Origin of the sequence: Microcystis sp. M049S2 (genome assembly GCF_020245625.1) — a bacterium.
In the GTDB taxonomy this organism is placed as follows: domain Bacteria; phylum Cyanobacteriota; class Cyanobacteriia; order Cyanobacteriales; family Microcystaceae; genus Microcystis; species Microcystis ichthyoblabe_A.
Map to the genome: position 1 here is coordinate 1 of NZ_JADBUN010000046.1, position 57671 is coordinate 57671.

29 protein-coding genes and 1 tRNA gene (1 of these 30 running past the window's edge) are annotated in these 57671 nt (G+C 42.5%); 7 read left to right on the forward strand and 23 right to left on the reverse strand.

The window, feature by feature from the left end:
• The 4 genes from IM496_RS03895 to IM496_RS03910 form a co-directional block, all read right to left on the reverse strand.
• The coding region (locus IM496_RS03895; RefSeq protein WP_287661277.1) for a CARDB domain-containing protein at positions 1 to 13893 on the reverse strand (13893 nt) is incomplete at its 3' end.
• Between the two features lie 329 nt (positions 13894 to 14222).
• Positions 14223 to 15713, reverse strand: coding sequence for an MFS transporter (locus IM496_RS03900; RefSeq protein WP_104397168.1), 1491 nt, complete (start codon positions 15711 to 15713; stop codon positions 14223 to 14225).
• 22 nt (positions 15714 to 15735) lie between these two features.
• A complete protein-coding gene (recO, locus tag IM496_RS03905) occupies positions 15736 to 16515 on the reverse strand; it encodes a DNA repair protein RecO (RefSeq protein ID WP_194013281.1) in 780 nt (259 codons plus the stop codon).
• 173 nt (positions 16516 to 16688) lie between these two features.
• Positions 16689 to 16761 (reverse strand) — tRNA-Ala (locus tag IM496_RS03910).
• Between the two features lie 77 nt (positions 16762 to 16838).
• On the opposite strand from IM496_RS03910, the gene trhO reads away from it, so the two are divergent.
• A complete protein-coding gene (gene trhO, locus IM496_RS03915) occupies positions 16839 to 17651 on the forward strand; it encodes an oxygen-dependent tRNA uridine(34) hydroxylase TrhO (RefSeq protein ID WP_194013282.1) in 813 nt (270 codons plus the stop codon).
• Positions 17652 to 17700: 49 nt separating this feature from the next.
• Here trhO and IM496_RS03920 read toward each other — a convergent pair whose 3' ends face one another.
• The 4 genes from IM496_RS03920 to IM496_RS03935 are packed head-to-tail and all read right to left on the reverse strand — an operon-like array spanning position 17701 to position 20848.
• On the reverse strand, positions 17701 to 19248 hold the full coding sequence (locus IM496_RS03920) for a protein kinase domain-containing protein (RefSeq protein WP_287661278.1): 1548 nt from the start codon (positions 19246 to 19248) through the stop codon (positions 17701 to 17703).
• A 57-nt stretch (positions 19249 to 19305) separates the two neighbouring features.
• Entirely contained in the window at positions 19306 to 19728 is a 423-nt protein-coding gene (locus IM496_RS03925; RefSeq protein ID WP_104397164.1) for a shikimate 5-dehydrogenase, read from the reverse strand.
• A gap of 44 nt (positions 19729 to 19772) precedes the next feature.
• Entirely contained in the window at positions 19773 to 20294 is a 522-nt protein-coding gene (locus tag IM496_RS03930; protein WP_194013284.1) for a hypothetical protein, read from the reverse strand.
• Between the two features lie 44 nt (positions 20295 to 20338).
• Positions 20339 to 20848, reverse strand: a complete 510-nt coding sequence (locus IM496_RS03935; protein WP_104397162.1) for a coiled-coil domain-containing protein — start codon at positions 20846 to 20848, stop codon at positions 20339 to 20341.
• 367 nt (positions 20849 to 21215) lie between these two features.
• Between IM496_RS03935 and IM496_RS03940 the strand changes: the two genes are divergently transcribed.
• Entirely contained in the window at positions 21216 to 21734 is a 519-nt protein-coding gene (locus IM496_RS03940; protein WP_287661279.1) for a hypothetical protein, read from the forward strand.
• A gap of 41 nt (positions 21735 to 21775) precedes the next feature.
• Here the strand turns inward: IM496_RS03940 and IM496_RS03945 are convergent, their stop codons facing one another.
• The 13 genes from IM496_RS03945 to IM496_RS04005 form a co-directional block, all read right to left on the reverse strand.
• Positions 21776 to 22555 carry a pentapeptide repeat-containing protein gene (locus IM496_RS03945; protein WP_287661280.1) on the reverse strand — a complete coding sequence of 260 codons (780 nt, stop codon included), beginning with the start codon at positions 22553 to 22555 and terminating at the stop codon, positions 21776 to 21778.
• A gap of 436 nt (positions 22556 to 22991) precedes the next feature.
• A complete protein-coding gene (locus IM496_RS03950; protein WP_287661281.1) occupies positions 22992 to 26090 on the reverse strand; it encodes an efflux RND transporter permease subunit in 3099 nt (1032 codons plus the stop codon).
• Positions 26091 to 26132: 42 nt separating this feature from the next.
• Positions 26133 to 27488, reverse strand: coding sequence for an efflux RND transporter periplasmic adaptor subunit (locus IM496_RS03955; RefSeq protein ID WP_194013288.1), 1356 nt, complete (start codon positions 27486 to 27488; stop codon positions 26133 to 26135).
• Between the two features lie 60 nt (positions 27489 to 27548).
• A complete protein-coding gene (locus IM496_RS03960; RefSeq protein WP_002776862.1) occupies positions 27549 to 28850 on the reverse strand; it encodes an MFS transporter in 1302 nt (433 codons plus the stop codon).
• 48 nt (positions 28851 to 28898) lie between these two features.
• On the reverse strand, positions 28899 to 30530 hold the full coding sequence (locus IM496_RS03965; protein ID WP_287661282.1) for an FAD-binding oxidoreductase: 1632 nt from the start codon (positions 30528 to 30530) through the stop codon (positions 28899 to 28901).
• Positions 30531 to 30610: 80 nt separating this feature from the next.
• A complete protein-coding gene (locus tag IM496_RS03970; RefSeq protein WP_002731647.1) occupies positions 30611 to 31216 on the reverse strand; it encodes an isoprenylcysteine carboxyl methyltransferase family protein in 606 nt (201 codons plus the stop codon).
• A 12-nt stretch (positions 31217 to 31228) separates the two neighbouring features.
• Positions 31229 to 32404, reverse strand: a complete 1176-nt coding sequence (locus IM496_RS03975) for a type III polyketide synthase (RefSeq protein ID WP_002731880.1) — start codon at positions 32402 to 32404, stop codon at positions 31229 to 31231.
• A gap of 49 nt (positions 32405 to 32453) precedes the next feature.
• The gene (locus IM496_RS03980; protein ID WP_194013292.1) at positions 32454 to 33773 is read right to left on the reverse strand and encodes a flavin-containing monooxygenase; all 1320 of its coding nucleotides are present in this window, start codon (positions 33771 to 33773) and stop codon (positions 32454 to 32456) included.
• 28 nt (positions 33774 to 33801) lie between these two features.
• Positions 33802 to 37734, reverse strand: a complete 3933-nt coding sequence (locus tag IM496_RS03985) for a beta-ketoacyl synthase N-terminal-like domain-containing protein (protein ID WP_287661283.1) — start codon at positions 37732 to 37734, stop codon at positions 33802 to 33804.
• Positions 37735 to 37804: 70 nt separating this feature from the next.
• Positions 37805 to 43246 carry a type I polyketide synthase gene (locus tag IM496_RS03990; protein WP_287661284.1) on the reverse strand — a complete coding sequence of 1814 codons (5442 nt, stop codon included), beginning with the start codon at positions 43244 to 43246 and terminating at the stop codon, positions 37805 to 37807.
• 195 nt (positions 43247 to 43441) lie between these two features.
• A complete protein-coding gene (locus IM496_RS03995; protein WP_287661285.1) occupies positions 43442 to 47236 on the reverse strand; it encodes an AMP-binding protein in 3795 nt (1264 codons plus the stop codon).
• A gap of 93 nt (positions 47237 to 47329) precedes the next feature.
• Positions 47330 to 47992: a nitroreductase family protein gene (locus IM496_RS04000; RefSeq protein WP_002776854.1), complete on the reverse strand. Its 663-nt coding sequence runs from the start codon at positions 47990 to 47992 to the stop codon at positions 47330 to 47332.
• 31 nt (positions 47993 to 48023) lie between these two features.
• Positions 48024 to 48953 (reverse strand): VOC family protein, encoded by a 930-nt coding sequence (locus IM496_RS04005; RefSeq protein ID WP_002741315.1) that lies wholly within the window; start codon positions 48951 to 48953, stop codon positions 48024 to 48026.
• Between the two features lie 729 nt (positions 48954 to 49682).
• On the opposite strand from IM496_RS04005, the gene IM496_RS04010 reads away from it, so the two are divergent.
• On the forward strand, positions 49683 to 51125 hold the full coding sequence (locus IM496_RS04010) for an AAA-like domain-containing protein (RefSeq protein WP_287661286.1): 1443 nt from the start codon (positions 49683 to 49685) through the stop codon (positions 51123 to 51125).
• On the opposite strand, the gene IM496_RS04015 is transcribed toward IM496_RS04010, so the two are convergent.
• Both IM496_RS04015 and IM496_RS04020 read right to left on the reverse strand, forming a co-directional pair.
• The gene (locus IM496_RS04015; RefSeq protein ID WP_287661287.1) at positions 51122 to 53839 is read right to left on the reverse strand and encodes an AAA-like domain-containing protein; all 2718 of its coding nucleotides are present in this window, start codon (positions 53837 to 53839) and stop codon (positions 51122 to 51124) included. The two genes, IM496_RS04010 and IM496_RS04015, sit on opposite strands and share 4 nt — an antisense overlap.
• 256 nt (positions 53840 to 54095) lie before the next feature.
• A complete protein-coding gene (locus IM496_RS04020; protein ID WP_287661288.1) occupies positions 54096 to 54983 on the reverse strand; it encodes a helix-turn-helix domain-containing protein in 888 nt (295 codons plus the stop codon).
• Between the two features lie 197 nt (positions 54984 to 55180).
• Here IM496_RS04020 and carA point away from each other — a divergent pair, with 197 nt between their 5' ends.
• The 4 genes from carA to rlmB form a co-directional block, all read left to right on the forward strand.
• Positions 55181 to 56329 carry a glutamine-hydrolyzing carbamoyl-phosphate synthase small subunit gene (gene carA / locus IM496_RS04025; RefSeq protein WP_287661289.1) on the forward strand — a complete coding sequence of 383 codons (1149 nt, stop codon included), beginning with the start codon at positions 55181 to 55183 and terminating at the stop codon, positions 56327 to 56329.
• A gap of 74 nt (positions 56330 to 56403) precedes the next feature.
• Positions 56404 to 56754, forward strand: coding sequence for an STAS domain-containing protein (locus tag IM496_RS04030; protein ID WP_045360375.1), 351 nt, complete (start codon positions 56404 to 56406; stop codon positions 56752 to 56754).
• Positions 56755 to 56757: 3 nt separating this feature from the next.
• Complete coding sequence (locus IM496_RS04035) at positions 56758 to 57174, forward strand: Mini-ribonuclease 3 (RefSeq protein ID WP_002734315.1); 417 nt, start codon at positions 56758 to 56760, stop codon at positions 57172 to 57174.
• 43 nt (positions 57175 to 57217) lie between these two features.
• Positions 57218 to 57671: the 5' portion of a 23S rRNA (guanosine(2251)-2'-O)-methyltransferase RlmB gene (gene rlmB / locus IM496_RS04040; protein ID WP_287661291.1), read on the forward strand. Its footprint extends 413 nt past the window's final position; 454 of the gene's 867 nt are visible here — the first part of the coding sequence; the start codon lies at positions 57218 to 57220; its stop codon lies off the right edge, out of view.

Consider the following 57671-nt stretch of genomic DNA (forward strand, 5'->3'; position numbering starts at 1 on the left):
AGTTAACTGGTTATCGACGATGGTAACTGTGACTAATCCTGTATTGTCATTGCTCAATACTGATTTGACAATTGAAGTCGGGTCATTATCGATGTCGGTGAAGATATTAGTTAAATCAAGGACGGTATTTTCTGCATCTTCGTCAACATTGACATCCGTAATCGGATTGACGACAGTTGGTGCATCATCTACTGGGTTAACCGTAATGACAAAACTTGTGACATTAATATTACCACCTGCTCCATCAGCTACCGTAAAGCTAAAGCCATCACTGGTCGTTTCTCCGCCATTATGAATGTAGGATAGTAAGCCACTATTAATATCAGCTTGGGTAAAGGTGTTATTAACCGCTAACGTGACTCCATTGCGTTGTAAATTTCCATTTGTCGGAATCGTACTGATGGTAAAAGTCAACTGATCCGAGGTATTATCTGGATCTGTAACAGCCAGCAGACTATTAGAAATAGCAGAATTAGCTCCTTCATTAAGAGTTAAGCCTGTATTGACCGAGATTTGTGGAGGTTGATTAACTGCGCCACCGATTTGTATGGTTGCATCTGCCGTCGTCGGTGCTGCTTCTGTATTACCTGTGTTATCAACCGCAAGCGAATAGAAGGAGTAGGTATGTCCAGCTGTCCCCGTGTAAGTGGCTTCGGTTAACTCAGTATTATTGAGCCAGACTGTATAATTACCGCCATTATCAGAGACATAAATAGTATAAGTCGCCAAAGCTGATCCTGTATCTGTTCCTGTCCACTTAACGGTAAATTCAGGGTTATCCGTCGTGGTGGGTAAAGCATCAACTTGACTGCTAGGTTTATCAACATCAAGGGTGTTGAAAATAGGTGGAGTGCTGATGGGTTCATTAGTATCAAAAACGATAACTGCTTCGGCATCAATCACTGTCTCGGTACTGAGATTTCTCTTAGGACGAACACTGTAATTAACAAATCCTTCGCCTTCAGGAGAAGTTAAATTAGGGGGTAAAAACCCTGTTAGGGCATCTATCGGCAACTCTCCCGTCGTCGGATCTACCGTCGTGAACTCCCAGAAAGTCTCGCCCGTAGTTACATCAACTCCAGCAGAAACATCAACGAAAATTCCTAAGGTTTCAGTCAAGTCCACTCTTCCTTGGTAAAAAGAGCGGTTATCAGGAACATCTATCACCAGAGAACCAAACCCAAAATCTCCCAATCTGAAAGTACGAAAATCTAGATCGCTATCAAGTTGTTGCGTAATCCGTACCACTTGAGCCGGAGCCTGAGCAAATACTGGATCGTTTTCAAAACGAATCGTATAAGCTAAAGGGGTTCCTGTTGAGATCCAGCGATCTTCCCCAAAGCCATCGGGACCTAAAATATCATTAGGATCAACGGAAGTGGGGCGAAAAATTGAATCTTCATCATCGGACTCTTCCTCACAATCGTCATCATCTAAATTGACTGAGAAAGAAAAGGTTTGGGTATCAGGCTTGAAAGAAACCGTAAAAGGAACATCAAAAGCTCTGCTATTTTGTTCCAAAATGGCTGCTTGCCAAAATACCGAGCCAGTGAAAACCGTATTACCCGGATCGAAATCGACCGTATCAACTACCGTAACATTAAGATCAAAGGTGACAGTTGCACTACTGGAACCAGCAGGAATATGCAGCTTCGCTACTCCGTTAACAGCCCGACTATCAAGGATAGTTAAAGCTCCCGGTGGCGGCGGACCGCCTGAACCGACACCTCCGGCTAGAACCCCAGCTGCACCTTGCCAGAAGGGAAAGTTCCAAGCATCTTTCTGCGCATTGGGCTGACTACCATCAGCATATAGCAAGTTTTGGGAAGGAAAGGTTAGAGAATTTAAGGGAATGTCTAAGTTAATCTCCTCATGTTCACAAGATAGGGTGATACTTTCCCACTGCTGTTTGATGGCATTAAAGACTTCCGACTGAATCGTGGTGATATTTTTATTGGTGACAGAATGATTCTTAAAAGAATCAGTGATGGAGCTACCTGCACCAATACTGACGATTCCATTTGGGCTAGTAGAGTTAAAATACTGACTGTATAAGTTTGCCGCTTCACTCCCCCCTAATATTGTCGCTTCCGCAATAATTACAGGAGCACAGTTAAATTCTAGCAAATCTAACCAATCAGGAATTGTCAGACTTTGGATGACACCAGAATCAACCTGAGAAATGGCATTAGGACTCACTGGAGGAGAAAGCGTTACCGTTCCTAAGTTTATCTCACCCGAAGCGGGAACGATGACATTTTCTACAACCGTTGGGGCGAGACTGCCATCAGGAGTAACAATAGTAATATCGTAGGTTCCGGCACTTAAAACCCCGACAGTAAATGCGCCATTATCGGAGCTACTGAAAAATTGAGAATTAGGTAAAGTCGCTTCTAATTGAGCAATAATTAAAACATCATCTAAGGATTGTCCACTGGCATCAACCACTGTACCACTTACTTTTGCTTCTGGTGTAAGGGCAACATTCTGAGTAACTATTTGATTGGTTAAATTCAGATTACTTATCCATGTCCGAGAACGATTTGGGGCTTCAACTTCCAGGGTATAATTGCCGGGGCTTAAGCCCATAATTGTATAATAACCGGCTCCATCTGGTTGAACCGTTGCTACCACTTCATCTCCTTGATAAAGCTTGACAAAAGTATCCAAGAGAGGATTATTAATGGTTGCATCAGTAATTTGTCCTTTGACACTAGCACCGTTATTAATAGTGATTTCTAACCCTGATAGTGCTTCATTGGCATTAACCGTCACAGTAAGCGGCATTTGCTCAGCAATTTGAGCAGATTGCACCTCAAAACTATAGGTTCCCTCTGCCAAATCATCAAAGATAAACGAGCCATCATTGAGAGTAATCGTACTAACAGCCACACCAGTGTTCGTATTGGTAGCAATGACCTTACGTCCAGAAATATCAATATCCAGACTGTTAGCCAAAATTGTCCCAGTCAGAGATGTACCAATAGCTGCCCTTGCCTGAGAAAACTCAATCTCTAATAAATCACCTACATTATTGGGACTGCCCAACTCTTCTGGTATTAAAGCTGCATTTTCTGCCAGCATTCTCAGATAGTCACCGTTAGTGTTCCCAACTTGACTGATTAATTGAGCAAAAATTGACTCAAATTCTACATCAGTAAATTCAGACGTTTTTAGCTGGGGGCGGAGAACATCCCAATCGAATGGAGCGGTTTCATCTTTGTAAAGACGATTCACGGAAACAATATAATCACCAACTTGATTGTCACTGTAACCGAAGAAAGTAACGGTTTCGATTTGACCTGGAAGTAAAATACCAGGCAGCTTTTCTTCCTGATCAAAACCAAAGAAATTATAGGAAGAACCTGCGGATGTATCGCCGGGATGGAAACCAAAAGGAACAGTATTTTCTACTCTTAATAAAGGTGTGGGAGCATCATTAATGCCGTTGTTGTACCAGCTAACCGTAAAAGAGTAGCCTCGATTGCGCCCAACGCTAATGGGAGCATCTACCTGAGTTACTACATTTGCTCCCCCTCCATCTACGACTTCCAGAGCATCGGCTAGGATGATTTCCTGCCCTTGTCCATTTTCAACAATAATGTCGTATTCTCCCGGTGCTAATCCTGTTAGGTCAAAGGTAGCATAAGCCTTAGTTGAATCTTCATAAAGAGTCTTGATAGCCGAACCCGTTACTCCCGCTTCGTCCCTCAAACTGACTGTAACAGAGCGATCAAATTTTGCTCCATTAATTTCTATGGTACGTTTGCCAACATTACCGCCCTGTCCGTAATCACTATCGAAGACAGAAAACTGTATTAGTTCAGCTTTGGTGTCAAAAGCTACGGGAGTATTGCTGCTATCTTTTCTGAAGGCTTGAATATAATAAGTGCCTGCTTCTGTTGTAGGAATGACTGCTCTTTGATCGGTACTAAATGGAACAATCGCTCCAAAATCAAAGTTGGCAGGACTCGGAATCTGACCATAACTGACGTAGAGTTCGCTAAAGACTTCTGCTCCACTACCATCTAGGGTAACAGCTAAAGTTTCTCCAGCTGGTACATCAACGCGATAGTACAAAGATTGTCCTCGGATGAGATTGCTGGTGTCAGCTACTCCTAAGATTAGTTGTTCGACATCAACGGCAAAGTCATCTAAAGAAGCCCCAATATTATTCGCTTCATTAGATTCTGGTATGTAGTTACGGATGTCGCTGCGGACAATAACATAGTAATCCCCCGTTGCTACCCCTGGTAAAGTAGCGGTTACTGTCTTGCTATAGCTTCCCCCTCCTGCAACCGGCCCTGTTTGGGAAACACGACCGAAGAAAGCATCATTGACATCCCATTGATTATCGCGAGAAAGATAGATTGTATCTTCCCAAGTGCCGATCGCCTCATTCGTGCTTTGATTGTTTACGGTATAACTAATTGTGGCATTTTGACCTGGCGTTCCATTGACAGGAATAGTAATTGTCCCTACTACTAAATCAGCAGGAGGCGGCAAAATTATTTCCGTCGAGAATCCGTCATAATTAACATTATTGATCTCTCCTAACCGTTCATAAACAGCATTACCGCCGTCCGTTACCACGAAAGCGTAAAAACGTCCCCCTAAGCCTCGCGGTATATTAAAAGATTGCGTTGCAGTATAACTATCTCCTGCATTTAATCCCCCCGTATGGTTGCGATAGCCTAAATAAATATCGCTGTTGCGATCAAATACTTGGTCACGGGATAGATAAACAGCATCATACCAATTTTGACCCGTATTGGCATCATTATTAACAACCGTCCAAGTTAAACTCAGAGATTGTCCGGCAATTCCCTGTTCCGGCGCATCGACGGAAGTGACAGCAAGATCAGCAGAAGGAGCGGGAGTAATCGGTAGGCTTCCGGTTCCCGAACCGCCTCCACTGCTACTATCGCTGGCTAAAACGTTATTATTCTCAAATGCCCCTTCAATAACGTTATTATCTCGGTCAGTTTGCACCAGAACATAGTAACTACCGTTCAAATTAACAGGAAGGGAGAAAGTACCCGTGGCACTATAACTTGCTGATGGCTCTAAGGCTCCTGAACGATAAACCGACCCTAAATTAATGTCATCACCGCTGACATTTTTATCTAAAGACAAATAAACTCGATCGTACCAATAATTGCTATTAGTACGTCCTACCCCCAAATTCGCCACCGTCCAATTGAGAGTCAGCGGCTGTCCGGGAGTTACAGTATTTGGCAGAGTAATGCTAGTAACTTGGAGATCGGGAGTATCACGAGAGATGGTGAGGGGAAAAGCACTAGAGGCATTATTTCCCTCATTGCTACCTTCATAAACGCTATTAGCCGAATCAGTGACGACAAATAGTTGATAATTGCCTTCTAAGGTAAAGGGTAAAGTAACACTTTCAGTCCGACTGTAGGTACCATTGGGAGCTAAAAGTCCGGTGCGGGTGAAGCTGGCGAGGGTAAGATCATCTGCATCCCCTAAAACCCCATCGTTAGAAACTACAAGGCGATCGCTCCAACTGTTAACAATGGTATCCCCAGTCCCCTGGTTTTTCACTGTCCATTGCACTTGAATTGTCTTACCAGCTTCTCCCGTAGTTGGAGTAATTGCGTCAGTAACGACTAAATCCGCCGGTTGGGAGACAATTTGTACTTGATTGATGCTTTGAGTGACGTTATTAACATTATCTAATTCAAATACTTGATCGCCGCTATCTGTCACACCAAAGACGTAGTAGGTGCCAGTTAAGGTATTGGGTAAGGCAAAGTTAGCGGTACGATCATAACCATCACCTGGATAAAGAATGCCATACTGGCCGACACTACCCAAATTAATATCCGTTGCCGTATTTAGTTGATTATCGCTGGAAAGATAGAAGGTATCAGTCCAATAATAATTTGGGGTTTCTGTGGCTCCAAAGTTAGTGACTCGATAACTGATGCTTAAACTGCTACCAGAACGAGCATTGTTCGGAATTGTTAAGGATTCAAACTCTAAATCTGGTGGTGGCGTTAGGGTAATGTTCGTTGCTGTGGTGTCGTAGCCACTATTGTTATTCTCAAAAACGTGCTCATAAACGTTGTTGTAGATGTCACTTTGGACAAAGAAGAAGAAACTTCCCGCCACACCAGTGGGTAAATTAACTGTTGCTGAACCGGTATAATTTGCACCGGCATTTAACGCACCACTATGGTAAAAAGTACCTAAATTGCGATCACCTGCATCTAAAGTTGCATCCGCCGACATAAATACCCGATCATACCAAGCTGTTTCTAAAGTGCGTCCTGTACCAGCATTAGTGACAGTCCAACTCAGGTTCATCGGCTGTCCTGAGAAAGCTCCATTAGGCGCATTAACCGCCGTTACTTGTAAATCGGGGGGTGGAGTTAAATTAACATCCGTCGGACCACCAGAGCCCCAATTATCCCCTTCATTACCAACTTCGGTAACGTAGTTATAAACATCAGCTTGTACTAGGAAATAGTAATTGCCATCAATACCGCGAGGTAGGGTTACGGTTAAGCTGTTACTATAACTATCATTCGGGTTGAGATAACTAGGATTAACTGCTTGTCCTAAATAGGTATCAGTATCGTCATAAGTAGTATCGAGGGACAAATAAACTCGATCATACCAAACAGGCGCATTAGTGGCACCAGTACCGACATTTTTCACGGTCCATTGTACGACGGTTTCTTGACTGGAAAAAGCGGTCGATGGTGCAGTTACCCCAGTAACTTGTAGATTAGGAACCGGAGCAAGCTGTAGAGAAATCGGACGATCATCTGTAGTAGTATTGTTCGATTCGTTCTGCGTTCCTTCAGCAACTTGTCCGTAAAAATCGGTCGTTACAACCACTCGATAGTTACCGGTTAAACTGAGGGGAACGCCGTAGGATTGAGTCCGATTTAAGGAGGCTCCAGCAGCCAAGCTACCTGAATATTCAAAAATTCCGACATACTGGGTGGCACTGGTCGCCGTATTAACTAAATACACATAATCATACCAAGTTCCTTCTGCGGTTGCTGCTCCTTGGTTTTTGACAGTCCAATTGATCTCAATTGGTTGTCCAGACAACGATTCAACCGGTGCGGTAATCTCACTGACAATTAAGTCGGGAGCATTGAGATTAATGGCGACAGCACGAGTATTGTTAGTTTCGTTAGTTTCTCCTTGACCTCCCGAACCATCAGCTACAAAGATTAAATAACGGTTTCCTGTAGCAAAGTTGGGGAGGTTGATATTGCGAGTAATGCTGTAACTTGCACCAGCGGCTAATGGTGTTTGGGTGGAGATTAATTCTTGGGCGACGTAAGTGTCGGCATTAGCATCAAAAATAGCATCGTTGGAGAGGTAAATGCGATCATACCAATCAGTGGGAGCAGCGCTTGTCCCTTGGTTTTGTACTGTCCAAGAAACTTCAATACTCTTACCGACTGTTCCGGTTGCAGGTACGGAAGCATTAGAGACAATTAAATCGGGAGCGGTTAAAGTGATAGCAACCGCAGTCAGGTTATTATTTTCATTTATTTCCCCTTGATAATTGCTTGAATCAGCAATAAATAATAAGTATTGATTACCAGGGTTAAAACTAGGTAAGGCAACATTTTTGCTAATAGTATAACTTGCACCAGTAGCTAACGGTGTTTGTGTCGCTATCCATTCATAAGTAACTTGAACGTCATTACTGTCTAAAGTTTGATTGCTAGAGAGATAAACTACATCATACCAATCCTGACTTGCTGTTCCCGTACCGTTATTGGTGACAGTCCAAGTTAATTCAACTGTTTCTCCTAAAATGGCACTTGTCGGAGCATTGGTTGAGGTAACTCGAAGGTCGGAAGCGGAAATATTAATCGGTAGGGAATAGACATTATTATTTTCGTTAGTCTCCCCTTGAGAGTTATAGTTATCAGTCTTGAATAGTAGATAGCGATCGCCAGTAGCGGTACTGGGTAAGGTAACATTGAGGGTGCGGCTATAGGTTGCTCCGGCTGCTAGGGGAGTAAATGAACCTTGCCAAACTTCTGTCAGATAAGTATCATCGCTATTACCGAAGATTTGGTCAGTAGAAATCACAACCCTGTCGTACCAATCAGCATTAGCCGCAACAGTTCCTTGATTCTTCACATCCCAAGTAACGCTAATCGTTGCACCTACAGTTACCGATGCGGGTGCAGTAGCATTTGAGACAATTAAATCTGGTGCATCTATGCGGATAGGAATGGCACGATTATTATTATTTTCGTTGGTTTCTCCCTGAGCATTATTGCCATCTGCTCGGATAATTAAGTAACCATTGCCAACAAAGTTTATTTGATTGGGTAAGGTAATATTTTCGGTTTTGCTATAGCTTCCTCCGACGGCAACGGGAGTTTGTGCGGCGGCTGAAATACTGGTAATGAAGGTATCAGAACCGTCATAAGTATCATTACTTGACCAGTAAATATAATCAGTCCAATCGGCGGGAGCTTCTACTGTTCCCTGGTTCTGTACTGTCCAAGAAAGGCTGACTGTTCCTCCTAATGCTCCTGATTCTGGTGCCGTAGCATTACTAACAATTAAATCCGGCGCACCAATAGTAATGGGAATAGCTTGACTGTAGTTGTTGTTTTCGTTGGTTTCTCCTTGATAATTATAGCCATCAGCGCGGAAAAAGATGTAATAATTTCCCGGTGTAACATTGGGTAAATTAATACTACGATTGATAGTATATGTACCGTTCGCTACTAAGGGGGTTTGAGTGCTTATATATTGTTCAGCAATGTAACTATCATTGCCATTGCCGGGGATATTATCAGGAGAGAGGTAGATAACATCATACCAATCCGCCGGTGCATCTGTCGTACCCTGATTTTTCACCGTCCATGATACATTGAGCGATCCATTCACCACCCCACTACTGGGTGCAGTTGCTCCGGATATGATTAAGTCTGGCGCACCTAAAGTGATAGGAACAGCATAAGTATTATCGGTTTCGTCTGTTTCTCCTTGTTGGTTGTAGTAGGAGTAAGAGTATTGATCTGTAACAAAGATCAAATATTTAGCACCGGTTCCTGCATAACTAGGAATGGTAATATTTTGGGTATCTGTATAACTGGTATTAGCGGCGAGGGGACTTCTTGCGGCTTCCCAGAAAGCATTAATCCGGGTATCCCCACTATCCCAAGTCTGATCATTAGACAGATAAACTGAATCATACCAATCAGCATTGGCCGGAACAGTTCCATTATTTAGTACCGTCCACGAAACTGATATGGATTGGCCTAAAATACCAGTAGTAGGCGCAGTTGCACTGGTAATAGTTAAATTGGGTGCAGTAATATCAATCGCCTGAGCATAGACATTATCATTTTCGTTTGATTCTACTTGGTAGTTATAAGCATCTGTCTTAAATAGTAAGTACCCACTTCCTACCGCCTGGCCGGGTAAAGTAACGTTACGACTTACTGTGTAGGTTTCATTGGGTTCTAAGGGTAAGCCGTAGCTACTGGAGATATATTCATAACTGATGACTGTAACATCATCACTATCCCCATAGATATTATTCTTAGAGAAAACTACCTCGTCATACCAGTAAGAACTTCCCGTAGTTACAGAACCGTCATTTTTTCCTGTCCAAGATAGGGTAATATTCTGACTAGCAGTAGCGGTAGTCGGAGCGGTGACATTAGTAATAATTAAATTGGGTGCAGCAATATCAATCGCCTGAGTATAGACGTTATCGTTTTTGTTGGATTCTACTTGGTAGTTATAAACATCTGTCCTGAATAGTAAGTACCCACTTCCTACCGCCTGGACGGGTAAAGTAACGGTACTACTTGCTGTATAGGTTTCATTGGGTTCCAAGGGTAAGCCGTTGCTACTAGAGATATATCGCTCAGTAAGATAAATATCATCACTATCCCCATAGATATTATTCTTAGAAAAAACTACCCGGTCATACCAGTAAGAACTTCCTGTAGTCACAGAACTGTCATTTTTCCCTGTCCAAGATAGGGTAAGACTCTGACTAGCACTAGCGGTAGTCGGAGCGGTGACATTAGTGATAATTAAATTCGGGACAGCAATATCAATCGCCTGAGTATAGACGTTATCGTTTTCGTTGGATTCTACTTGGTAGTTATAAGCATCTGTCTTAAATAGCAAATAGCCACTTCCTACCGCTTGTCCAGGTAGAGTAACGGTACTGCTTGCTGTATAGGTTTCATTGGGTTCCAAGGGTAAGCCGTTGCTACTAGAGATATATCGCTCAGTAACATAAATATCATCGCTATCCCCATAGATATTATTCTTGGAAAAGACTACCCGGTCATACCAGTTAGAACTTACTGTAGTCACAGAACTGTCATTTTTCCCCGTCCAGGATAGGGTAATAGTCTGACTAGCACTAGCGGTAGTCGGAGCGGTGACATTAGTAATAATTAAATTGGGTGCAGCAATATCAATCGCTTGAGCATAAATGTTATCGGTCTCGTTTGATTCTACTTGGTAGTTATAAACATCTGTCCTGAATAGTAAGTACCCACTTCCTACCGCCTGGACGGGTAAGGTAACGGTACTACTTGCTGTATAAGTTTCATTGGGTTCTAAGGGTAAGCCGTTGCTACTGGAGATAAATTGTTCAGTAAGATAAATATCATCACTATCCCCATAGATATTATTCTTGGAAAAAACTACCCGGTCATACCAGTAAGAACTTACTGTAGTAACAGAACTGTCATTTTTCCCCGTCCAAGATAGGGTAAGACTCTGACTAGCACTAGCGCTAGTCGGAGCGGTGACATTAGTAATAATTAAATTGGGTTGACTAATGACTATAGGAATACTATAGTCATTATCCGTATCATCGGTTTCTGCTTGATAATTATATTGATCCGTCTTCAGCAATAAATAGCCACTCGTAGCAGCTATATAACTAGGCAAGGTAACATTGCCCGTCATTGTATAAGTTTCATCGGGATCTAAAGGTACGTTGCTATTAGATGAATCAATCCAAAAGTTATTTAGATAATAGTCATTACCATTACCCCAGATGTTATCAGAAGAATAGACAATGCCATCGCTCCAGTAACTCCATGAGGTGGTAACTGTACCTTGATTTTTAACCGTCCAATTCACGGTGAAAGACTGTTCTAAACCCACATTAGTAGGAGCAGTAGCCTCAGTAATAACTAAATTGGGTAACTCTCCCTTGAGGGTGATAGAGGGAGAAAATTCTGAGGTGTTGCCATCGGGATTAGTTGCTGTGCCAGTAATATAGCTATACAGTCTCTCGGCAGACAAGGAAAGGGTAAAATCAGCATGACCATTATCATCCGTAGTAACAGTGATATAGGTACGGTAATCCTCTCCTTCTCCGTTACCACTAGCATCTTGTGTACGATTAGCAAAAATTTCAATCCTGTATTCCTTGTTGGCTTCACTATCTAGATAACCAATCAGGGTGGCTGTTCCTGCGACAACTTCAGCAGAGGTGAAAACGGGATAGTTTTGTAAAGCATTCGCTCCTGTATCGCTATCACCTTCATCATTAGCGGTGACTCCATCCCGTCCTAAATCAATCCCTAAGCCATAATTCTCATAGATACTATTGCCTTGAATAGTATTTTTCTGAGAGTTATCTACGGAAATGCCGTTAGAGTTGTTAGAGTTAATGGTATTTCCTGTAATTGAATTACCTTGTGCCTCTTCTTGGATACTCATACCCTCGGCATTATTAAACAGAGAATTACCTGTAATTTGATTACCTGTTGCATCTGCTCCACGAATAACAACACCGGTCGATTGATTATAATGGATGTAATTGCCTTGGACGAGGGTATTTTTTGCTCCAGCTAAATCAATTCCATCATCCCCATTACCTAAAAAATAGTAGCCTTGGCTGCTAGTGCCAATCCAGTTACTAAGGATTTGATTATTGTTAGCAATCGCTCCATAGGACAATACACTTACGCCAGTGTTAGTATTGCCAGCAATAACGTTTTCTTGAATAATATTATCTGAACCGTTAACTATCCCCACCCCAACCCCATTAGGACGGGATGAAGTTCCCGATGAATCAAGACCAATGTAATTATTAATGACTTGGTTGTTAATTGCAGTTTCACTATTAATTAATACACCTGTTCCCGTATTACCAGAGATAATATTCCTTTCACTGGTAGTCGCTCCCCCAATCAGATTATTCGCAGATTCAATTAAAATACCGCCTTCTCCATTGCCCAAAAATCCCTCATAAATGTATTCAACATCACCAATATAATTACCTTGAATAATATTATTCCCTTGATCAGTTAATTGTATTCCATAACTACTAAACTGGGTAATAATTAAGCCACGGACGGTACTGTCACCGGCACTAATAACTAGACCTGAGACTGCTTGATCTGGTTGATAAAGACTAAGATAGTAACCACTAATTTGAATTATCGGTGTTCCCGCGTATCCCGGTTGACTGGTAGCATCAATCAAGACAGGGGACGTAATTTCTGGCAAAGCCGATAAGGGAGTTATGGTATAGTATCCGTCCTCAATATTAAATAAAATGGTATCTGTACCCGGATTATTATTAGACTCAGTTATTGCCCACCTTAGAGAACCTTCCCCATCGTCGTTGGTATTAGTAACTGTGTAAGTAGTTCCAGGATTATTAGTAATGGCAAAGCGAGCAAAACCTAATCCTGGACTGCGAATACCTTCATTATTAAGAGGTCCGACATTCCCGTAATCATCGGCAACAGTCAGAGTATCCCCCTGGGTAACATACAGATAGCCATTTAGATAAACAGTGCCACTACCTTTCCCAATATTGAACGGCACATCAGGAAGGGTTTCTAACCAGCCATTTGCCCCCACTTTAGCAAAGTTACGATTGTTAATTAAACCCCGTCCTTCATTAAAAGGCCAACCATCTGTACTGGTTTCTCCTCTTAATAGATACAAGTCTCCATTAACTGCGGTGACAGAGTTACCCCATAAACTTGTCCCAGTACCGCTATTTGTCCAGCCTAAATCATTTTTCAGTGAGTAAATTAAGGTGCTTTGGGAGGCTAAAGGCGATTCACCATTGGGAGTAGAAGTCAAGAAGCTTCCTCCCGGATAAGCGAAGTCATCATGAGTCCACATCACCAATTGATCGCCACTGAGGTGATATAACCGATCATTAGTTGTATTGTACTCCCAATCTCCATTACGGGGAAAATGCTCCCCGGCAAAACTCCAATTAGGGGTTAATTGGGTATGAGTTCCACCACCACTAACATTATCAGTACGAGCAAAATTGTAATCTCCTCCTCCTGTATGATGGAGAATTACTGGTTCTTCATTGACATCTAGCCCAAGGACTCCGGCATTAACATTAATTAATGGCGAATCTTCACTGGTACTGGTTTTTTCCCATTCCTGCGTCCAAGTACCGCTAGTACCGGTGCTTAAATCGTAGGAATAGAGAGCCGCTATTTGTAGACCTGAACGGAATTGGTAGTAGTATAATTTATTGCCTGCTACAAACAGAGGATTAACTAAATTACCGGCGGAGAAAGCATCCCCCGACACCCCTTCACCATTTAATATCGGCAAATCTTCCCAGGTATCGGTTGCGGGATTATAGCGAGCAAAACGGACAGAACCGTTAGCAATACCTAGATTTTCTAAACTTTCCCCGCTCTCATCGCTCAAATTCCTGTTTAAGTCAATATAATCATCATTGCCATCGCCGCTAAAGTCGGCGGCATAGATATAAGTTCCGTCAGTAGCTAGACCGCCGCCAGAACTAACTCCGTAGTCGAAAGGTACTGCCGCTAATTGTTCCCAACCCAATTCCTGAACCATCGAAGAAGAGGTGGCAGTTGCTGTTTCCTGTACTGACAGAGGATTACTCATATCCTTAGCTCTAACACAAACAAGGTTAATACTGGGGCGATTAGCGACTATTCGCGGTCAAACACACAGTATTCCCACCAACAATCAGATGAGCGGGATCGGAACTGCTACTGCTAGGGCGAACATCGCTGACCATTTCCCCGCAAGTTTAGCCTAAGCTAACTAGCTATGTCAAGAAATTTTCAGCAACCTCACAGGAACTTTAAAAAAACTTAACCAAATTTAAGGGAGCAAGGAGCAGGAGAGACCACTTCGTGCGAGTTGCAGGGGGAAGTGGGGAGCAAAAAGCCGACGGCTGACTACTGTTTACTGATAACTGAAAAGTTCCGCTAATCTTTAGATAAATTGCGAGAAACATACCAGGTAAAACCACCGCCGATAACTGCCATAACTGCTAAAGCTAATAGTACCGGTCGGAGTCCGAATTGAGTTTCGGCGATACCCGCGACAGCTAGGGGTAAAGAGAGGGCAATATTAACGGCATTATTTTCTAAACCAAAGACTTTACCGCGCATTTCGGGGGGTGTATCTGCCTGTAGGGTAGTTTGCATGGGAACCCCGACTAAAGCGGCAAAAATCCCTAATAAAGCGGTCATAGCGAAGGCTAAAATTAAACTCTTTGTGGCTAGAGATAAACCGATTAAAGCTGCCGCCATACCCAGGGAACCCCAGAGACTTAATTGGGTGTGGGAGAATTTTTGGCCCCAATAACCCAAAGTAATCGCACTAACTGCCATTCCTGCACCACAGGAGGCTAATAAAAAGCCGAATTGAGAAGCTTTTAACCCGGGTAGTTTTTCCGCCATACTGACAGCTAATACTGATAGAGCGGCAAAAATACAGAATAAGATGACTAATTGAATTAAAGCGTTACGAACTTTATGATTTTTGTTGAGGTAACGAATGCCGTCGCGGATATCTTCCCAAACATGGGGCTGTTCTGCGGTAGGAATAACATATTTTTCGTTAGTTCGCAGGATAATTAGAATTAAACCGGCAATTATATAAAAAGCACCGACAATCATCACTTTGCCAATATCAAATTGTCCGGCTCTCGTGCCGAAAATGCTATCAGCAAAAGCTAATACCGGTTCACCGATGGCAAAACCGATAATTAATACTGCCATGGTGGTTAAAGTGTTGAGGGAATTAGCGGGTAGAAGATGACGACGTTTTACCACTAATGGCAGGGTAGATTGTTCGGCGGGGGCAAAAAATTGGGTTAAGGTGGAGACAAGAAAAGTAATGACTAACAACAGGAAAAAACCGAAGGGTAAATTAAATTCTCCCTGTAACCGGTAATGCCAATTTCTTAAACCGTCAGGCAACCAACCGAGGGGAACGGCTAAAGTTTGCTCGCGCACTAACCATAATAATAGGGGAATGAGGAGGACAAAAGCCCCGCGTAAAAGGTTAGAAATAACTAAAACTTGTTTTTTTAACCATCTATCAACATATACACCCGCCACCGAACCCACTAACACCGCCGGAATTGTATTAGCAATCATTATCGCCGATACCCAGCCACTAATCGACTGATCGGCTTTTTGGTAATGGGTGGCAATTAGGGAGATCATCAGGACTAAATAGAATTTATCCGCTAATTGGGAAAAAATTCCCCCCGCCCAGAGAGTGAGAAAGCGCGGGTTTTTTAGCACTGGGGCAAAACCCTGACTAGGATTGGATTTGGGCGCACGTTTAGGCAAGCGGTTCATGGTTTCTGCGTCGGATTGCCTCGGTGAGGAATCGGAAGAATTAAAAACAGGAGTGGAGGAGTCGCTAGACGTAGCGTCGTCAGTTTCTGAGTCAAACAGTTGCATTATGATGATTTTTGCTATCTGTTTAAAATTCTAAGGGAGATAAACCCTCAACTAATGCCGAGGAGCGAAAAGTTTTTCCCAGATGATATTGAGTATAGCGGCGCAGCAGGCGATCGAGGTTAATCCAAGCTAGTTCTGAGGTAAGGTTTTCTTCTGGGGGAAAATCTGTTTTTCCTAGGCATTGCAGTAATTGCAGTTCTTGCCGCGTCAGTTTACTATCGATTTTGGGCGGGTTGATTGTTTCTGTGAGGGCAGCTAGATCTATTATTCCCCCTGCCTCGAAACTAAATCCTAGGCAATTGTCCCCAATTAAAGCTTTTCCCGTCAACAGGCAGTTATGGACTTGCGGCACTAAGCCGGCAATTATTAAGAAATGAAAAATTGCTTGACAAAGATAGGGAAGTATGTATTGATTTTCGTCGAGGACTTCAATTCTGGCCAGATGGCTGCAGATTAATTCGTATAATTCCCTCTGGGGTTGTTCACTCAGGGCGATCGCCAAAACCAGTTCGCAGAGGTATTGGCTAACGGTGAGTTTGGCGAGATTTTGACTTAATTTGGGATAAGATTCGATAGTTTCAGCTTGAACGACCTTATCTAGGGATTTTCCGGCGACTATTAAGAGATTATTGACCACAAATAGTTCACTTCTACCCCGCAGGGAAGATTTATACTTGCGCGCACCTGGAGCGATGGCTCTAATTAAACCATATTCGGCGGTCAAAATAGTTAAGAGGCGATCGGCTTCTCCGAAGGCCATTCCTTGCAGATTGATTCCAGTAGCTTGATAGGTACGAGACATTATTGATAGCAGTTATCTTAATGGTGAGGTAGGAAGTTTTCGGGAGACTCCGAGACGACTCCCTCTCAACCCTACACCCTACACCCTGCCCCCACAAAAAACTTTTTCGGCAAACCCTAGCTAATTGTCTCCTCAAAAAGACTTGAGCCAATCACTAGGCAAAAGGGATACTATGGAGGTTAGCGGACTCGAACCGCTGACATCCTGCTTGCAAAGCAGGCGCTCTACCAACTGAGCTAAACCCCCGATCTGGTTTTTGAGACACTCTCGTTATTATAACCTATAGTGAAAAATATTACAAGTTAATTTTTCCCTTACTTGCCATGTCTTATCTAGTCGCCACTTTTTACCAGTTTGTGGCTTTGTCAGATTATCGTCAAAAACAGCCAGAAATACAAAAATACTGCCAAGAAAGAGGAATTAAAGGAACTATTCTTCTGGCAGCCGAGGGGATTAATGCAACGATCGCCGGGAACCGTCAAGCGATCGCCGAGGTGATTAGTTGGTTAAAAACCGATACTCGTTTAGCTAATCTAGAGGTGAAAGAGTCTGTTTGTGATTATTTGCCCTTTCAACGCTTAAAAATTCGCTTAAAAAAGGAAATTGTGACTTTCGGTCAACCCAAGGCTAATCCTCTCGAAAAAACAGGAATTCATCTCAAAACTGAAGAGTGGAACCAATTGCTGAAAGAGCCGGACGTGGTAGTGATCGATACGCGTAATAATTATGAAGTGGAGATCGGTACTTTTGCAGGAGCGCTTAACCCAGAAATCCAGCATTTTCGCCAATTTCCTGAGTATATTCACGACAATTTTGATAGTATTAACGATAAAAAAATAGCTCTTTTTTGTACGGGGGGAATTCGTTGTGAAAAGGCGGCAGCTTTTTTATTAAATCAAGGCTTTTCTCAAGTTTATCAGCTAGAGGGAGGTATTTTGAAATACTTAGAAGAAGTTAGTCCCGATCAGAGTCTTTGGCAAGGAGAATGTTTTGTTTTTGATCAAAGAGTGGCCCTAACAGCTAATTTAGAGGTAGGACATTATGAAATGTGTCCCGCTTGCGGTCATCCCATCGATGAAAAAGATAAACAGTCCCCCAATTACCGAGCAGGAATATCTTGTCCCTATTGTAGTTAATTTTCTCCTATCTTAACCGCTCTCATCTCCCTACTTTTATAGTATCTGGTTACTTTTTCTTGCGGATTTGTGTACCAGAAATCATGTCATGAAGGGCGCGTTTTTTCTTTGTCCAGGCTGCCAGTAAAAAGCCTAAATATAAGGGAGCAGTGGAGAGAAATTTTAGTAAGTAGCGGCGATTAGCTCTTGCAAAAGATATGCGTCTTCCTTGGCTATCGGTGACGGATAAATCAAAAAACATTTTACCAATAGTGGCTTTAAAAAGATATTCTAAGAAAACATAATATAACCATTTAATCACTATTCCTAAACCAAGAGCAGTCAGAATGGCAATATGTTCGTGAGTAAAGTTAAGTTTGGCTTGAATATTATAGATAATTGCCGCTATAAATAAAGCAAACCCGATAATTGTTGTTCCAGCTGCACTTAATCCTGCTGCATAGTAAACCCAGATTTCTTTGGCTATATCAAAATCAAGATTTAAGTTTTGAAAAGTTGACCATTGTTGTAGGCGAAAACAGATATAACCACCTAATAAAGCGGCGATAATAAAAACGATAAAAGAATCAATTAAAGAGGCTTTTAATCGGAGCCAAAACCCAGCATAACTGGGAGAAATTGCAGCGATTAAAGAAATAATTGCAGGATTGGGAATAGCAATAATTTTAGGTTTTTCAGGAGAAGAATTTTTAGTTTTTTTAGGTTGATGGGGATTGGCTTTAATATCGGTAATAATTTTTAGCAAAGTTTTGGTGTCTTTAGGTCGATCAATAGGTTTTTCTGCCATTAAATTATCGATAAAATCTGCTAATCGAGAAGGGATTTTTGGGGCATATTTACGCCAGTTAAATTCATTTGTGTTAATATTATAAATTTTCGGGTCACTGGGTTCTTTACCGGTTAACAAAAAGACGAAAGTTTTGCCCAAAGCATAAAAGTCTGATTGGGGGACAGAGTGACCAAGAGATTGTTCAGGAGGAGCATATCCAGGGGTATAAATTCCTGTATTTTTACCTCCTGCTAGGACAGTTTTAGTCACCTGTCGCGCTGCTCCAAAATCAATTAAAACTAATTGACCATCGGGTTTTAAGATAATATTAGAGGGTTTGATATCACGATGATAGAATTTATGTTTATGAACTTCGTGGAGAATATTAGCTAACTGAGTTAACCAATCCAAAGCGAGATTATAATCAATCGGTTTAAATCCTCTTTGTTTTTGATGTTCTTCTAAGTCAATACCGGCAATTTTCTCCATAACTAAACAGTGTAAAGCAGTTTGACTCTCCCGGGGATGATAAATAAAATAGTTTTCTCCTTTGGGAATACCGGGGTGATTTAATTGTTTTAAAAGATTAGCTTCCTGTTGAAATAAATCAATAGCTTTGCTGGAATCGTAGGTAAGAACTTTTAAGACTTTGGGTATTTTACGTTCATCTATCACTTCATAGGTATTACCAAATCCACCTTTGGCACTCAATAAATTTGTGACTCGATATTTACCATTTAAAAGCAAGTCGGAACCACAGGATTGACAGTAACGACTCTCCGTGATACTTTTCGGTTTAGGACAATGAGGATTAATACAAAAACTCATAGATTTTATTGGTAGAGTACAAAATAAACTTGATGATGACAATATTCCCTGATATATTTAAGGTTTGTTGCCAAGAAAAAAGCCGCGCAATCCCAAAGTGACCACGGCACTTAAAAAAGCCACAACCATGGGGATAATCAGGGATTTAAAACCTTTCAAGTCCGCAATATCTTTAACTAGGATTGCATAACTATCCTCAACTTTTTCCAGTCGTTTATCCATTGTTTCGACTTTCTGATCAAGAGTTTTAATATCTCCCTTTATTTCTGTGGTTTCAATCTTCAGATCATTAACATCTTTTTGGAGAGTATCAAATTTTTGATTAACATCTTTTTGGAGACTGTCAAATTTTTGATCCATATCTCTTTGGAGATTGTCGATTTTCTGATTAACATCTCTTTGGAGGGTGTCGATTTTACTCTCGATCCTTGTCAGGACAGATTCGAGAGAATAGGTAACGGTTTCGCTAGTTTGTGTCATAATTAAAAACCTCTTGCAAATAACTACTTTCTTGAAATAAAAAATTAAGGTTTATTACCAAGAAAAAAGCCACGCAATCCTAAAGTGACCACAGCACTTAAAAAAGCCACAACCATGGGGATAATCAGGGATTTAAACCCTTTTAAGTCCGCGATATCTTTAACTAGGATTGCATAACTATCCTCAACTTTTTCCAGTCGTTTATCCATTGTTTCGACTTTCTGATCAAGAGTTTTAATATCTCCCTTGATTTCTGTGACTTCCACCTTTAAATCATTAACGTCTTTTTGGAGACTGTCAAATTTTTGATTAACATCTTTTTGGAGACTGTCAAATTTTTGATTAACATCTTTTTGGAGACTGTCAAATTTTTGATCCATATCTCTTTGGAGATTGTCGATTTTCTGATCTACATCTCTTTGAAGACTGTCAATTTTCTGATCCACATCTCTTTGGAGACTGTCAAATTTTTGATTAACATCTCTTTGGAGATTGTCGATTTTACTCTCGATCCTTGTCAGGACAGATTCAAGGGAATAGGTAACGGTTTCGCTAGTTTGTGTCATAATTAAAACCCTCTTACAGATAACTACTTTCTTGAAATAAAAAATTAAGGTTTATTACCAAGAAAAAAGCCGCGCAATCCCAAAGTGACCACGGCACTTAAAAAAGCCACAACCATGGGAATAATCAGAGATTTAAACCCTTTCAAGTCAGCAATATCTTTAACTAGGATTGCATAACTATCTTCAACTTTTTCTAGTCGTTTATCCATTGTTTCGACTTTCTGATCAAGAGTTTTAATATCTCCCTTGATTTCTGTGACTTCCACTTTTAAATCATTAACGTCTTTTTGGAGACTGTCAAATTTTTGATTAACATCTTTTTGGAGACTGTCAAATTTTTGATCCATATCTCTTTGGAGATTGTCGATTTTCTGATCCACATCTCTTTGCAGGGTATCAAATTTTTGATCCACATCTCTCTGAAAGGAATCTATTTTCTGACCCATATCTCTTTGGAGAGAGTCAATTTTCTGATTAACCTCTTTAATACTATCTTTAATTTCTTTTAGGACAGATTCAAGGGAATAGGTAACGGTTTCGCTAGTTTGTGTCATAATTAACAACCTCTGGTCGATATAGCCAAATATAATTAGGTTATACTAAAAAAGTTTTTCGTTGGTGTGGGGTGTAGGGTTTTATCCAATTTTCAGGAAAGAAGTACCTGAATTTTCCCCCCGATTACTCGAATAGCTGGCACTTTTTGATTTCAAAAAGCCTAAAGATATTATCCAACAAAGTTTTTAGATTTATTCAGCCAGCCCTCATTATTCCCCTATTGGTGGGAGCCAAGGACGATTTTGCTACCGAAAAAATTCCATTGTGGCCAGAGAGCGGTCATGGTAATTTAAGAAAGCGATCGGGGAACTCTAACAGGGAAGATACCGACCCTAACCAGGGAGTGCCTGTTTAACCGTCTGTCCTATGTACAAGTCTATTACTGTTTTAACGCTGCTGACGGGAATTATCGCCGTTGACGTGGTTTTTGCTCAATCCACTGTTAATCTTCCTATCGCAGTTCAACAGGGAGAATCCTACGAAGGATTATTGACTAGAGCATCGCAATTAGCGGAGAAAACTATCATCAGTCGTTTTAATCAACAACAGGGTATTAATAAAATTGATTTATTAATAACGGCCGAAAAATCAGGGGCGATCGCACCTCTCCTCTCGGTGAAGGTATCCCGTCAAGATTGGTTTGGCCATCCCAATATTCAACGCTGGGCTAATGTTTTTCCCTTTGGCAAAGCTCTCCTTGGTTTTAGCTCTCCCGCACCCGTCGTCACCCCGAAAAGTCCTCCCGCTGCCGTTAACCCCACGCCATCTCCGGCACCATCTCCCACCGCTACCACTCCCCCTGCTTTACCCTTCGAGGACGAGCCGAATAATGCTCCCCCAATCCCTATTCCTAAGCAAAGACTAACCACTCCAGCTAATCGTTAATTGATAGGAAAAGCAGGGGCTTTCGGCAGATATATTGACTTTTAAGTGGCAAAACGAGGCTGAAACCAGTCTAGGGGAAAAATATCATCTTCTTGGACGATTTCTGTCCAACCAGTGACACTCTCAAAACAAGTCCCCGTCAAGTTAGCACCCCTCAAGTCCGCTCCCTGTAGATTTACCTCTTGTAAACGCGCTCCCGCTAGATTAGCACCCGCTAAATTGGCCCCGCGTAAATCACTACCGGTCAGACGTGCCTCGCTAAAATTAGCCCTTTCTAAATTGGCCCCCTGAAAGTTCACCTCTTTTAGAAAAGAGCTGCTAAAATTGGCTTCCCTTGCGGAAATCTGACGACATTTAGCCCCACTTAACCGCGCCTCTTGCAAATTGGCCCAATTGAGATTGACTTTATCTAGGGTTGCCTCCAAGAGATTAACTAAGTATAAATTCGCCCCGCATAAATTCGCCCCGCATAAATTCGCCCCCCGGAGATTAGCATGGGAAAGATCCGCCCCACTTAATCGCGAGTTACGCAGGTTAGCCTGTACCATAAAGGCCCCGGTGAGATTGGCTTTGGTTAAGTCCGCTTCCACTAATTGCGCTTGACTTAATTTGGCATAGGTTAAATTCGCCCAATTCAAACTCGCTCCCCGCAGATTTGATTTAGTCAGAAAAGAGCGACTCAAATTAGTTCCGCGCAAATTTGCCGCCGCAAAATTGACAGCGATCAGAGTCACTTGTTGTAGATCTAGACTCATCAAGTCAATGGCTAAAAAATCCCGTTCTCCTTGTTCGTAGAGTCTTAGTAACTGATTAACTTTCATCTCCCTTCTTCTACTTTAAGATGGTGGTTAAGAATTAATCAACAAAGGCACCCAAAAACTTCGTCTGATAAATAACTCATCTAAAAGCTGAGTTATTTATCAGGCTCTCTTTTGAGTTTATGTAAAGTTTTTTATCGATTTTTTAAGGGAAGATAACCCGAACAGCAAGTTAATTTTAATCATAGTTAAGTGGCTTGGCTAAAACAGTTTGACTGGTTTTCCCAATTCTACCCCAGCCCATCGGGTAATTAGTATCTAAAACTACTCTTGTTAAAAAACTTATCTATTGTTCAAACTCGATTATATTTAACCCAGCCAATTATCCCTATTTTCTCGGATCAGGGCGGTGGAGCCGAGAGGACTTTCAGGCTATTTTTACCCAAATCAATAGAGACGTTGTCTAGCAACGTCTCTACAAAAGTGGCATTTAATCAAGCTACTCAGAAACAGACAGAGGGGAAACCTTTTGGGCTTGAGCGAGATAGTACCATCCCGACGGGACAAATACCAGTGCGCTTAGGGTGGTTCCGATTACCCCGATGGAAATACAGATAGCGAGGGGTTCCCAAAAAGCCCCGCCGTAGAGAAATAATGGCACAAATCCCGTCACGGTGGTTAAGGTAGTGGTGAGAATGTGACGGGTGGAAGCAATGACCACTTCCCGGATTGCCTTTCGTTGGCGTTGAAGATGGGGCGGTAAAGCTTGTAAAGCCGCTACCACGACAATAGAATCATTAACGGAAACCCCAACTAAGCCGATAGTGCCTAAAATGGACATGAATCCTAGGGGATATTCAAATAACCAGAGGGAAAATAAGGCTAGTCCAATTGAACTAATACCGATGACAGTAACTAGGGCAGCAAGACGGAAGGAGTTAAAAGAAAGAACAAGGGTTGATAGCATTAGAATCGCCAAGACTCCCACACTAGCAATTAGATTAGCCACAGCTGTATCTCTTTCTTCTTCCTCTCCGCCAAATTCGAGCCGATACCCTGCCGGAAGGGAAAATTTGCCCGATTCTAAGTTTTGGCGAAATTCGTCTAAAACCGTTGCAGCGATCGCATCAGCTTGAACATAGGCCTTCACCGTATTAATTCGCTTGCCATTTCGTCGAGGAATCGTGGCTAATTCGGGGAGAAAATCAAATTCTGCCACGGAGGAAAGGGAAATATTCGCCCGTTCAGCAGTGGCGGAATTACCGAGAATATTTAAAGAGGCAATTTGTGGCAGTTGCTCGCGATCGCGATTAGCGACTCGGACTCGTACGGGTAATTCTTCCGTTGCTTCTAAAATCGAGCCACCCACAGAACCTTCTAAAAGGTTATCCAATTGACTTGCGATCGCCGCGTTATCCAAACCAATTAGTCGAGCTTTTTCTTCATTAATTTTTAAGGCTAATTTAGCTTGAATTTCACTTAAATCAGCAACAGAATAGGTTATTTCGGGTATTTTTGCCAGTTCTTCCCGTAGGGACTCGCCAATTTTCCTTAACATCTCCAATTCTGAGCCATAAACCCTAATTTCGATCGGGGCGCCCACCGGTGGACCCTGTTCTAGGGGGCTGACTAATACCCTTGCCATCGGTAGAGCTTGACTTAATTGTTTTTGTAAGGTTTCGATCAATTGGGGATCATCAGAAACTTGCCGAAGTTGAATCAACGCTTGGGCAAAATTAGGAGAGTCTTTGACGCCATCGGAGAGATTATAGTAGAAGGGGGGAGCATTACGCCCTAAAAACCAGTGAACTTCCCCAATTTCTCGATGATCTAGCAGTATTTTTTCAGCTTGAGCCACTTTTACCTGAGTTACTTCTAGGGTTGTGGTGGGGGCCAGTTCGATTTCTAGGGTTAACTGATCTCGTTCTGCTGGGGGAAAGAATTCTTCTGGGAGAGTGCCGGCGACAACAAAGCCAGTAATTGGGATAATCAAGCCAATAACCAGACCTAATACGGGAAAATAGAGAATTAACTTCAAAATTTGGCGATACAAACCCGTTAGGAGCGGTAAATTAATTCCCGTATCCCACCAATGGGTTTTTGTCTGATGCGAGCGATGAGTCAGTTGATATAAACGTAAACTGAGGACAGGAATAATCGTTAGGGACAAAATTAGAGAACTAACCAAGGCTAAGATCACTGTTTGGGCGATAGTACGCACGAATTCGCCAGTGCCTCCTTGCAAAAGAGCGATCGGCATAAAAGACAAAATCGTGGTTAGGGTAGAAGCTAAGAGGGGAATCCCTAACTGTTTAACGGTTTCAGCAACAATATGTTCGTGAGCTATTCCGGTCCGTAGTCCTTTTTGCAGTTCATCGACAATCACAATAGCGTTATCGATCAAAAGTCCCAAAGCAATAACAATTCCTGTCACCGACATTTGATGTAGGGGAATTTGCCAGAGATTCATACCGGCAAAGACCATCAGGATCGATAAAGGCAGGGATACACTTACTACCAAGGCGGACTGCCATCCCATCATCACAAAAGCTGTCCCCATGACACAGAGTAACCCTAGGATCATGTTGCTGAATAATCCATCGAGTCGGTTAGCCACATAACGATTTTGGGCAAAAATTATCTTGAGGCTCACACCTTGGGGGAGAGAAGGGCGAAACAGGTCTAACTTGGCCTGGGCCGCCGCTGTCCATTCGTCTATGCGTTGACCAGATTCCATCATAGCGGCCACCACAATAGCCGGTTTACCGTTAATAATGGTTAGTTCTGGTGGTGGTTCTTGAATTCCCTTGGTAACTAGAGCGATATCTCCTAAACGGGTAAATTGTCCATCATTACTGTAACGAATCGGAATGGCTCGAATCCGAGAGAGTGATTCTAAACTGGTATCGACTTCCAATAATAAATTATTGCGATTACTGCGAAGTTGTCCGGCGGCGACCTTGGCATCACTGGTTTGAATTTGTTGGGCAACTTCGACGGCGGTTAGGCCCAGAGAGGATAATTTCACCGGATCGATTTCGACTAAAATTTCCTCGGCCGGAACCCCGACTAACTCGACCCTTTCGGTTCCCCAAAGGGCTTCTAATTCATCGAACAGTTCTTGGCCAAGTCGGCGTAAAATAGCGTAATTAGGAGCGGTATCTAGATCCCAAAGGATGGCAGTCAATAAACTAAAGGCTTTACTATATCCTTCTTCGTATAAGGGTCTTTGGGCTTCTGGGGGTAGTTGCGGGATGACATCGGTAATCCGATCGCGAATGCGTGACCAGACGGGATCCACATCAGTCACTTCATCTTTAAGTTCAATATTGACCGTGGAACGCCCTAATTCCGAGGAGGACTCAATCAGGCTAATTTCTTTGATGCTAGAGAGAGATTGTTCAATTTTTTCGGTCACTAGGGATTCGACCCGATAAGGACTGGCACCGGGTAAATTGGTGGTAATGGTGGCACCTCGATTAATTGTTTCGGGATCTTCCATGCGCGGCAAAATTTGAAAGGAAGACAATCCCCAGACAATAATCAGAATTAAGGTCAGAATTAGTAATCTAGGTTTACGTTCAAATAAGTTATTCATTGGAGATTATTAGGGATAATAAAGCTGATTAATGACCGCTGACTACCAAATTTCCACCATTTGCCCTGGTACGATGCGGTGAACCCCTTCGACGATCACCCGATCACCGGAGGTGAGCGTCCCGCGCACCAACAAGCGATCGCCTTGAATCGCTAGAACTTCTAAATCTTGGCGTTTGACGGTAAATTGTCGAGGATTATCGGGATTAGCTTCTCCTAGAACATAGGAAGACCATAATCCTCTCGTGCCTTGTACTAAAGCTTCTGTGGGCAACCAATAGCCCGATTGTGGAACCGATTGAGATAATTCTAGGCTGACCACTTGCCCCGGAATCAGGCCCTGAGTCTGATTTAAACTTAAAATAACCGTGGCGGTACGGGTAGTTGGATCAATTTGGGGCAAGGTTGAAGTGACTTGTCCTGTTAATATTTTGTTACCAATTTTTAAACGATGTTTACTCCCAATTGGTAAGTTTTCGGACTGGTCAATGGGAACCCCTATACGCGCTTCCAGTTTATTACTTTCCACTAAACGAACGATCGGATTACTTGCAGAAACAACAGTGCCAATATTGACGTGAAGGAGGGCAATAGTGCCATCGTAGGGGGCTTGAAGTTGGCTTTTCTCAATCTCTAATTTAATATTCTTCAGTTGGGCATCAAATTGGTCAATAACGGCTTTTTGCAGAGAAATCAATTCGGGACGAGTACCAGCTTTGAGTTCATCTAATTGACTTTGGGCTTCATCAATTCTCGCTTGTTGTGCATTAACATCTGTTTGCACTTCTTCGAGTTGTTCTCTAGTAATTGCCCCTTCTTGATACAATCCTAGCCGTCTTTGGTATTTAGATTGGGCTAAAGCTAATTGTTCCCTGAGATCTCGGACTTTTGCTTGGGCTGCAGCGATACTTTCTTTCCTGGAACCAGCTTGTAATTCTTGCAGTTTAGCCGTGGCTTGCGATCGCTGGGCGATGAGTTCTTGTTTTTGTGCTTCTAAATTGCGTGTATCTAGAGTAGCAATTAAAGTACCTCTGCGTACCTCTTGACCCTCTTGAACCAATAAACTAATTAATTGTCCCGAACGCTCAAATCCTAGTTCACTTGTCCGTTTAGCCACAATATTACCGGTATAACGGCGCGGTTCTTGGTGATGGGTGACAGGACTTAAAGTTAAGGTTCGCACCGGTAAGGCTGCCGTCTTGCTCTTATCAATTGCTAACGAAGCGGTTTCTTCTGAGGTGGTGGATTCAGAGGTGTCTTCTAAGAGGACATTACGCAGGGTAGGATAGGCAAAAACCGAGGTGGCCGCTAGGATACCAGTAATAATTAATCGCCAAGGCAATCGCAGTTTTTTGATGGCAGTTTCTTGCTGTTTAGTGACAGGATTGGGGGAAGTCATAATCTAGTTCCAAATGAGTAGGGTTTTGTCAAGAGTAATAACAGATTAGCGAGGAAAGAACTATTTTTTGATCGCATAAGGCCGTAGGACAAAAGCCGCTGCTAGGGATAATATACCGGCGGACAAAAAGGCAATTTGTACCCCCCAGGGGTTATCAGGAGTTTTCCCGAAAGACAGGATTAATCCTGTTAGAAAAGACCCCGCACCTTGGCTAAATTGAATTAGGAGACCCCTGGTACCAAAAAATATTGCTTCTCGTCCCATTCCCTGTTGCTCCGCATCTTGATCGATAATGTCCGATAACATGGCATTCGGCAGACTAAAAAAGCTGGCTAGGGCTAAATTAGCAATGATCGAAAGGATTAACCAGGGAATCAAAGAATCTTGCCACCAAAAACGACCACAGGCCATGGCAATCATACCCAGACCAACCCAGATTAAAGAACCTTGAAAAACCAGTTTTTTGCCATATTTTCGCGCTAAGGGTAGAACTAGGGTAAATCCAGCCAAGGCACTACCGACGATAATAGTATTAATCACGGCGGCAAAACTTACCTCTCGTTTGAGGAGAGCAATTACTAAAAAAGTCGGAATCACCGAGATAATACTAATCACCATCCACGCCAAGATCATGGTGATCATATAGATACAAAAAGTCCGATTGGTAAAAGCAGCCGTTAAGGTGGTTTTAAAGTTAGGATATTTCCCCTTAGAAGGACTATATTCTTCTTTTTCTAGCAAGGGCATAGCTAGAGTAATTAGCCCAATAAGACTAATAGCAATACCCATTCCCTGAAAGCCATAGCTATCAGTTAACCAAGGGGCAATAATCCCACCAATGGTGGCACCAACTAAACCAAAAATTCCGATTTGAGTTGATAATTTAACCCTTCCTTCTGGGCTTTTAGCGAGAGTGGGCAACCAGGCTAAATAGGGAACATGATAGGATGCCATACCCACATAAAACACCCAAAGCATGGTGACTAAATAAATGAAGTAAGTGGTTTGATTTAAGTTATTAGGGGGATTAAACAACAGGATAAAACCACCAATTAAAGGGACTAAACTGGCCAGTATAAATGGTCTTCTTTTGCCCCAAGGACTCCAAAAGCGGTCGGAAAAATAACCGACTACTGGCTGCACAAAAGCCCCAGCAATACGGCTAATCATTATCGCTATCCCCACTAAAGCAGAGGGCAATAAAATGGATAAGTTATAGTCATTGGGAATGCCCGGGTCGTAGCGATAGATTAGCATGGTTAGAAGGGCATTGTTAACGATAAAGTTACCAAACCAACCAGTGATATACGGAAGATAATCTATTCGGAGATGTTGCCATTTGCTAGAAGTGCTAGAAGTCATTAGAATTGGGGGAGAGATGGGTAGTTAGTAGTAGATTGTTAGGCTTATTTAAAGAAATTCGTAGCGACCGGGTGAGAGAATGTGATGGGGATCCAAGCTGTCTTTAATTTTCTGGATTAAGCAACTATAATCGTCTTGGGCTACGGGTAAACTATTCATAGAGTGGGTACTAAGACGGTAGGGATAATAGCCTTGATTGATCAATTCTGCCAACATTTCATCGTGACAATTTAAGGCTTTTTGGTCTTCTCCTTCTAGCAATCGATCATAAAAAATGGCAGCATTGATGTTGATATTGCGCTCGGTAATACAGTTAATGCCGATATTAGGTTCATAACCATATTTTTGAGCGATGCTGCTGATAATATTGAGAGCATTTCTGAGATGATTTCCCAGAAAAGGAACAGCGGGAACACACCAAATCATGCCACAGGCATCCAGGTCTAAATTCAACCTATCGGTGGGGGGCGTTTTTTTGCGCCAATAGGCCATCTTCAGCACTTTTTCGGTAATCATTCCTCGTTGGGGATTTTTGTGATAAATTAAATCCACCTTATCCTTAATTTCCACCCCTGTAAATACTTTAAAAATGGGACTCATTTTGCTGGCCATTTTGAACTTATTTTCATCAAAAAACATAAGTTTATTGACAATTCCTTTCAAGGCTTTTTCAATTAGTTTTCTTTCAACTTTTCCCTGTTCTGGTGAAGCCGAATATAAAGCGCCTTCTCCTATCCAAACACCGCCACCCCATTGATGACTTAATTGTTCTAATAAATCGGGGGGTAAAGGAGTTTTTTCTTGGCATTCCTGCCAGGGATATTGTTGTTGAATAGACAACATTCGGTAGTTATTATTAATGTGGAAGGTCGTTTTAATTACCCCTGCCATTTTCAGTTGACGTAGTTTATCGATCAATAACTCTAATTTATTTTCCTGATCGATGCTATAGAAAAAAGCCTGAAAATATTCAGGATAGGGGGTTAACCAAAAAGTCATTTTGGTGACGATTCCCAGGTTAGATTGGGTAAAAATTCCATCAAAATAAGGACCGACTCCCCAACGATTGACCGCCCCTATTTGGGAATTTTCAAAGCGATTAAATCCCGTATGAACACATTCACCGGTGGGCAAAACTACTTCCATTCCACAGACATGATTAAAGCGATCGCCCAAAGGTCCTTTGGCTTCACCTCGTTCGAGAATATTGCCAATAATACTAGAATCAGGAGTCGAACCGGTGACACTCATTAATAATTTATTGCCATTTTTTTGCAAAAAATCGTAGAGTTGTCGCTGAGTAACACCGGCTTCAATAGTTACATAAGCTAGGGTTTCATTATAATCCAAAATCTGATTTAATCGACTCAAATCCATTAAAACCGAACCGGTGCGGCTAGGAACTCGCGAACCATAACCCCAATTTTTACCTGTACTAATAGGATAGACAGGGGTTTGATAGCGATTAGCAATTTTTAGAGATTCTTGGACTTCTTGACGATTACCTGGGCGAATAATTGCCGGGATTTTAGCATGGGTTTCGTAGGTAGCGGTCTCGGCTTCTAGGCGTTTTTTGTTATCGGTGCTGACATATTCGGAGCCTAATAAATTTTCCCATTCCTGTAGAGCGTTAGTTAAATTGTCGCTAATAATATTTTCGGAAACAATTAGAGAGTCCATAGTATTTTTTTTCTCCTTGAAATTCAGGTATGAAGGGTAATTAAAGGGCCGTAGGGAACCGGCCCTGCTATCCGTGGCAATTAACTTTTAAGCGGTTGCTGTTTGCGAGAGAAAATTGCGCTAAAACTAGGAATAAAACGGGGAGTATTGGCGAAAACTGCTTGATAATTGGTGTCTTGACTCAAAGCTTCTTCTTCAGCCGGAATGCGTTGGATTAATAACCAAGCATTCAGGAGACTAAAGACTATAGATGTCAGATAAGCGGTATGAAACAAGGGAACCACCGCTAATTCCGTGATCATGGCCCACCAGTTAGGATGACGGATATATTGATAAATGCCATTGTCGATCACGGGTGTCTGAGGAACCGTGACCACCTGATGAATCCAGCGATCGCCCAAGGCTTCAATGGAGGCATAGCGGAGCTTTTGAGCTAAAAAAGTAGTAATTAGGGAAAATAAAGCCAATGCTGGAATAAAAGGTCGATCGAGCAGATAAACTTCCCCAATCATGCAAAGCATCCAGCTAGATTGGAAAATCTTGACGAATCCCACATAATTAGAACTATGCAGTTTGCCACCTTCCGCTAAGACTTTGGCCATATTCTGTTTACTCAGACGAGTAACGCGCACTCGTTGGACAATAATGTAACTAATCAGGGCAATGAAAACTATTTGGCTTAACATCCTTAAATATCCTTAGAATTGAACTAAAATGGCTTCTTGAGCAAATCCAGGCCCCATGGAAATTATTAATCCGTAGGAACCCGTGGGAGGATGGGGACGGGAAAGGGTTTCATCGAGAATGCAGAGGATAGTAGCAGAGGCAATATTGCCAATTTCTGCCAAAATATCCCAACTAACCTGTAAAACATCCGGTTCTAACTGAAATTCTTCAACTATTGCATCGAGAATCTTTGGACCCCCCGGATGCACCATCCAACAGACAATTTCCTCGAGGGAAACTCCTGTTTTTTCCAGTAAAGATGTCACCGCTTTTCTCACCCCACCCTTGACGTAATCAGAGACTTCTGGGCGAAGAATTTGGCGAAAACCGTAGTCTGTTAAAGGTAATGCCATTAAATGCTCTGTGTGGGGCATTAACAGCGATTGAGTGCCGATAATCTTCAGTTTTGCTTTACCTTGCTTGACTAAGGGATGTTCATCTCCCGCTAAGAGAACCGTGCCGACTCCATCGCCAAATAAAGCCGCTACCACAAGGGTCATAATGATATTGCTATATTGAGACGGATCTTCGGGTAATTGTCCCAATAATTCCGTTAAATCGCTATGAATTGACCCTTGCCAAAGGCCAGAGGAGGGATCGGTGGTAAACAAAATCGCTGCTTCGGTGGGATGTCCTTGCAGATAATCGTTTACTCTGGCTAATCCTTGGGCGCCTCCCAAACAGCCGACACCCGATAACGCTTGCCGCTTGATATCGAGGGAAAAATCTAGACGATTGAGGAGTAAACTTTCTAGGGAAGGAACGGAAGGAAGAACAGTAACGGAAGTAACTAGGGAGATTTCTTTGGGAGAAAGAGCGGCTTTTTTGAGCAAATTAGTTACTGTCGATGTTACTAAATCCATAGTTAGATCGACCATTTGACGAAAGGGTTGGGCGATTCCGGGAGGATTATCGGCATCGAATTCATCTAGGGGAATAGTGAAGTATCGCCCTTGAATTTTGACATTACTGAAAAAACGATGAATTTGTTCTAAATCAAAAAAGGTTTGTTCCTGGAAGTCGAGTTGATTTTCTCGGCAATAATCTTGAAGAAGATTAGCACAATGATTTCTGATATTGACTTCTAGAACTTCTTGGGGATAGTAATGTTCTGGAAAACCAGTAGCTGTCTCAATAATGTAGGGCATTGGAGTTAAAAGAGAGGGATTTCAGGGGGGGAGAATTATGCTGGGAGATTTAAGCCAGTAATCGGCGAGCTAATCCTTGGGCTTGGCGTATATAACCCAATTTGTCAATCACTAAGGAGTGAGTACCGCTATGGTGTTTATTGTCGGCGCTTAAATTGGAACTAATTTGACGTTTTAGCTTTTCAAATTTATAGACAAACCGGGATTTTTTATCCTGAGCTTGTAGATAAGCGGCCACTAAATTACTTTGTTCTTCAAATACTCGCCAGTGGGTGCCAGTGGGATGAACCATTCCGATGACAAACAGGTTATTTTCCTCTGGGTGAAAAACATTCATATAGAGGTTAGGCTGGGTGGTTCCTTCTTGCCAATTTAAATCCGATTTGTCAATAAAAGAAAATTCAATTTTGTAACCAGTGGCGTAGATAATCAGATCAATTTCTTCTGTACTGCCATCGGCAAAAATAACATTCTTTCCATCTAATTCTTGGATATTAGGCTTATGGGTGACATCTCCATGCACATAATAACGATAGATTTGTTGGTCACTGTTGGGAATAATTAGACCGTTACTTTTACAGTCTGTAGGAATATTGAGTTTTTTGAGATTAACTCCTTGTAAGAATAGAGCTATTGGTGATAATAAAGCCATCATTTTCATGTGTTCTTGGGCTGGAATTAGATTCATGATTGGCGTGTTAATCATCACCCATTCTGGGGGCAAACCGAACAAAAATTTCGGCATACAGAGAAAGCCACGACGGGTACTATGGAAAGTTTTACTGCCATTGATAGCCGCTTCGACGACTAAATCCATGGCTGATTGTCCCGCTCCAACTACTAGGACTTTTTTAGCATTTAGTTGAGCGGGATTATCATAATCTTTTGAATGGATAATTTCCCCGTCAAAATGCCCAGAAAATTGAGGAATATTCGGTTTACTATGATAACCACTAGCGATTAAAACCCCTCGGTATCGTCTGGTTTCTTGGTTGCTAAGGGTGACATCCCAAAAGTTACCCACCTTTTTTACTTTCTCCACGCTGAGATTAAATTCCATGAAATCATAGAGATTGAAATGAGCGGCATAATTGCGAAGATATTCATAGACTAACCGATGATTGGGATAATCTGGGTAATCTTTTGGCATGGGAAAATCGGAAAAAGGTTGTGTGGTTTTATGACCAATCAGATGTGTATTTTTATACATTGGACTATCGGGACGATCATAAATCCAAATACCCCCAACATCCTGGGCAGATTCGATAACATTAAAGGGAATTTTGGCTTTGCTTAAGGCTCTAGCCGCCGCTAATCCTGCGGCACCAGCCCCAATAATACAGTATTGCTCTTTGTAATCTAAAGTCATGATTTTTCTCCCTTGAATAATTGGTTGATTAGGCAGTCATTTGTTCAGGAAACTCTCGTAAACTTTGGCCAATTATTTTCATAATTTTCTCCGTATGTTGATTGATAAAGAAATGTCCTCCCGGTAAGGTATGCAGGACAAAATCTTGATTGGTTTGCAGTTGCCATTGTTGTAATTGATCGGCAGAAACCTTGGCATCGTTGTGGCCTCCAAAAACGGTAATAGGACAATTTAAGGGTTGACCTTGTTGATAAGAATAGGTCTCTAGGAGTTTGAAATCTGCTCGTAAAATTGGCAAAAAAGCCGCCATTAAATCGGGATTTTTGAGGAGAGTTTCTGGGGTTCCTTGAAAATGACCTAAAGCTGTTAAAAATTGCTCATCTCCCAGACGATGAATGGGTAAATCAGGATTGACAATTTGAGGCGCTCGAAATCCAGACATAAATAAATGTTGGGGTAGATTTTGCCGAGTTTTAGCCAATTCTCTGGTTAATTCAAAACTGATTAAAGAACCCATGCTATGACCAAAAAAAGCATAAGGTTGGTCTAAATAGGGAGTCAGAATCGGAATGAGACGATTAATCAGGGATTTTAGCGATGTAATCGCAGTTTCCTGAAGACGCGTTTCGCGTCCGGGTAGTTGAATCGCCCACAATTCCACTTGCTTGGGGCAGTAATTCAGCCAATTTTGGAATACGGAGGCACCCCCACCAGCGTAGGGAAAACAAAATAGACGAATGTGGGCGTTAGGATTAGCTTGTTTGCGAATTAGCCAAAGTTTCGGATCATTAGAGATATTTTCGGCTTTAGTCGTCTTGATTGGTTTTTTCTGTTTTGAGGGGAGAGGAGTTTTATTGCTAGTTGCAGGTTGGGAATTTTGGGTGATTAAGTTGAATATTTGCGGTAAAAACTGCTCAATACTCAATCCCGCTAGGTATTCCACGGGAACAATAATTTTTAAATCCTCCTCTAGTTGACGTCGTAATTGACTGGACATGAGAGAATCTAAGCCTAAACTAGAGAGCGGTTGCTTGGTATGTAGCTTGACCACGGATAAACCAGTAATCTGTTCTAAAACACCGATAATGTAGGTTTCTAGTTGTTTAAGCTGTTTCTCTGCGGGTGTGGCCAACAAAGAGTCAAGGGTAATTAGATGACCAGAAGATGATGCAGTGGTGGTTTTGACAACTTCCGGCGGTTGCGGCGGTGTTTCTAGGAGATATTTCGACAATTCAGGCAATAATTGCGCTTCTTCTGGGGTCAAGTCGCCTGTTTTTAGCCAATAACTACTTCTTTCAAAGGTGTAGGTCGGTAAGATACAGGGTTTACTGTCTTGATTGGCCGTTATCTCTTGCCAATTCAGGGCGAATCCCCGCAGATAAAGCTGACTGACACTCTCGAGGATCTGTTGTCGGTCAGAGGTTTGACGACGCAAACTGGGCAACCAAAGACAAGAATAATTTTTATCCAGTAGGCTGCCCATGCCCGATAAAACGGGATGGGAGCCGCATTCGACAAATAGCTCATAACCGTTGTCCAGTAAGGTTTTTATCCCATCGGCAAAGCGAACAGAAGACCGGAGATGACGACACCAATAATCGGGAGTAGTGACCTCAAAATTGACTAAGTTGCCATTAAGGTTAGAAATTAAGGCTCGTTGGGGGGGATGATAGGTGATAGTTTCAGCAATTTGTCGGAACTCGTCTAAAATCTCCTCCATCAGAGGGGAATGAAAGGCTTGAGAGACATTTAACCGGGTAATTTTCAGATTTTTGACCTGAAGCTGTTTTACCAGGGTTTCTATGGTCTCTGCAGCACCGGACAGGACAATATTATCCTGACCATTAATAGCGGCAATAGCGACCTGAGATTGATAGGGGGCAATTAAGGGAATAATTTCAGCTTCACTAGCCGATATAACGACCATTGAACCACTTTTTCCCACAGAATCCATCAATTTAGCCCGATAGAAGACTAATTTTAAGGCATCTTCTAAACTAAAGACTCCAGCAACACAGGCGGCCACATATTCCCCTAAACTATGACCCATAACCCCATGGGGGCTAATTCCCCAGGATTCCCAGAGTTTAAAAAGGGCGTATTCGAGAGCAAATAGGGCAGGTTGGCTGTAAAAAGTTTGATTGAGATGATTTTCTTGGTCAATAATCTCCGTTAGGCAATAGTCCCCATATTGACGGAGAATCTCAGCACAGCGATCGAGTGTTTGACGAAATAGAGGATAGGATTGGTATAGTTCCCTTCCCATACCGGGGTATTGAGAACCCTGTCCCGGAAAGAGAAAGGCAATTTTTGCCCGATTTTTGCCATTAAATTCACTTTTTTGGCGAAAAGAACTGGGTTCACCTTGAACGAAAGCGGCTAATTTTTCTTGAAGTTGGCAGTGACTAGAGACAATACAGGTGAAACGATGGGGTAATTGAGAGCGACTGCGATTGCTAGTAGCACAAATGGAGCTTAAAGCAATATTTTTCGCATTTTCTAGGTAATGTGCGTATTTTTGGGCTAGTTTGATTAAAGCCGATTCAGTCTTGGCTGAGAGGGTGAACAGATAGGGCGATGAATCAGGTGCCGCAGTCGTTTGAGGTTCGTAAGGGTATTCTTCGAGAATAATATGGGCATTAGTGCCATTTAAGCCAAAAGAACTAACTCCAGCTAAACGAGCAGAATTTTCACTAACCCATTCACGGTTTTTAGTCGGAACTTTCAGCGGTTGATTTTCCCAGTCTAGATGGGGTGTCGGTTGCTGGAAGTGGAGATGGGGGGCAATTTGTCGATGTTGCAAGCATAAAATCACTTTCATCAGTCCGGCAATACCAGCGGCCGCTTCTAGATGGCCGATATTGGTTTTGACGGAACCAACCCAAACCGGTTGGGGATTTTTAGCAAAAACTGTCGATAATGCACCTAATTCAATGGGATCGCCTAAAGAAGTGCCAGTTCCATGGGCTTCAATATAGCTAATGTCCTCTGGCTTTACCTGAGCATTTTTTAAAGCTTGACGAATCAATTGTTCTTGACTAAGTTGATTGGGAACTGTTAAACCGCTACTCGTACCACCATGGTTAACGGCCGAACCTTTAATTAGTCCTAAAATCAAGTTATTATCCCGAATAGCCGCAGATAAAGACTTTAAAACTATAATACCGCCGCCTTCTCCCCGCACATAGCCATTCGCTGTTCTATCAAAGGTTTTACAACGACCGTCAGGAGACAACATCTGGGCGCGGGATTCCATGATAGTAACGAAGGGGGTTAACATTAGGTTGACCCCCCCGGCTAGGGCAACTTCACACTCGTTATTGCGTAAACTTTGGCAAGCTAAATGAACAGCGACTAAAGAGGAGGCACAAGCAGTATCAACCGTTAAAGTTGGGCCATGAAATCCAAAAAGATAGGATAAACGTCCCGAAGCTACACTTTTAGCATTTCCCGTTCCCGTATAGGCATCAATCAGATCGGGATGATGGCTAAAATGGGAGTAATCTTGAGTCATCATGCCTATAAATACCCCCGTTTGACTTCCTCGCCGATTTAAGGGTGATATTCCCGCATTTTCCAGAGCTTCCCAGGCTAGTTCCAGCAGTAATCGCTGTTGCGGATCCATTTGTGCCACCTCCCGGGGAGAAAGACCAAAAAAATCAGCGTCAAATTGATCTATCGGTTGATTTAAGAAGCCACCGTGACGGGTATAGACTTTTCCCCTTGCATCGGGCTTAGGATCGTAATAATTGTCAATATTCCAGCGTTGCGGCGGAATTTCGCTGATGGCATCGGTTCCTGATTGCAATAATTCCCAAAAAGTTTCCGGTGAATTAGCTCCCTGGGGAAAGCGACAGGACATACCAATAATTGCAATTGGTTCATTCTTAGCTTTTTCTAGGGTATGTAGCTTAGTTTTTAAGACCTTAATTTGATTTAAGGCATCTTTTATTAAGCTCATTTGATCAGTTTTGGCAGGTATTTGTGTCATGGTAAACAGGTTATTTAGATAGGGTTTGAGGTCTGCTTTTCTAACCTAAGGAATTTAATTCCTGTAGCAGTAAATCGGACAATTCTTCTAGGGATAAGTCTTCTTCGTTGAGGGGATCAATATTGCTATCTTGATTTGCTCCTATTGCTAAGGGTTTTAAACTAAAGTCAAGGTCAATAACTTCAGTTACCAGATAATCGACCAAACTGGTCACTGTTGGGTATTTAAAAGTGATAGTTGCCGCCAGAGATTTACCTAAATCCTTGGCTAAACGATTGCGTAATTCCACCGTCATTAAAGAATCCATTCCCAACTCAAAAAAACCTTGGTCAACTTTGGTAAATTCTCTAGCCGGAATACCGAGAATTTCCGCTACAATCCCTTGAACATGAGCAGTCAAAGCCGCAAAACGCTCCTCAATTGGTACTGTAATTAAGACATCAATAAAATTATTGTCTGGAGTTAATTTTTGGGCTGAAAAACTCTGGAAATCTCGTAATAAAGGCGGAATTTTTTGATTCTCGAAACTGTTAAAAAAGCTATCCCAATTGAGAGAAGCGACAGTTACCTGTGTCCGAGAAGTCGTCAGCAATGTTTCGAGGAGATGCAAACATTTTTGGGGATCAAGAGGGGTAAAACCCTGTTTAATTAGCCTTTTTTTGGCTTTTTCGCCTAAATTTTCGGCCATACCACCCTCTGCCCAGGGACCCCAATTAATGGTCAGGGCCGGTAGTCCTTGCGCTTGACGATAATGAGCTAGACTATCTAAAAAGGCATTAGCACTAGCATAATTACTCTGTCCAGAAGACCCTAACACCGAGGCCATCGAGGAAAAATTAATAAACCAGTCTAAATCCACTTCTTGACTGAGGAGATGCAAATTCCAAGCTCCGAGTATTTTGGGGGAAAAGACGCGCTCAAATTTCTCCCAAGTCTGTTTGGATAAGCTGGCATCCTCTAACACCCCGGCCGTGTGAATAATGCCTTTTAAAGGGGGTAACTGTTGCTCGATTATCTCAAAAGCCCGACGCATTTGGCCAAAGTCGCTAACGTCGGCGGCAAAAACTTCTACATTGGTTCCCTCTTGTCGCCATTGGTCTATAATTTGTTGGGTTTCTGGAGTTATTCCCCGGCGACTCAGTAAGACGAGGGATTTTGCTCCTTTTTTCCTTAACCAATTAGCCACTTGCTGCCCTAAGGCCCCTAGACCACCAGTAATAAGATAGGTGGCATTTTCGGCAATTTCTCGGTTTTTTAGCGACGATTTCGGGATAAATCGCCCTAAACGAGCCACATAGCTCTGGCCTTGCCGCCAAACGATTTGATTTTCCTCCTCCGAACTTTGTAAAGATTGGAACACCTCTAGGGCTAAGGTGTGGCTATCCTGAAATTTATCTCCATCTAGACACAGACAGCGCAATTCTGGGTGTTCTAGGGCAATAGTCCGTCCTAATCCCCAGAGGGAACTTTGGGCAAGGGCAATCACTGTGGGTTGAGAAGGAATGTATTGAGCCGATTGGGTGACAATATAGAGGCGAGGAGAGTAATTAACCTCTATTTTGCCTAGTTCTTGCACTATTTCCAGCAAAGTTCCACAAATTCGCTCCTGAGTGACGGCTAGGTTTTGATTATTTTCTAAAGCTTGGTCGTCATCGATTCCCCAGAGATAAATTAGACCTTGATAGGGTTTTTTGAGGAGATATTGCCAAGTCTGGCGATTGTTTTCGGTGATAAGTTGGCATCTATGCCCTTGTTGCAGCAATTTTTCGGCTAATTGTTGCCCTACTCCCTTTTTGTCGGCAAAAATTAACCAATCTCCTGTTTCTGTCCAATCCATTCCCGTCAAGTCCGTGGCTTGCCAAGTAATTTCGTATAAACTATCCTTGAGGTCGTTGGTCTGGGAAAAGAGGGTTTCTGGCCGGGCCTGTTGAAAGGTTAATCCGTCAATTTGGCTAATTAATTGACCCGATTCGCTGAAAATAGTTAAATCAGCGATTAAGATGCCGTTTTGCAAATTGCTATGGCTGAAGCGACCATGACAGTATATAGAGGTGTCCTTAACTCCCGAAAAGGTCAATCGGTCAATATTAGTGGGAAGATAGGTGCTATTCCCTGCGGGAAATAGTGCCGACATAGCGTGAAAGCAACCATCAAGTAAGACAGGATGTAGCTGGTAATCCACCGCTTGCGAGAGTAGATGGGAAGAAAGTTGAATTTTTGCGACAATTTCGGACTGATTGCGGTAAAGTTCCTGGATAACTCGAAAACTTTCCCCGTAGTTCACTCCTTTACTTAAACAGTCCTGATAATGCTGTGCAATTTCGATTTTTTGGTGACAACGGTCCCGGATATCTGTCCAATTGCAGCTGGGTAAGTCCTGGTTTTCATTGGTTAAATTACCGGATAGATGCAGTAGGGAAACTTCCCCTTCCCCAAGACTGAGAATCTGAAATTGTCCCCCCGCTAGTAAGCTTAACTGTACCTTTTTACTCTGGTTTTCTGAGAAAATTAAGGGTCGATTCAGACTCAATTGGCCAATAGTAAACTGCTGATTGGGATATTGTTGACCGGCTGCCACTATAATCATCTCTAGATAGGCTGCGGCCGGGAAAACTACCTGGCCAAAAACTTGATGTTCTTGCAGATAGCTCGGAGAGCAGGGAGAAAGAGAGGATTGATAGTGAACATCCTTTGACCCCAATAGATGCAGCGGTTGCTGTAGGAGAGGGTGGAAAGCTGCTACTGTCGGGGTTTTTAGCTGAGAATCAATGTAATCTAACCAATAGCGTTTTCTTTGGAAGGGATAGGTCGGTAAGGGGATTTTTTCGCGTAAATAATCCAGGTCGAATCCATTCCAGTCAATTTTGACCCCTTTTACATAAAGGGTCGCTAAACTTTGGAGTAGGGTTTCCCAATTCGACTGTTTTGGGGATAAACTAGCTAACCAGAGACCTCGGTCGGGGAGATTTTGCTGACCTAGGTTAATTAATGTGGTTTTTGCGCCAATTTCTAGGAATATTTCCGTATTTAACTCTCCTAATCTTTCTATACCCCGGGCAAACTCTACGGGAGACAGTAGATGATTAACCCAATATTGGGAAGTTGCTATCTCTGCATCGATAACATCCCCAGTCAGGTTAGAAATAAGGGGAAGACGTGGGGAATTATAGGTGATAGTTTCGGCAATCTTGGCAAATTCCCCCACCATACCCGTCATTAAGGGAGAATGGAAAGCATGGGAAACCGCTAAAGTCTGACTTTCAATGCCTCTCTGATTGAAGTTAGCGATTAAATGGTTAATAGCCTCAGTTTCGCCAGAAATGACCGTATTTTCTCGACTATTGACCGCAGCAATGGTACAGATGCCTCTAATCTTCCTCAGATGATTGGTCACGGTGTCGGAATCGGTAAAAATTGCCGCCATTATGCCGTTTTTCGGTAATGTCTGCATTAAGCGTCCCCGATGGGCAATTAACTTCAAACCGTCTTCTAAGCTAAAGACTCCCGCTAAACAAGCGGCCACATATTCCCCTAAACTATGACCGATGAGAGCATCGGGTTTCACTCCCCAAGATAACCAGAGTTGGGCGAGGGCATATTCCAGAGAAAATAGGGTAATTTGACTGTAAAAAGTCTGATTAATCAACTGACTGGTTTTTTCGTCCCCATATAACACTTGCAGTAAGGATTTCACCCCATAGCTCCGTAAAATTTCGTCACATTTCTCTAAAGTTTGGCGAAAAGTCGGTTGCGTTTCGTAGAGTTCCCTAGCCATTCCGGGATATTGTGAACCCTGTCCCGTACACATAAAAGCCAGTTTAGGGGCTTTTTTCGAGGTTAAAAGACTTTTTTGACCTGAAAAGCGATTTTCACCCCTAATAAAGTCTTTTAAAGCTTGCTCAAGCTGTTTTTGAGCCACAAAGGGAATAGCTAAACGATGCTCAAAATGCGATCGCCCAGTATTAGCGGTATAGGCCAGATTTGCCATGACCGTCTGGGAATTTTGACTTAAAAAATCGTAGTAGCGTTGAGCTAATTCCCGTAAGGCTGGCTCACTTTTCGCCGAAAGGGTAATTAAATGACAAGGACGCTCTAAATGAGGTTTTTCGTCACCAAGCCGCTCAAAATTGCTTTCCTCAACGATTAAATGGACGTTAGTGCCACTCATCCCGAAAGCGCTCACTCCAGCCCGTCGGACTCCTTCTCTGACCAACCAAGGGGTAAGAGTGGTGGGGATTTTGACCGGCAGTTTTTCCCAGGGAATATAGGGATTAGGGTTCTTAAAATGAAGATTAGGGGCTATTTGCTGATTTTGTAGCTGTAAAACTGTCTTAATTAACGCCGCAATTCCCGCAGCTCCTTCCAGATGCCCCATATTAGTTTTCACGGTTCCCAAAATCAGGGGGTTATCTTGGCTATGACCCTGGCCATAAATTTTCCCTAAGGATAAAACCTCGATGGGATCTCCTAAAGATGTACCTGTACCGTGAACTTCGACGTATTGCAGATCTTTAGGTTGAATTTTCGCTCTTTCGAGGGCTTGTCTGAGTAAAGCTTCCTGTGCCTGACCATTGGGGGCGGTTAAGCCATTACTTTTTCCATCGTGATTGACAGCCGAACCGCGAATTTGGGCGAAAATAAGATTGCCATCTCGGAGAGCATCACTGAGACGTTTTAAGACCACGACACCGCAACCTTCGCCGCGACCATAACCATCGGCCGAAGCATCAAAGGTTTTACTGCGACCCTGGGGAGAAACGGCTTTTAATTTACAATTACTAATCGCAGTGGCCGGGGTTAACATCAGATTCACACCCCCCGCTAAAGCGAGATTACATTCTTGGCCGCGCAGACTTTGACAGGCCAAATGTACTGCCAAGAGGGAGGAGGAACAGGCCGTATCAATTTGCAGAGTCGGACCGTGAAACCCAAATAGATAAGAGATTCTGCCGACGGCAATAGCGCGACTGGTTCCTAAACTGTTGTAAGCATCAATGTGATTGACTACGCCTTGATGAAAACACAATTGGGCATAATCATCGCGAAAAATGCCCATAAATACGCCAGTTTGACTATTAATCAAACTTTCTGGCGCAATAGCCGCATTTTCTAGGGATTCCCAACAGACTTCTAACAGTAACCGTTGTTGCGGATCCATGGCGGCGGCTTCCCGGGGTGAGATGCCGAAGAAAGCCGGGTCAAATTCGTCAACTTTGTCTAAAAATGCCCCTTCCCGACTATACATTTTCCCCGGAACATCGGCATCTTGGTGATAATAATCGGCAATATTCCAACGTTCTAGGGGAATTTCTGTTACTGCATCGATGCCATTAACCAATAACTGCCAATAACTTGCGGAATCATTGACTCCTGCGGGAAAACGACAGCCCATACCCACAATAGCGATGGGTTCGGTTTGCGCTTTGACCATTGCATCGAGGTGTTTGTATTGTTCTAAAAAAGCTTGTTTTTGTTGATTCATCTTCCTAACAACTCTTGTCTTGTTATGTCACGTCACTTTCATCTCAGGTTATGCTTGGGAAAAAGTCACGGATAAGCGGGAAAAACCTTGATACTGTCGGGATGGGAAAATTTAGTGGCATAGTCACAATTGTCCCCGTGACTCCGAGGTGGGGGATAGGACAAGGGAAATTAGCTATCCTATCCCCACCAGCGATTAACTAAAGAAGGCAGAGATTTCTTCTTCGGATATTTGGGGTAAAACTGCTAAAATTTCGCTTTTTTCCCGATTATTTGCCGATTCAGCCCCAGTATTGCTTTGATTAATCTGGTTAGCTAAATATTCTGCCAAACTATCAATAGTGGGATAATTCCAAACAATGGTGGCTTCGACGGGGATTCCCGACCAATCGGCAAGATCTTGGGCTAATTCCACGGCAAAAATTGAATCTAAGCCAAAATCAGCAAAAGACTGGCTGGTTTGGATAGTGGCTGGATTGACCTTTAATTTCTGGTGTAACCAATTACCTAACCACATTTCCACCTTTTCGGGAGTTTGTTGGCTAAGAAGGGACTTTTTCGGACTAGAGGGGCTATTTATTCCGTCTTGCCGCGTTTGAATAGCAATTTCGACCAGAGAAGTTTCAGCTTGAGGATGAGTCTGTTTAGCTTCTGGTTCCAACGTCAATAACTCGTCGAGTTGATAATCGGAACCGTCTAGACGTTGTTCGATATCATCAATAGATTGAGTATAATCGAGGATACGATCGCGGATAGTTGCCACCGAAGAAGCAAAGTTTTCTTCGGGTGTTCCCCGGAGAGCTTTCTGCACACATAAATCAAACTGCAATTGACTCCAAGCTAGGGCATGACTGTACTTTTCCCCGGGGTGAATTTGGGACATTTTCGCTGTTGTTGCTACTAAAGCGGCGTAACAACCCAATTCTCCGATTAAAGAATAGGCCCAAGCTAAGGCGGCAGAACGATCACCCCAGAGATTAGACTGGAGACAACGCTGATTAATAGATTGGGCAGTGGTGTGGAGTTGCAGGGCAATCTCGGGCGCTTCCAGAACTTTTGTCAGAAATTCGCCTAATTTGTCCGTATGGGTGATACTTTTGCCCAAAAAGATTTTCAAACTTTCGTTAGGACCTTCGCCAATTCGTAAAACTCTGGCATCCCGGAGAATTTGCGGGGCAAGATTAGTTTCCATGTAACCTCTACCCCCGAGCATCTGAACGAGACTATCGGCCGCTTCCCAGAGGTAATCAGCCCCCGTAATCTTGGCAATAACTGCCATTTCCCTGGGAACGGCAACTTTTTGGTCTAAGGCGGTGGTAATACACTTTAAGAGACTGGACAAGGCCACCGTAGCCCCAGTTAAATGGTCAAAACGGGCTAAAGTAATCGGACTTTCTAGCAATTTACCTGTAGCGATCGAACGACGGCTGGCATAACGTAACATTAATTGTAAACAGCGTTTCATGCCGCCAACTCCCATCATGCCAATACCTAAACGGGCATAAAGTAAAGCATCGTCGGCGGGTTCAGTGCCATTGCCCAATTCTCCCAGCAATTGCTCTTTAGTGACTAAAACATCCTCAAAATAGATGGCATTTTGCATAATTCCCCGTAATCCCATAGTTAGGGATTCAGGTCCCAAACGCAGACCGGGGGTGCCTTGACGGACAAGAAAACCTGTCAAACCGTTATTCCCCGGTTCTTCCGAATCAAGCAAACGGACAAAAACATTAATCATTCCGGCCCAAGCGGAACCATTCCAACGCTTAAGGCCGCGAATTCGCCATTTATCTCGGCCATCCGGCACGGCAACGGTACTAATTGCCCCGATATTCGCTCCTGCTTCCGGTTCCGTCATGCCAAAGGAGGATAATTGTCTTCCTGTCGCTAAAAGAGGTAATAACTCTTGCTTGAGGGAAATAGTCCCGTAGTTGAGCAGCGGACGGATACCTAAGCTGTTATTGAGACTCACCATCGTCGCCAGGGTTAAATCAATGGCGGCTAATTGTTCCATCACCTGCAAAAAATTGCGATTATTAAGGGCTATTCCCCCGTATTCTTCGGGAATCTGCATTCCCATCAGTCCTTGATTGCCAAAATCCATGACAATATAGGGCGGCACACAACGACGGTCATCAATCAGATGGGAATTAATGCGAGTTTTGGCGTAATCTCGCAACCAAGTCAAGATTTGCTCGGTTTTTTCTTGACTAGCGGTTGTGGGGTCAGCTTGGTGACTGCTGAGGGGGGGGGTTAGCGTCGGCATAGGGGATGAAATTAGTGGAAGTTGCTGGTTTAAATACTGTTGACGGCAAGCGTGGCGTTGAATTTTGCCGCTAGAAGTTTTGGACAGAGATGCGGGTTTGATAAAAGCGATATCATAAACTTGCAATTCGTGTTCTTGAAAAACCGCTCGACGAACTGCTTCTAGGGCTTTTTGCTGGTTAAAACGGCGAATTGCCGTTCTTTCTACCTCTTGAACTAGGACTAACTTTTCTTCTGCCTCGATTTCTACGGTAAAGGCGGCAGTTCCACTGGGGCAAAAGTCGGGATAGCATTGTTCTACGGTCTGTTCGATATCCTGGGGATAGTAGTTACCGCCGCGAATAATCATCAGGTCTTTCAAGCGTCCGGTGATGTATAGTTGACCCTGATGAATAAAACCTAAATCCCCTGTACGCAAATAAAAACCCTGTCCAGTATCGGCGATAACTGCTTGAAAAGTTTTTTCTGTAGCTTCGGGATGTTGCCAATAGCCCTGGGCAACGGTTTTGCCTTTCACCCAAATTTCTCCCACCTGCTGGGAGGGACAGCGTTGACAGGTTTCAGGATTAACAATGGCAATTTCTGTGTCGATTTCTGTTTGTCCACAACTGACTAAGGATTGAGAATTTGGGCTTTTTTCCGTAAAAACGATTTGATGACGGTTTAAAGCGGCTTTTTCAACCCAGCAGATTTGAGGAAGTTGATTTTTCCTGACAGCAGCAACTTTTAAGGTGGCCTCGGCTAAACCATAACCCGGACAAAAGGCGGCAAACTCAAAACCACAGGGGGCAAATTTACGAGCAAATTCGCTTAAAATTTCCATTCTGACGGTTTCTGCGCCATTTAAAGCCACTTTCCAACTGCTTAAGTCTAAATCCGCCAGCTGCTCCTCTTTAATCTTGTCAAGACAACGTTTATAGGCAAAATTAGGGGCGGCAGTGTGGGTGGCCCTGTATTTGCTGATGGCATTTAACCAACCGAGAGGACGTTGTAAAAAGGAAACCGGGGACATGAGATAACAGGGAAATCCTCGATAAAAGGGCAGTAAAATGCCATAAATTAGCCCCATATCATGAAAAGTTGGCAACCATGTCACCATAACGCTCTTTTCATCGTGTTCCCAGCCTAAATCTAAATCTCGGAGGTTGGTCAAAAGATTCTCGTGATTGACCATCACTCCTTTGGGAGTCCCCGTGGAACCGGAGGTGTATTGTAAAAAGGCTAAGGTATCTGCTTTTATCTGAGTGGGGTGGTCTTCGGCTAAACTTTTGCCGATTAAGCTATCCGTAGCTAGAAAGGGAATATCTCTGTCTAGTTGCCTTTTTAATTGGTCTAATTCCGATTGTGTGCTTAAAAGTAAGCTTGCTTGCGAATTATTAATAATAGAAGTTAAGCGAGCCATCTTTTGGTTTTTCTTGGGCAAATTAACTGGAATTGCCACTACTCCTGCTAATAAACAGCCGAAAAACCCAGTAATAAACTCTAATCCCGAAGGGTATGCTAATAAAACTCGTTCCCCCGGTAATAGGATGGATTGGAGACTATTGGCAATCGCTTGCGCTTCTAGAAATAATTCCCCGTAGGTAAGGCGTTTTTCTTCGGTTTCGCCATCGACTAAAAAGGTATAAGCCGTTTTTTGGGGTTGATATTGGGCGCGATAACGAATAATATCGACTAAACTGCTTATTTCTGACAAATTAAGCTTAGTATCTAAACAAAGAGTCATTTTTTTACTCCCCATCATTCAATGGAATCGAAAACAAAGATTTAATCCTCTCGCACCGGGAAAAGTTTCTGGTGACGGGGGGCGACGGTCACTCTAGGGGTGATTTGGGCTTAAATTAAAGGTTTCTCCGTAAATTTCGCCATAGCAGAGCTTCTGAGTCCCAAAACGTCCCCCATACTCGCTCAAGGGTTCATCAGCGTATCCCAAGGCTAAGAGACAACAGACATCGACCGTATCGGGAATTTGGAAATACTCGCGCAAGGGTTTAGCCACAAATCCTTCTAGGGGACAACTATCCACCCCTAAGCTTTGCGCCGCTATCATGAGATAAGTAACCGCAATCATAACTTGTCGGTTGCTCCAAGCTTCTGGAGACTGATAACAGGGTTTAAATTGGAAAAAAGGCGGAATGGCCATGTGCATGAACTTGGCCCGTTTTTCGGAAATCGTCCCCTCTTGCTTTCCTAACTCAATTACTTGATTAATGTAACCACGATGGTTAACTTGGCGATCGCCACAACAGATTAAAACCACGGGTGCATCGACTAATTTATCTTGTTCAAAGCCGAATTCTCGCAATTTTGCCTTATTTTCTGGTTCTCTAACCACTATAAATCGCCATGGTTGCAAATTATAACTAGAGGGAGCTTGGAATCCTAAACGAAAAATTTCGGCTAAAATTTCTTCGGGAATGGCATCGGTGCGAAATTTACGAGTAGAGCGTCTTTTTTGAAATATTTCAGCAATATTCATCATCTAAACCCTTTTATGAGACGTTTTCAACGGTTTAACCTAAAAAACTTTCGGGAATCGCCGGTCCCCATTGATAGAGAATATCTAACCCACCCGCGTGAAGTTCTGGCTCGGTGGTTTGCTCAAAAAGGTCCCCATCGGTAAAATGTTCAATGAGGCTACCGAAAGGATCTTGCCAATAGTCAAACACTTGACTTCCCAACAAATGGCGACCAATACCCCACACAGGAGTCCATCCTTTTTCTCGTAACCAATCGTGGCCGATTTTAATAGAGTCAAAATCTTGTACCTCGAAGGCAGTATGATGGACTTTGGGGTGAGAACCTTGCAACATGGCGATGGTGTGATGATCAACCCATTCCTCTCCCCGTTGACAACGAAGAAAACCCCCGACTCGTAAACTGGGATGGCCGTAATAAATTAAATCTGTTGCTTTTAAGCCAAAAGTCTGCTGATACCAGTGATAGCTTTCCTCAAAGTCTTTGACATCAATAGCTAGATGACCTAGACGTAAAATAGGTGCGGGTTCTTTTTTCGGCCTTTGGGTGCGACCTAAACGGGTTTTCCGACTAGCGTGATTCCATTCTAGGGGTTCAGGAATCGGCAAAGGTTCCACTTCCTCGATACCATAGACCAATTCTAGGTTAAAACCGTTGGGGTCAATAATTTTGATGCGCTGACCACCGCCGGGGGTGAATAGGGTTTCCACGGTCGAAGCGGAGGCTAAAGTGGCTAGTTCATGTAAGACGGATTCTGATGTCGCTTCTAGGGCAAAACTAACAAATTTAGCTTCTTTTCCCCATTCTACGACATAGACAAACTGTTTTTTGCCTCTAGCTCGCATATACAAGGCTGTATCGGTTTTAACTGCGGTAATCAGGCCAAAATCCCTCAAAAAACGTTCGCACAGGTCTAAATCCGGATGTTGATAGGTAACGTAGGCAATATCAGCAATTTTAGTCATAGTCGGTCATCCAGTGGAGTTGTCTAATTCGGCACAAAATAGCCAGACAGATATCGGTCAAAGTGCTGCCATAGCAAGGGGAAAAAGACTATTTAAGAAAATCTGAACTTTGTTGTGGTTGATTATGGCATTGTGGGTACACCCACAGTCAAAGGCTAATTTTTCTTGCCCTCAATTGCTATCCCAGACTGGAGTGTGAGTAACTTGGGGGTGGAGAAAAACCTTGGGGAACTTCGGGGTTTTGCGGAAAATTTTTTTGAGAGATGTGGTCAAGGTTGTCTAGAGTACCTCGTTAAATTGGACTTATTGAGAAAATATTCACACTAATTGAGAATCAACAAAGGTTTCATCAGGGTTTCAGGCGGTGCAATGCTGAAGTAAATCTATTTTTTGAGGTACCCTCTAGAAAAATCCGCTATCGTTCGAGTAAGCAAGTCAGAGAATATTGGGATCAGTGGCAGCGGCAAGGATTATTTCTGTTTCCACTGCCCAAATACCCCTCTGAAATCAATCTTGTTGCACCTGAATGGCATCAATTGAAAACTCGCGAACTGACAGGTCAAATTTTTCTCGAACGGTTGGATTTAGCGCACGCTGTTAAACAGGGGAGCGAAGCTTGCACTCAAAAAGGAGGATAGGAAAGTCACTGTTTTAAGTTTAATCCGTAACCAAATTATTACTTAAATTTCTCAATTATCAGCAAAGTCCTTAATTACTAAACTTGAGATAATGTCTAGAAAAGTTACCTATGGGGATATTCCCAGGCAAAGAACCAAATATCTGCTTAATGCTCTGTTAAAGTTTGCTAACTACGAGGTGGATAATTGTGAAAATCTGGCTATTAAATTTAGCTGGATTAATGAGAAAAAATTGAAAATTCAAGCCGAACTTAATGCTTTAGAAATGCTGACTGAAAAATGTGGTCAAAAGCTGGATTCATGGCAAATTCGGGATGCTTTGACGGAATATCTTAACGAAAAGTTTTTAGGTATTTTGGAAGATCATCGTCTCAATAATCAAGGAAAAATTCGTACTTTTCAAATTACTTTTTGGCAACGGGGTCATGATATTTTAACTAACCTAAGGTGCTTTGATCAAGAGTGGGCAAACAAAAGTAAACATCAATCTCCCGTAATTGCTGCTATTTTCTCCTCTTTAGATGAGGAAAAACAACAGGATTATCAGACCTATATTAAGGATTATGTAAAACGTCCACCTCTGGAGGAAAATTGTCTCAAAGTTCTTCAGCAAGAACAATCGTTGCTAAGAATTCGCGCACCTCATAATAGTGGCAAAACCCGTTTAGTTAATTGGTTAGTCCATCATCTCAAACAAGATAATTATCAACCAGTTATCATTGATTGTGAGGAGGAAAAAGCCACTATTGCCCTTAGTTGTGAAGACTTGCTGCTGTCGATTTGTCGTACCATTACCCAAGAATTAAAGATTAACGAATCTCTTCTCGATAAATTTTGGTCTCGTCCCGGAACTCCTGCCCACAAAACTCGACGATATTTAGAGGAATATGTTCTCCAACCCAGCGCTAATCCTCTGGTTTTTGTCTTTGAAAAATTTGATACAATTTTGGAAACTGAAACAATCGGTAATGAAATTTGTGGTATTCTCAGAAGTTGGCATGAAAGACGTTCCCAACCTTGGCGGAAACTGCGCTTAATTATTATTCATTCAACGGAATTTTATAGCAACTACGATTTTTATGCCTCTCCCTTAATTGGTGTAGGTTATGTGGCTAGTTTATCGGATTTTAATGCGGAACAAGTTCTCACTTTCGCTCAAGTTAATGGCATTAATTGGACGTTATCAGATGTTCATAAGGTCATGAACTTAGTGGGAGGTAATCCTTATTTAATTAAGTTAATCTTGGTAAAATTGCAAGAAGGGAATTCTCTAGAAAAGGTTCTAGATGATGCCTTGCAGGGACGAGAGCCATTTCAAAGTCATTTTTTCCTACTGATGAGATATCTGAAAAGTAATGCTAACCTACGGAATATTTTTAGGCAAATTCTTCAGAAAAAAGCTCTGACTCCGGCTCAAATGAAAGGAGAATCGGTCCAATTTTTGGACCGATTGGGACTGATCGACAAAAATTATGATACCCTAGAGGTGCGTTGCAATTTGTATCAAGTATATTTTGACGACTTGCTTGATTAGTCTCGTTGAGATTCCCAGTGAAACTGAATTGAGTTTTCAAGTTTTTCTTCTAACTTACTCTTAACCCTCACAGTAATTGGTTCTCGATTAGATTCGGATTCATTATCTACAAACCTGAGAGAATTGCCTGATGTCAAACTGGCCGAAAGATTGAGGTTTTCTAAATGTTCTTGTATCAACTCTAAAGAAATTTTATTCTGGGATTGCAAGGCTCTAATAGCAGCTATAAATGATTGAGCCGCATCATAACTGGTAGCGGTTCGCCAACTAATATCTTCTTTCCATAAAGCTTGAGCATCTCTGACAAAATTTTGGGACTTAATTAGATGGGAAAACCAAGGCACAGCCAAAACTAAATTATCAATAAATTTACCGCTATCAACCAACATTTCATGTTCATACATGGAATGACTCCCTAAAAGAACTAGCTTATTTTTCAGTTCTGGAGTGGTGCTGGTATTTAACTTTTCAAGAGTATGGGATAATTCTACTACCATAGAAGCTGATTCCAAACTGGGAAATAAGACAATTCCTCTAACTTGATCTTGGGAAAATGCTTTTAAAACTTCTGCGTCAATATCTAGGGAAGATGATAAATCAATTACTTTAGTGATTTTACCGCCTTTTTTTTGGAAAGCTTGATGAAACTCTTGAGTAAGTTCTTGGCTATCAATCTGGTTAGAATTATTAAAAATAATTACTTTATCTAGATCATGTTGGCTGGCATAATTAGCTAAAGTTTCACCAATTTTTTCATTGGTGATAACGGTTCTAAAAAAGTATTCACTCTCAATTACATCCGAGGAACTTGTCGAAGAAATTAAAGTAATTTTGGCTCTTTCATAGATAGGTAAAGCTGCTAAGGTGGCTTCACTAGAATAATGTCCAATTACTCCAATAACTTTGGGGTCTTTAACGATTTCCTTGGCGACTATCTTAGCAACTTTTTCGTCATTATTATCATTGGCAATAACGATATTTAAAAATAAATTATTCGCACTTGTCGGTAATTGGCTATTAAATAAATATTGTGCTTGAGCAATCCCTTTCAGGATTTCTTGGGAAATTTCATTTTTTTTGCCACTGGGAATAACCACCGCCAAAGTCACATAATTATCACTTAAATAAGCGATAGCATTATTATAATAAATTAAGGTTTCTGCATCTTCAGGATGAGCAAGATAGGCTTTTTTGAATAACTGTTTAGCTTCCAAATAATTAGCATTTTTAAAAGCCAAAATACCCCGATCTTTATAAAAATTTTCCTGTTTAATAAGTAGCTTTTTTTCGCCTTGGCTAAATAGTTCAGGCTCCTTAGTATAGGGAATTTTATAAAAGTAAGGTAACAGCCATGACTGGTAGAATCCCAACCCAAGTAACCCTGTAACAATGCTAGTAAATATTCCCGCTGCCAACATAAATAAACGAGATTGTTTTTGACGAGTAATGCTTTCAGAGGCTGCTAAAAAACGATAATCGATACTATCTAATTCTTTATCTTCTTGCCATTTTTTAGATTCCTCTAATTTTTTACCTCTCAGTAAACAATTTGTATCGGTAAAATTTGAGTCTTCCCACTTAGCAATTTCCGATTGATAAGGACGACTAGCTGCTAATACATTATATAACCATTTTTGATTAAAAATTGCCTGATAAATAGCATTAGCCACCCTAAGATAGCCCTGATTATCGACGATAACTAATCCAGATAGTAATAGTTCATCATGTTCTGGTGTGTTACTCGCTTTCACCAATTTACCTTTTAAAAGGTTGGCATAAACCCTTAGTAAATACCCTTGGTCAGGATGATAAATAAGTCGCTCTCTTATACTTGATAAAAAAGCAGGCTCATCTTTTTTTTCCCAGTTATCAATAATGTGTTTATAAACAAAATCTCGCACCCAAGCTGATAAGAGAGACTGAGGTATTTGAACTTTAAACTTGGCCATTAAATAACACAATTTTTGAGTTAGAAAAGGTTGACCATTAGTCCAGCTAAAAATTTCTTGTAGAATTTCTTGAGGGGACACACCCAACCCTTCTAGTCCTTGCATCAAGGGTTGACAGTTATCTTCTAACGACAGTCCATTTAATTCAATTGCTTTACCAATATTGAAAGGAGTTCTTTGACTATCTTGAATTAATTGATTGGGGGTAGCCGTGCCAATTAAAACAAATGAAATACGATTAAAATCTGCATTAATAACTCGCTTTTCATGACAAGACCTAAGGTAAGCAAAAAAGTCATCAGTAGCAAAAGGTAGTTTTCTAACCACATCAATTTCATCAATAAAGATAACAATAATGGTTGAAATTTTTCTTAATAAAATTTCTTTAATAAATTGTCTAAGTAACCCAACATTAGAAACAGATTGACTGGCGATCCAGGATTCTAAATCCGTCATGTTTAGTTTTAATTGTTCGGCAATTTCAATAATTAAGGAATGATACCAGCTAGATTGATCTACTGATGTCCCCAATTCATTTAAGTCTATACGGGAACAGGCTACTCCTTGGACTTCAATTTGAGTTTGGATGCGTACCGTCAAACTCGACTTGCCCATTTTGCGAGAATTGAAAATATAACAATACTGACTGTTCATCAGAGCTTGGTACAGTTCCAGATCAGCCCTTCTATCCACATAGCTTGGATCGGAATGAGATAAGGTACTAGAAAACTTATAAACATTCTCGGCGGTTGCGTTTTCTTGCATATTTCGGTATTTTATTGACCAGATAACCAAAACTTGGGTAAGTAATACCAGTTTGAACTACACTAACCCCGGTGATAAATCCAGAAAAAACCGCGCTCACTCATAGCCGATTATTGGTAAGCTAGTTCTGCTCTGAATGAAATTGGCATATTTTCTTCGGGTAAACTCATCTAAGCTGAATTCTCTCAACTGCGCGAGTCCCCACCCTCAGCAACGGGTTCGGAAGAGACTGAAAAGTCTCCTATCCCCTAATTCCCTACTCTAAAGCGTAGATACGACCATCCATGAGCAGACGGGTGATCCCTTTCGCTTCCAGTTGAGCGTGAGCTTTTTCGATCAGGCGACCGTCGGGAACTTTAATCACTTTTTCCTTGCGCTTGGAGAAACGACGAGCGATGCGATGACTTTCAAAGATGGGGAGAGTGCGCTGTTGGATTTCCTGAGGGGGAACCTTACCCAATTCAGCAAAATCCTTGAGGGGACGGGTGATTAATTCGGCAGCGCGATCGATGACCAAGTAACAGGTTTTGGGAAAAGCCGCCGCCGAGAGGGGTAAGATCTGTAATTGGGCGGTTTTAACGATAGTCGGGCCTAAATAGCTCCCCGCTAGTTCCTCCTCATCTTCATCTTCATCTTCATCTTCATCCTCCTCTTCATCCCAATCCTCGTCAAGCTCATCTTCCTCCTCCTCTTCCTCGATAGCTTCGACGAAAAACTCGTTTAAATTAGCGGTTTCTAGGGTCTTATCGCCATTAATTTCCGTGTCTTCCGAATTATCTACTTCTGGCGGGTAAGCGGTATCCATTAACAGGGTTAATTGTTCCACAGAAGCGATCGGTCGCTCAAAAGCCTGCTCATCCTTAGCTGCGATGCGCGCTGCCCGAACACTAATCACCTCGATCGCTTTTTCTGGTAAATCCGCCGCCGCTCCCTCCTCCTCGAGACCGCGAGGACTACGGGCCAAGCGTTTTTTCTGGATTAACTGCTCGTATTCCTCGCTAGAAAAAGAATTTTTGAGAAAACGACTGACCGTAGAACTACTCACGCCATAACGCTCGGCTAACGTGGAAGTGGTGGCCTCCGTTTCCCGATAAAGCTTAAGAATTTCTTTTTTCGTGGCATCAGTCAGTTTTCTTGGACTCATATTACTTATATAGTTATTTTTTAAGCGATAGGATATTGCCGATGGCTAGTCAGGGGGAACTATTGTCCTTGAGCGTATGTACTCTTAATCATAAAACGCTCTAGCCAATTAAAACTAAGCAATTCGTTTTCTAGTCCCTGTTCTAGTCTATCCTTGACTTCTGTTTCTCACCACTACTCAAAATTAAAAAATTGACGATGATATCCAGTGCTGCTAGTCAAAAAGCCTTATTAGTTCTGGCCGATGGTACGGTTTACGAGGGTTATTCCTTCGGAGCCAAGGGAACCACCGTCGGCGAAGTTGTCTTTAACACGGGGATGACCGGTTATCAGGAAGTCCTCACCGATCCCAGTTATGCTGGTCAAATCGTCACTTTTACCTATCCAGAATTGGGAAATACGGGGGTTAACCCCGAGGATGAGGAGTCAATTCGTCCCCAGGTGAAAGGAGCGATCGCCAAAAATATCTGCCACCGGCCCAGTAATTGGCGTTCTAGCCAATCCCTACCGGATTATCTGGCCGCTCATCATGTTATTGGCATCTATGGCATCGATACCCGGTCTCTGACCCGCAAAATTCGCTCGGTTGGGGCGATGAATGGGGCAATTTCCACGGAAATACTCGATTATCACGATTTACTGCGGTTGGTGCAGGCGGCCCCCAGTATGGCCGGGTTAAATCTCGTTAAGGAAGTAACCACTAAGGAAGTGTACGAGTGGACGACTCCCACCCCGTCCGCTTGGGAATTTGCGCCAATTGATAGTGATCAAGAACCGTTAACGGTGGTGGCGATCGATTTTGGCATCAAACGCAATATTCTCCGACGTTTAGCCAGCTACGGTTGTCGGGTGATCGTGGTTCCCGCCGACACTCCCCCAGAAAAAATCGCCGCCTATAATCCCGATGGTATTTTCTTTTCTAACGGACCGGGAGATCCGGCGGCTGTCACCGAAGGAATTGCCCTAGCCAAGCAACTTTTACAAGGAGAAAAACCCACTTTTGGCATCTGTATGGGTCATCAAATTTTGGGGCTATCCCTAGGGGCAGAAACCTTTAAACTAAAATTTGGCCATCGCGGGTTAAATCAACCCTGTGGACTGCAGCAACAGGTGGAAATTACCAGTCAGAATCACGGTTTTGCCGTGCAGGAAGCATCTTTAAATCCGCAAGTGGAGATTACCCATCTCAACCTCAATGATCGCACCGTAGCGGGTTTAAAACACAAGTCTTTGCCCTTTTTCTCGGTACAATACCACCCCGAGGCCAGTCCTGGCCCCCACGATGCCGATTATCTGTTTGGCAAATTTGTTGATTTAATGCGGCAAGCAAAAAAGGATCGGTCGTAAATTTTTAGGATATACTAGGGTTTTGATTTTTACGGCCCTAGGGCTAGGAGGCGATTATTCCAGAAGCAATTAACTTGACTGTCAGCTTGCGAGGCACGCGTGAGGTCAGAGATAAGTACCAAATTTTCCGTTTGACGGGTCTTTTAGATGCCTTTTCCGAACCGACTTTTTGTAAGGTGATCGAAGGCTATGTGGAGGAAGGTCCCAAGGATGTGATTATTAGCCTGGCTCAGATTGATTTTATCGATAGCTCCGGTTTAGGGGCTTTAGTAAAATTGGTGAAAAAGGCCAAAACCGAAGGGGGCAGTTTACAAATTGTTACCAATCCCCGGGTAACTCAAACCGTAAAACTGGTGCGATTGGAGAAGTTTTTTTCCCTGCAACCCACCCTGGAAGCGGCGATCGAATATCTAGAAAAAGCGTAAATCGTGGAATCTCCTCTCGAAAAACTTCGCTTACAGGTCAGTGGCCAGGGTTCACCAATCCTAGAGGGTCTTGACCGATTATCGCCTGCTTCTCTGGCCTATCTGGGGGATGCTGTTTATGAATTATACATCCGCACCTATTATTTACTGCCGCCCCAGCGTCTGGGGGACTATCACGCTCAGGTGGTAGGCAAGGTCAGGGCCGAACAACAGGCTTTAGATTTAGCACAACTGCAGCCCTATCTGACGGACCAAGAAAAAGAAATTCTGCGCCGGGGACGCAATGCGGTCACGGGAAAACGCCGTCGTCTGACAGCCCAAGTCTATCAGCAGGCCAGCAGTTTAGAAACCCTGTTCGGCTATCTTTATCTGCAAGACCCCTCAAGATTACATCAACTATTAGAAAAACTAGAATTATAGCCCTCAGGGACGATTCCCGACTTTACTCTTAATCCATGCAACCATGAGCGATCGACCATTTCGTGACAAGTCCGATAATCGTAATTCTCGCCGGCCCTCGCGGCCAAAAACCGGGCCAATTCTGGCTAAATCCCCAGCAGTAACTCCAGAAAACCAAGAAGCTGATGATCTGCTCTACGGTCGCCGGGTGGTTTTAACAGCAATGGAAGAGGAGCGCCAACTGAATCGGATTTGGGTGGTCAATCGACTCCGTTACGATCCCCGTTATCATACCCTTTTGGAAAAGGCCAAAGCCAACGGCACGGTAATTGATGAGGTGGACGATCTGCGTCTCGATCAGATTACCAGTAAGGCCAATCATCAGGGGATCGCCGCCCAGATGTCTCCCTATGATTATATCGAATTAGCCGATCTGATCGAAAAAGCTAAGGGCAGAAGTCGCCACCCCGTCATCGTCATCGCTGAAGGGATCACGGATCCCCATAACCTTGGGGCAA

What these genes read in the sequence shown, in the direction of transcription:
- IM496_RS03995 (WP_287661285.1), bottom strand. Translation starts at nt 47,236, where the DNA reads ATGACTCTTTGTTTAGATACTAAGCTTAATTTGTCAGAAATAAGCAGT.
- IM496_RS03935 (WP_104397162.1), bottom strand. Translation starts at nt 20,848, where the DNA reads ATGACACAAACTAGCGAAACCGTTACCTATTCCCTTGAATCTGTCCTA.
- IM496_RS04005 (WP_002741315.1), bottom strand. Translation starts at nt 48,953, where the DNA reads ATGACTAAAATTGCTGATATTGCCTACGTTACCTATCAACATCCGGAT.
- IM496_RS04010 (WP_287661286.1), top strand. Translation starts at nt 49,683, where the DNA reads ATGTCTAGAAAAGTTACCTATGGGGATATTCCCAGGCAAAGAACCAAA.
- IM496_RS03955 (WP_194013288.1), bottom strand. Translation starts at nt 27,488, where the DNA reads ATGACTTCCCCCAATCCTGTCACTAAACAGCAAGAAACTGCCATCAAA.
- IM496_RS04020 (WP_287661288.1), bottom strand. Translation starts at nt 54,983, where the DNA reads ATGAGTCCAAGAAAACTGACTGATGCCACGAAAAAAGAAATTCTTAAG.
- IM496_RS03930 (WP_194013284.1), bottom strand. Translation starts at nt 20,294, where the DNA reads ATGACACAAACTAGCGAAACCGTTACCTATTCCCTTGAATCTGTCCTG.
- IM496_RS03970 (WP_002731647.1), bottom strand. Translation starts at nt 31,216, where the DNA reads ATGTTAAGCCAAATAGTTTTCATTGCCCTGATTAGTTACATTATTGTC.
- IM496_RS03925 (WP_104397164.1), bottom strand. Translation starts at nt 19,728, where the DNA reads ATGACACAAACTAGCGAAACCGTTACCTATTCTCTCGAATCTGTCCTG.
- IM496_RS03940 (WP_287661279.1), top strand. Translation starts at nt 21,216, where the DNA reads ATGTACAAGTCTATTACTGTTTTAACGCTGCTGACGGGAATTATCGCC.
- IM496_RS03980 (WP_194013292.1), bottom strand. Translation starts at nt 33,773, where the DNA reads ATGACTTTAGATTACAAAGAGCAATACTGTATTATTGGGGCTGGTGCC.
- IM496_RS03975 (WP_002731880.1), bottom strand. Translation starts at nt 32,404, where the DNA reads ATGCCCTACATTATTGAGACAGCTACTGGTTTTCCAGAACATTACTAT.
- IM496_RS04000 (WP_002776854.1), bottom strand. Translation starts at nt 47,992, where the DNA reads ATGATGAATATTGCTGAAATATTTCAAAAAAGACGCTCTACTCGTAAA.
- IM496_RS03965 (WP_287661282.1), bottom strand. Translation starts at nt 30,530, where the DNA reads ATGGACTCTCTAATTGTTTCCGAAAATATTATTAGCGACAATTTAACT.
- IM496_RS03900 (WP_104397168.1), bottom strand. Translation starts at nt 15,713, where the DNA reads ATGCAACTGTTTGACTCAGAAACTGACGACGCTACGTCTAGCGACTCC.
- recO (WP_194013281.1), bottom strand. Translation starts at nt 16,515, where the DNA reads ATGTCTCGTACCTATCAAGCTACTGGAATCAATCTGCAAGGAATGGCC.
- trhO (WP_194013282.1), top strand. Translation starts at nt 16,839, where the DNA reads ATGTCTTATCTAGTCGCCACTTTTTACCAGTTTGTGGCTTTGTCAGAT.
- IM496_RS03960 (WP_002776862.1), bottom strand. Translation starts at nt 28,850, where the DNA reads ATGACTTCTAGCACTTCTAGCAAATGGCAACATCTCCGAATAGATTAT.
- IM496_RS03985 (WP_287661283.1), bottom strand. Translation starts at nt 37,734, where the DNA reads ATGAGCTTAATAAAAGATGCCTTAAATCAAATTAAGGTCTTAAAAACT.
- carA (WP_287661289.1), top strand. Translation starts at nt 55,181, where the DNA reads ATGATATCCAGTGCTGCTAGTCAAAAAGCCTTATTAGTTCTGGCCGAT.
- IM496_RS04015 (WP_287661287.1), bottom strand. Translation starts at nt 53,839, where the DNA reads ATGCAAGAAAACGCAACCGCCGAGAATGTTTATAAGTTTTCTAGTACC.
- IM496_RS03990 (WP_287661284.1), bottom strand. Translation starts at nt 43,246, where the DNA reads ATGAATCAACAAAAACAAGCTTTTTTAGAACAATACAAACACCTCGAT.
- IM496_RS03950 (WP_287661281.1), bottom strand. Translation starts at nt 26,090, where the DNA reads ATGAATAACTTATTTGAACGTAAACCTAGATTACTAATTCTGACCTTA.
- IM496_RS03920 (WP_287661278.1), bottom strand. Translation starts at nt 19,248, where the DNA reads ATGAGTTTTTGTATTAATCCTCATTGTCCTAAACCGAAAAGTATCACG.
- IM496_RS03945 (WP_287661280.1), bottom strand. Translation starts at nt 22,555, where the DNA reads ATGAAAGTTAATCAGTTACTAAGACTCTACGAACAAGGAGAACGGGAT.